This window comes from Komarekiella delphini-convector SJRDD-AB1 (genome assembly GCF_014831675.1).
Lineage (GTDB): Bacteria > Cyanobacteriota > Cyanobacteriia > Cyanobacteriales > Nostocaceae > Komarekiella.
The window spans coordinates 173015-222895 of the sequence record NZ_VJXY01000007.1; the positions used below are offsets into that span (position 1 = coordinate 173015).

Annotated in this window: 48 protein-coding genes and 2 pseudogenes (1 of these 50 running past the window's edge); 27 read left to right on the forward strand and 23 right to left on the reverse strand. The window is 41.1% G+C overall.

Translation table 11 applies throughout. The features are described 5' to 3' along the window. From mnmA to FNW02_RS09200, 3 genes are all read left to right on the forward strand, one after another. Nucleotides 1–383 carry the 3' end of a tRNA 2-thiouridine(34) synthase MnmA gene (gene mnmA / locus FNW02_RS09190; protein ID WP_191757241.1) on the forward strand. The gene continues 670 nt to the left of window position 1, outside the view, so 383 of the gene's 1053 nt are visible here — the last part of the coding sequence; its start codon lies off the left edge, out of view; the stop codon is at nt 381–383. Between the two features lie 200 nt (nt 384–583). Then, a complete protein-coding gene (locus FNW02_RS09195) occupies nt 584–1729 on the forward strand; it encodes a helix-turn-helix domain-containing protein (RefSeq protein ID WP_191757242.1) in 1146 nt (381 codons plus the stop codon). Next, nucleotides 1719–2312, forward strand: coding sequence for a hypothetical protein (locus FNW02_RS09200; protein ID WP_191757243.1), 594 nt, complete (start codon nt 1719–1721; stop codon nt 2310–2312). Before FNW02_RS09195 ends, FNW02_RS09200 begins: the two co-directional genes overlap by 11 nt. A 40-nt stretch (nt 2313–2352) precedes the next feature. On the opposite strand, the pseudogene FNW02_RS09205 reads toward FNW02_RS09200, so the two are convergent. Continuing rightward, nucleotides 2353–2967: pseudogene (locus FNW02_RS09205) on the reverse strand (Uma2 family endonuclease). Between the two features lie 194 nt (nt 2968–3161). Between FNW02_RS09205 and sat the strand changes: the two are divergent. After that, on the forward strand, nt 3162–4340 hold the full coding sequence (gene sat / locus FNW02_RS09210; RefSeq protein ID WP_191757244.1) for a sulfate adenylyltransferase: 1179 nt from the start codon (nt 3162–3164) through the stop codon (nt 4338–4340). Nucleotides 4341–4420: 80 nt separating this feature from the next. Beyond that, nucleotides 4421–6541, forward strand: coding sequence for a caspase family protein (locus FNW02_RS09215; protein WP_191757245.1), 2121 nt, complete (start codon nt 4421–4423; stop codon nt 6539–6541). 211 nt (nt 6542–6752) lie between these two features. On the opposite strand, the gene FNW02_RS09220 is transcribed toward FNW02_RS09215, so the two are convergent. Next, the gene (locus FNW02_RS09220; RefSeq protein ID WP_191757246.1) at nt 6753–8909 is read right to left on the reverse strand and encodes a polyribonucleotide nucleotidyltransferase; all 2157 of its coding nucleotides are present in this window, start codon (nt 8907–8909) and stop codon (nt 6753–6755) included. Nucleotides 8910–9678: 769 nt separating this feature from the next. Here FNW02_RS09220 and FNW02_RS09230 point away from each other — a divergent pair. The 5 genes from FNW02_RS09230 to FNW02_RS09250 all read left to right on the forward strand — a co-directional run bounded on the left by FNW02_RS09230 (nt 9679) and on the right by FNW02_RS09250 (nt 16236). After that, nucleotides 9679–13002 (forward strand): DEAD/DEAH box helicase, encoded by a 3324-nt coding sequence (locus tag FNW02_RS09230; RefSeq protein ID WP_191757247.1) that lies wholly within the window; start codon nt 9679–9681, stop codon nt 13000–13002. A gap of 164 nt (nt 13003–13166) precedes the next feature. Further along, nucleotides 13167–13685, forward strand: coding sequence for a glycine-rich domain-containing protein (locus tag FNW02_RS09235; RefSeq protein WP_191757248.1), 519 nt, complete (start codon nt 13167–13169; stop codon nt 13683–13685). 56 nt (nt 13686–13741) lie between these two features. After that, nucleotides 13742–14533: a hypothetical protein gene (locus FNW02_RS09240; RefSeq protein WP_191757249.1), complete on the forward strand. Its 792-nt coding sequence runs from the start codon at nt 13742–13744 to the stop codon at nt 14531–14533. Between the two features lie 407 nt (nt 14534–14940). Next, complete coding sequence (locus tag FNW02_RS09245) at nt 14941–15777, forward strand: SWIM zinc finger family protein (protein ID WP_191757250.1); 837 nt, start codon at nt 14941–14943, stop codon at nt 15775–15777. Nucleotides 15778–15936: 159 nt separating this feature from the next. Continuing rightward, nucleotides 15937–16236 carry a CU044_2847 family protein gene (locus FNW02_RS09250; RefSeq protein ID WP_191757251.1) on the forward strand — a complete coding sequence of 100 codons (300 nt, stop codon included), beginning with the start codon at nt 15937–15939 and terminating at the stop codon, nt 16234–16236. Nucleotides 16237–16240: 4 nt separating this feature from the next. Here the strand turns inward: FNW02_RS09250 and FNW02_RS09255 are convergent, their stop codons facing one another. Then, on the reverse strand, nt 16241–16426 hold the full coding sequence (locus FNW02_RS09255) for a PCP reductase family protein (protein WP_191757252.1): 186 nt from the start codon (nt 16424–16426) through the stop codon (nt 16241–16243). 162 nt (nt 16427–16588) lie between these two features. On the opposite strand from FNW02_RS09255, the gene FNW02_RS09260 reads away from it, so the two are divergent. Further along, on the forward strand, nt 16589–16792 hold the full coding sequence (locus FNW02_RS09260) for a hypothetical protein (RefSeq protein WP_191757253.1): 204 nt from the start codon (nt 16589–16591) through the stop codon (nt 16790–16792). A gap of 324 nt (nt 16793–17116) precedes the next feature. Beyond that, complete coding sequence (locus FNW02_RS09265) at nt 17117–17557, forward strand: hypothetical protein (protein ID WP_191757254.1); 441 nt, start codon at nt 17117–17119, stop codon at nt 17555–17557. Nucleotides 17558–17914: 357 nt separating this feature from the next. Here the strand turns inward: FNW02_RS09265 and FNW02_RS09270 are convergent, their stop codons facing one another. Next, on the reverse strand, nt 17915–18349 hold the full coding sequence (locus FNW02_RS09270; RefSeq protein WP_191757255.1) for a hypothetical protein: 435 nt from the start codon (nt 18347–18349) through the stop codon (nt 17915–17917). Between the two features lie 103 nt (nt 18350–18452). Next, nucleotides 18453–19322, reverse strand: coding sequence for a zinc metalloprotease HtpX (locus tag FNW02_RS09275; RefSeq protein ID WP_191757256.1), 870 nt, complete (start codon nt 19320–19322; stop codon nt 18453–18455). 333 nt (nt 19323–19655) lie between these two features. Between FNW02_RS09275 and FNW02_RS09280 the strand changes: the two genes are divergently transcribed. Then, nucleotides 19656–20117, forward strand: coding sequence for a peroxiredoxin (locus tag FNW02_RS09280; protein ID WP_191757257.1), 462 nt, complete (start codon nt 19656–19658; stop codon nt 20115–20117). A gap of 262 nt (nt 20118–20379) precedes the next feature. Here the strand turns inward: FNW02_RS09280 and hpf are convergent, their stop codons facing one another. Beyond that, nucleotides 20380–21030, reverse strand: a complete 651-nt coding sequence (hpf, locus tag FNW02_RS09285) for a ribosome hibernation-promoting factor, HPF/YfiA family (protein ID WP_191757258.1) — start codon at nt 21028–21030, stop codon at nt 20380–20382. A 636-nt stretch (nt 21031–21666) separates the two neighbouring features. On the opposite strand from hpf, the gene lipB reads away from it, so the two are divergent. Then, complete coding sequence (gene lipB, locus FNW02_RS09295; RefSeq protein ID WP_225225537.1) at nt 21667–22347, forward strand: lipoyl(octanoyl) transferase LipB; 681 nt, start codon at nt 21667–21669, stop codon at nt 22345–22347. A gap of 272 nt (nt 22348–22619) precedes the next feature. Here the strand turns inward: lipB and FNW02_RS09300 are convergent, their stop codons facing one another. The 6 genes from FNW02_RS09300 to FNW02_RS09325 all read right to left on the reverse strand — a co-directional run bounded on the left by FNW02_RS09300 (nt 22620) and on the right by FNW02_RS09325 (nt 27651). Next, nucleotides 22620–22994, reverse strand: coding sequence for a hypothetical protein (locus tag FNW02_RS09300; RefSeq protein ID WP_191757260.1), 375 nt, complete (start codon nt 22992–22994; stop codon nt 22620–22622). 283 nt (nt 22995–23277) lie between these two features. Further along, a complete protein-coding gene (locus tag FNW02_RS09305) occupies nt 23278–23715 on the reverse strand; it encodes a secondary thiamine-phosphate synthase enzyme YjbQ (protein WP_191757261.1) in 438 nt (145 codons plus the stop codon). An 86-nt stretch (nt 23716–23801) separates the two neighbouring features. Then, on the reverse strand, nt 23802–24995 hold the full coding sequence (locus FNW02_RS09310; protein ID WP_191757262.1) for a pyridoxal phosphate-dependent aminotransferase: 1194 nt from the start codon (nt 24993–24995) through the stop codon (nt 23802–23804). A gap of 107 nt (nt 24996–25102) precedes the next feature. Then, nucleotides 25103–26485: a cytochrome P450 gene (locus tag FNW02_RS09315; protein ID WP_191757263.1), complete on the reverse strand. Its 1383-nt coding sequence runs from the start codon at nt 26483–26485 to the stop codon at nt 25103–25105. Nucleotides 26486–26589: 104 nt separating this feature from the next. Next, nucleotides 26590–27156: a 3'-5' exonuclease gene (locus FNW02_RS09320; protein ID WP_191757264.1), complete on the reverse strand. Its 567-nt coding sequence runs from the start codon at nt 27154–27156 to the stop codon at nt 26590–26592. Between the two features lie 33 nt (nt 27157–27189). Continuing rightward, nucleotides 27190–27651, reverse strand: a complete 462-nt coding sequence (locus tag FNW02_RS09325) for a hypothetical protein (RefSeq protein WP_348535381.1) — start codon at nt 27649–27651, stop codon at nt 27190–27192. A 179-nt stretch (nt 27652–27830) separates the two neighbouring features. Here FNW02_RS09325 and petN point away from each other — a divergent pair, with 179 nt between their 5' ends. From petN to FNW02_RS09340, 3 genes are all read left to right on the forward strand, one after another. Further along, nucleotides 27831–27920: a cytochrome b6-f complex subunit PetN gene (petN, locus tag FNW02_RS09330; RefSeq protein ID WP_010998401.1), complete on the forward strand. Its 90-nt coding sequence runs from the start codon at nt 27831–27833 to the stop codon at nt 27918–27920. 4 nt (nt 27921–27924) lie between these two features. Beyond that, the gene (locus FNW02_RS09335) at nt 27925–28086 is read left to right on the forward strand and encodes a hypothetical protein (protein ID WP_191757292.1); all 162 of its coding nucleotides are present in this window, start codon (nt 27925–27927) and stop codon (nt 28084–28086) included. A 317-nt stretch (nt 28087–28403) separates the two neighbouring features. Then, a complete protein-coding gene (locus FNW02_RS09340; RefSeq protein WP_225225538.1) occupies nt 28404–28601 on the forward strand; it encodes a hypothetical protein in 198 nt (65 codons plus the stop codon). A 198-nt stretch (nt 28602–28799) separates the two neighbouring features. Here the strand turns inward: FNW02_RS09340 and FNW02_RS09345 are convergent, their stop codons facing one another. The 5 genes from FNW02_RS09345 to FNW02_RS09365 all read right to left on the reverse strand — a co-directional run bounded on the left by FNW02_RS09345 (nt 28800) and on the right by FNW02_RS09365 (nt 33085). After that, nucleotides 28800–29711, reverse strand: a complete 912-nt coding sequence (locus tag FNW02_RS09345) for a GUN4 domain-containing protein (RefSeq protein WP_191757265.1) — start codon at nt 29709–29711, stop codon at nt 28800–28802. Nucleotides 29712–29868: 157 nt separating this feature from the next. Beyond that, entirely contained in the window at nt 29869–31275 is a 1407-nt protein-coding gene (locus FNW02_RS09350) for an NAD(P)(+) transhydrogenase (Re/Si-specific) subunit beta (RefSeq protein WP_191757266.1), read from the reverse strand. Beyond that, the gene (locus FNW02_RS09355) at nt 31272–31565 is read right to left on the reverse strand and encodes an NAD(P) transhydrogenase subunit alpha part 2 (protein WP_191757267.1); all 294 of its coding nucleotides are present in this window, start codon (nt 31563–31565) and stop codon (nt 31272–31274) included. The genes FNW02_RS09350 and FNW02_RS09355 overlap by 4 nt, the downstream gene beginning before the upstream one ends. A 59-nt stretch (nt 31566–31624) precedes the next feature. Next, complete coding sequence (locus tag FNW02_RS09360; RefSeq protein ID WP_191757268.1) at nt 31625–32791, reverse strand: Re/Si-specific NAD(P)(+) transhydrogenase subunit alpha; 1167 nt, start codon at nt 32789–32791, stop codon at nt 31625–31627. Between the two features lie 93 nt (nt 32792–32884). Further along, nucleotides 32885–33085 carry a hypothetical protein gene (locus tag FNW02_RS09365; protein ID WP_225225539.1) on the reverse strand — a complete coding sequence of 67 codons (201 nt, stop codon included), beginning with the start codon at nt 33083–33085 and terminating at the stop codon, nt 32885–32887. A gap of 552 nt (nt 33086–33637) precedes the next feature. Here FNW02_RS09365 and FNW02_RS09370 point away from each other — a divergent pair. The 9 genes from FNW02_RS09370 (at nt 33638) to FNW02_RS09410 (ending at nt 40337) form a co-directional block, all read left to right on the forward strand. After that, nucleotides 33638–34150, forward strand: a complete 513-nt coding sequence (locus FNW02_RS09370; protein ID WP_191757270.1) for a DUF2808 domain-containing protein — start codon at nt 33638–33640, stop codon at nt 34148–34150. A 195-nt stretch (nt 34151–34345) separates the two neighbouring features. Beyond that, the gene (rpmH, locus tag FNW02_RS09375) at nt 34346–34480 is read left to right on the forward strand and encodes a 50S ribosomal protein L34 (protein ID WP_015081067.1); all 135 of its coding nucleotides are present in this window, start codon (nt 34346–34348) and stop codon (nt 34478–34480) included. Between the two features lie 25 nt (nt 34481–34505). Next, nucleotides 34506–34928: a ribonuclease P protein component gene (gene rnpA / locus FNW02_RS09380; RefSeq protein WP_191757271.1), complete on the forward strand. Its 423-nt coding sequence runs from the start codon at nt 34506–34508 to the stop codon at nt 34926–34928. Then, on the forward strand, nt 34915–35307 hold the full coding sequence (locus tag FNW02_RS09385; protein ID WP_162396731.1) for a PH domain-containing protein: 393 nt from the start codon (nt 34915–34917) through the stop codon (nt 35305–35307). Before rnpA ends, FNW02_RS09385 begins: the two co-directional genes overlap by 14 nt. A 169-nt stretch (nt 35308–35476) precedes the next feature. After that, a complete protein-coding gene (yidC, locus tag FNW02_RS09390; protein WP_191757272.1) occupies nt 35477–36628 on the forward strand; it encodes a membrane protein insertase YidC in 1152 nt (383 codons plus the stop codon). Further along, complete coding sequence (locus tag FNW02_RS09395) at nt 36625–37146, forward strand: Jag family protein (protein WP_162396729.1); 522 nt, start codon at nt 36625–36627, stop codon at nt 37144–37146. The genes yidC and FNW02_RS09395 overlap by 4 nt, the downstream gene beginning before the upstream one ends. A 107-nt stretch (nt 37147–37253) precedes the next feature. Next, entirely contained in the window at nt 37254–37763 is a 510-nt protein-coding gene (locus FNW02_RS09400; protein ID WP_191757273.1) for a YceD family protein, read from the forward strand. Between the two features lie 381 nt (nt 37764–38144). Further along, the gene (locus tag FNW02_RS09405; RefSeq protein WP_191757274.1) at nt 38145–39659 is read left to right on the forward strand and encodes an AAA family ATPase; all 1515 of its coding nucleotides are present in this window, start codon (nt 38145–38147) and stop codon (nt 39657–39659) included. A gap of 138 nt (nt 39660–39797) precedes the next feature. Next, on the forward strand, nt 39798–40337 hold the full coding sequence (locus FNW02_RS09410; RefSeq protein ID WP_191757291.1) for an SH3 domain-containing protein: 540 nt from the start codon (nt 39798–39800) through the stop codon (nt 40335–40337). A 97-nt stretch (nt 40338–40434) separates the two neighbouring features. Here FNW02_RS09410 and FNW02_RS09415 read toward each other — a convergent pair whose 3' ends face one another. The 4 genes from FNW02_RS09415 to FNW02_RS09430 all read right to left on the reverse strand — a co-directional run bounded on the left by FNW02_RS09415 (nt 40435) and on the right by FNW02_RS09430 (nt 46719). Next, nucleotides 40435–42465 (reverse strand): putative bifunctional diguanylate cyclase/phosphodiesterase, encoded by a 2031-nt coding sequence (locus FNW02_RS09415; protein ID WP_191757275.1) that lies wholly within the window; start codon nt 42463–42465, stop codon nt 40435–40437. Nucleotides 42466–43040: 575 nt separating this feature from the next. Next, nucleotides 43041–46067, reverse strand: a complete 3027-nt coding sequence (gene sbcC / locus FNW02_RS09420; protein ID WP_191757276.1) for an exonuclease subunit SbcC — start codon at nt 46065–46067, stop codon at nt 43041–43043. A gap of 273 nt (nt 46068–46340) precedes the next feature. Then, entirely contained in the window at nt 46341–46508 is a 168-nt protein-coding gene (locus FNW02_RS09425; RefSeq protein ID WP_191757277.1) for a hypothetical protein, read from the reverse strand. A 13-nt stretch (nt 46509–46521) separates the two neighbouring features. Continuing rightward, the gene (locus FNW02_RS09430; protein WP_191757278.1) at nt 46522–46719 is read right to left on the reverse strand and encodes a hypothetical protein; all 198 of its coding nucleotides are present in this window, start codon (nt 46717–46719) and stop codon (nt 46522–46524) included. A 155-nt stretch (nt 46720–46874) separates the two neighbouring features. On the opposite strand from FNW02_RS09430, the gene FNW02_RS09435 reads away from it, so the two are divergent. After that, on the forward strand, nt 46875–49247 hold the full coding sequence (locus tag FNW02_RS09435; RefSeq protein WP_191757279.1) for an NACHT domain-containing protein: 2373 nt from the start codon (nt 46875–46877) through the stop codon (nt 49245–49247). Between the two features lie 106 nt (nt 49248–49353). On the opposite strand, the gene FNW02_RS09440 is transcribed toward FNW02_RS09435, so the two are convergent. Together FNW02_RS09440 and FNW02_RS09445 are read right to left on the reverse strand one after the other, a co-directional pair. Further along, on the reverse strand, nt 49354–49623 hold the full coding sequence (locus tag FNW02_RS09440) for a hypothetical protein (protein WP_191757280.1): 270 nt from the start codon (nt 49621–49623) through the stop codon (nt 49354–49356). 138 nt (nt 49624–49761) lie between these two features. Next, nucleotides 49762–49881 (reverse strand): annotated as a pseudogene (locus tag FNW02_RS09445) (IS630 family transposase); the annotation flags it as partial.

The following is a 49881-nucleotide window of genomic DNA, read 5'->3' on the forward strand; positions in this document are numbered from 1 at the left end:
TAGGACAGCACGATGGTGTTCATCATTACACCATTGGACAGCGCAAAGGGTTGGGAATTGCTGCCCCGGAACCGCTGTATGTGATTGAATTAGATGCGGTTAATAATAAAGTAGTTGTGGGCGATCGCACCAAGGTAACTCAGCCAGAATGCACTGTAGGACGAGTAAACTGGGTATCCATCGCCGAACCATCCACCCCAATTCACGCCGAAGTACAAATTCGTTATCGTTCAACGCCTACACCAGTTACGGTGATTCCCCTGGAAAACTCCCGCGTCCGTTTAGTGTTTGATGAACCCCAGTTCAGCATCACCCCCGGACAAGCTGCGGTATGGTACGACGGGGAAAAAGTGCTGGGTGGCGGAATTATTGAACAGTTTTAGTTCAACCTTCCCCTAGTTTTAGAACTTGCCAAAAAAGCCCCTTCCCACCAACAAGGAGGGGTATTTTATTGCTAATACTGCGTAGAATTGACATTTAACTTTGTATCTATTACGATACTCGTGCTATTATTTACGGCACTATTCCATGCACAAGTCCAGCAAGGAATGTTACAAATTAAAGTTCCAAGGCTGTCTGTGCTATGTCTTTTGACCTTGCTCTGTTTAGCTCCAAACTCAGAAGATGCCGGGAGCAATTTGAAAAGTCTCTTGTAGAAGTCACAATAGCCACAGGCATTCCCGAAAACATTCTGGTTGCTTTGGAAAATGGAGAAAGGCAACCAACAGGTGATGAAGTTTTGATATTTGCTGACTATTACCTGTGTGATTACCAGTTTTTTATTTCCAACGAGCGAGTAGCTTCATTTGATCAAACAGAAACTTTGTTCCGAAGATATGGAGAGGAATTTTCAAAAGAAGACCGATGGGCAGTACAAGAATTTTTATTCTTATGTGAGTGTGAAGATTTTCTATTAAAACTGGTTTCAACACATATTTATAAGCCTTTTAGCTTTATTAAAAGAGGTAACTATTACATAAGACATGGAAAAGAGGCGGCAAAGGCACTCAGAAAACATTTAGGGTATGCCTCTAATGCAATTCGCATGGATGTTTATGAAGATTTTCGATCTTTAGGGTTTCATATTTTTCGTCGCCAGTTGGGTAACTCAAACATCTCTGGTTTATTTATCAAACATCCCACAGCAGGCAAGTGCATATTAGTGAACTACAGCGAAGATATTTATAGGCAGAGGTTTACTGCTGCTCATGAATCGGCTCATGGTATTTTGGATGATGATCAGGAATTTGTTATTTCTTTGAAAACAGACAAAAAGAATTTAGTTGAAGTAAGAGCTAATAACTTTGCATCCAATTATTTAATGCCGCCAGAATTTCTACAGAAGATTCCAGATTATCGAAGTTGGAATACTGAAAAAGCTATTGAATGGGCAAATAAACTTAAGGTCAGTACAGAAGCATTAGCTAATGCCTTAAAAAGTGCAAATTTCATATCTAAAGATGTGGAAATACAAATAAAAGCCGTGAGAGTACCAAGACATTTGAAAGTTGATCCAGAACTGCCTGAAAGCCTCTCATCCGTTTCTAGCCAACGTCGGAAGGAGCTACTAAAAAGAGGTTTATCAAATTTCTATGTTGGGCTTTGCTTTGACGTGTATGAACAGGGTTTTGTTTCAGCTGGTAGAGTAGCGGAAATGCTTCTAATTAGCAAATATGAATTAACAGAAATAGCAAGTATCTACGGGAGAACTATTAGGTATGGAGATTGATCCATCAAATTTTCATAAATATAACGTTATAGATACTTGCGCTATTTGGAATATTCTTTCCTCTCAACTTTTGTATACAACAGCTAATAATGCTGGATGCCTATTCTGTTGTACATATTTTGTTTATTATGAGTGCCTGTATAAGCCACGTAAAAATCAGAAACAGGCAGAAATAGAATTGCAAAATCGTTTTCGCCATGAATACAAAAATGGAACAATCAAATATTATCATTTAACTATTGAAGACCTTCAAGATGTAGAAGTTATCCAGGTAAGAAAGAAAAAAGATAAAGGGGAACTAGCATCTATTGTTTTTGCAAAAAAAACTCGTCAAGCTTTTCTAACAGACGATACTAGAGCAAGGAAATTAGCTGCTCAGAGCATGAATAGTAAAATGGTGCAGACTACACCTCATTTACTAGCTTGGTTGATATTCATCAACTATTTGAGTGATAGTGACTTGCAACCAATAATCGGCGAGCATAAAAAATCTGATAGACCTCTTGAAGAACACTTCTTAAATGCATACAAAATAGTTTTGGAATATAGATTAAAAGCTTTCAGCCCTAAAATAACCGAATAAAATCAAAAATTACTTCTATCAATGCCTCTTCAAACTCTTTCTAAGCTTGTACGGTTCCTAATTGCCAAGCTCGTTCAACTGTAGCGGCAATAATTTGAGTCAAAGGGATATTTGGAAAGTTAGGACTGTGATCAGATTCGATGTAATGTCCATCCCTGAGTAAATAAATCCTCAGCTTTTTACTATCGTAAATTCATAGTTCTAGAACTGCGATCGCTTCGTAAGCATCAAGAATTGTTTTTGATGTTACATCTGTTTCAATTGCCAAATCAGGAGGCGGATCATCTCGTTCTAGTTTGCGACGACCAATCATTCTTTGGTAATTCTGGATGTAAAAGCAAGCATCTGGTTCTACCCCCGCTGTATTTTCCCGCTTGAAGGTGGTTGAACCGAAGGGTTCATAACTTTTCCCTGCAATCTTCAGCAAGATTTTGACAATATCCGAAATTAAGTCCTTTGATTTTTTGTGTTCAGGTAGAGGAACTATAATTTCTAACGTAGACTTGCTGTAAGCAACTCGTAGCGATCGCTTTTCCCCCAGTTCTTGCAAAATAACCTCAAATTCCTCCCAACTTATATCTTGGATATTTACTGTACTACCAGGCGCTAGCCGCATTTGGCTAACAGGTTTAACAACGGGGGATACAGCAGTCATAAGCAATTCCAAATAAAGGAACTATTCTGAAGCTTGAGGCTGGATTAGCTTTAGCCTAACCTAATCAGATCGCTTAGAGGCTAGCTGTAAAAATTTTCCTTCATTCCCTAAACTCTTTTTCTCCCTGTACCTGCATTTTGATAAGTTAGTACATAGTTTGAAACAATAGCAGTTAACGCAAAGAGGGGATTACGTTGAGTCACCATCCAGATGCCATTACCCCCCACGGTGGAGAGTTGGTTAACCGGATCGCCACACCAGAACAAAGGACAGAATTTCTGTCAAAAGCCGACTTTTTGCCACGAGTGCAACTTGATGAGCGAGCTGTTTCTGATGTAGAAATGATAGCGATCGGCGGTTTTAGCCCACTCACGGGTTTTATGAACCAGGAAGACTACGATCGCGTAGTCACCCAAATGCGGTTAGCGAACGGTCTTGTGTGGTCAATACCGATTACACTTTCGGTGACAGAAGAAGTAGCTTCTCCTTTGAAGGAAGGCGGCTTGATTCGTCTAGATAACTCCAGTGGCGAGTTTATTGGGGTTTTGCAGCTTACACAAAAATATCACTACGACAAAAACCGCGAAGCCATAAATGTCTACCGTACTGACGATGCCAAACATCCTGGTGTCCAGGTAGTCTATAACCAAGGCTCTGTAAATCTTGCAGGAGATATTTGGTTATTGCAACGCGACGCCCATTCCCAGTTTCCCACCTACCAAATAGATCCTGCTGCCTCACGGCAAATGTTTAAAGATAAAGGCTGGAAAACGATTGTTGGTTTTCAAACTCGCAACCCCATCCACCGCGCTCATGAATATATTCAAAAATGCGCTTTAGAAACTGTAGATGGTTTATTTTTACACCCGTTAGTTGGAGCGACTAAAGAAGATGATATTCCGGCTGATGTGCGGATGCGTTGCTACGAAATTTTGCTGGAACACTACTACCCCTCAGACCGGGTGATTTTGGCAATTAATCCAGCGGCAATGCGTTATGCTGGGCCTCGTGAGGCAATATTCCATGCTTTAGTCCGCAAAAACTACGGCTGTACTCACTTTATCGTTGGACGAGATCATGCTGGCGTTGGCGATTATTACGGCACTTACGATGCTCAATACATCTTTGAAGAGTTTGCGTCTGATGAATTGGGTATTGTGCCGATGAAATTTGAACATGCTTTCTACTGTACACGCACCAAGCAGATGGCAACGACTAAAACCAGTCCCAGCAAACCAGAGGAGCGGGTTCACCTGTCAGGAACAAAAGTTCGGGAAATGCTGCGTCGGGGTGAGTTACCTCCACCTGAATTTTCCCGTCCTGAAGTAGCGACAGAGTTGGCGCGAGCAATGCGTACACAAGTATCGGTTTAGGATAAATTGCAAATACTTTACACTACAGAGTTCAGCCTATTAAGCTGCTAGCTGATGGGCTGAGAGCTGATAGCTAATTTATGAAGCGGCGGACGTTTTTACACACAATTGGCTCAATACTGGCGGTATTGGGGATAACTGAGGCTGAGTGGTTGACCTTGGGAAATCGCTATTACCAAGCCCTAGCACAACCCAGTTCACGTAAGTTGGCATTATTAATAGGCATCAATCAATATCCACATTCAGCCCTGAGTGGTTGTTTGACTGATGTGGAACTGCAAAGAGAACTGTTGATGCACCGTTTTGGTTTCCAAGCCTCAGATATTCTGACGTTAACTGAGGAACAAGCTAGCCGGGAATTCATTGAGGCGGCTTTTCTAGATCACTTGGGACAAGCTAAACTTGGTGATGTGGTTATCTTCCACTTTAGTGGCTACGGCACTCGTGTGAGCGGTACATCGCTAGATGCGGCGGGACAAAATGCTCTTGTACCAGCTAGTGAGAATAAAATTTCACAAGATGAGAAAATAGTCAACTATTTATTAGAAGAAACTGTATTATTATTGTTGCGATCGCTCCCTACAAACAGAGTAACGGCAGTATTGGATACTAGCTATGATGCTCCTGGTACAGCCGAGAGCGGATCGAGAATTCGTGCTCGTAAAGAGTCAGTAGATGCACAGTTAGCAGCCGCGGAACTCGACTTTCTCAAACAACTCAAAACTAAAACCTCACTCAGTCCAAATACTTTAGTCCTATCCGCTACCTCAGATCCAAAACAGTTGGCAAGGGAAGGAGTATTTTCTGATTTTAGCGCTGGGTTATTTACCTACGCTTTGACACAACACTTGTGGGAATCCACCCCAGCCACAACAATTCAATTCATTCTCTCTAATGTAGAAAGTTCTCTATACAAACTGGGTAGCAAGCAACAGCCAGCATTAGTTAATGACAAGAAAAATTCCCAGGGAGTCTTAGCTGAGAATTTCCTCCCAGAGATTACCATTGGTGCTCAAGGAGCGGTGACAGCAGTTGAAGAAGATGGGAAAACAGTCCATCTGTGGTTAGCAGGACTACCTCCACAAGTGCTGGAATATTACGGAGTTAATTCTCGCCTAACATTGTCAACGGGAGAACAGTTAATATTGCGATCGCGTACTGGGTTAACAGCCAAAGCCCATATCTCCAGCATTGATGCTACAATCCCCCTACAAGGGCAACTTGTTCAGGAAGCAATTCGGGTTTTACCTAGAAATATTGATTTAACGATAGCTCTAGACACTGAATTAGAAAGAATTGAACGGGTAGATGCTACAAGCGCCTTTGCTGCTACCATTCCCCGCGTTTCCAGTGTTGTCGCCAGAGAACAACCAGCTGACTATGTGCTTGGTAAGCTAGAGCAAACACCCAGTCGCTATGGTCTATTTTCTCTTGGTGGTGAGCTAATTCTTAACACTGCTGGAGAAGCCGGGGAAGCTGTGAAAGTCGCTGTGCAAAGGTTAGCACCGAAATTTAAAACCTTACTCGCAGCCAAGTTATGGCGACTCACAGAGAATGCAGGTTCTTCTGGCTTAGCAGTCAAGGCAACCTTAGAAATAATTAATAACATATCGCCTCGCGTGATTATGCAGAGGCAAACATTGCGAACTCTCAGTTCGGAAAAATCCATTAGCAAATCACCCAGCATTCCTACAGTTCCTATTGGTAGTCGAATGCAGTATCGAGTGCAAAACCTAGGCGATCGCCCACTATATTTAATCTTAGTGGGATTAAAGAATAATCGGACAGCAGTTGCCTTCTACCCTTGGCAAGCCACTCCAGAACCAAATAATCCAGATACTAAACCCTTGCTCACACAAGTGATTATCACCCCCGGCGAAACTCTCACCTTACCCCATACTACTGTTGCATCTGATTGGGTAATTTCAGGGCCAGCCTTCTTTTGTGAACAACAACTAATCCTCAGTACTACTCCCTTGAGCGAAACTTTCGCCGCTTTGGATACAGCTAAGTATTCCACAGCTGACCAACAGCTACTAATTAGCACGTTACTGAATCCTTTAGAAGTTTCACAAGCCTTGCTACAAGACTTGCATAACGCTAGCGCAGTCAAAGCCGAGATGAATAATATAGCTACTGACTCATATATCTTGGATGTGAATAATTGGGCAAGTCTCAGTTTTAGCTTTCAGGTAGTATGAACACAAAATCGAGTATTAACGGATAGAGAATTTGTTCAGGTAGCCAAGCCACTCCGGTCTTGGGGTTTCCCTAAGTAGAGGAAGTGGCGCGTGACTTTAGTCGTTCGGCTCCTTTTTTTACTAATCTAGACAACTGATTTAAGAAGCATATAGCGATGCCTTTGCCGTAGGCATCGCGGATTTTAGATTTGATTTAAAATCCCAAATCGCTTTAACGATTCACCGCCGCAGCTTCTCGCGCTGCTGCTGCTTGATCTGGGTGGATACCCAAACGTGTGAGATTAATCCGACCTTTATTGTCAATTTCGCGCACTTTGACAATCACTTCATCTCCAACTGCTACTTCATCCTCAACTTTGCCAACACGGTAGTCAGCTAATTGAGAAATGTGGATCATGCCTTCTTTTCCAGGCAGAAATTCCACAAATGCACCTATTGGTATAATCCGAGTTACTCGTCCTACGTAGACATCCCCTTCATGTAGCTTGCGGGTCATGCCTTGGATGATGTTACGCGCTCTTTTTGCCTTGCTCTCATCCACTGCGGAAATCGTCACAGTGCCGTCATCTTCGATGTCAATCTTAGCACCAGTTTCCTCAGTAATACCCTTGATAGTCTTGCCTCCAGGCCCAATAACCAGACCAATCATGTCTGAATCAATCTTGATTGTTAATAGACGTGGGGCATAGGGTGAGGTTTCAGTGCGGGGCCCGTCAATGCAGGCGAGCATTTTCTCTAAAATGTGCAACCTGGCTGATTTGGCTTGGTGGACGGCTTGGGAAATAACGTCCAACGACAGACCGGAGATTTTCATATCCATCTGCAAGGCGGTAATCCCGGCATCAGTACCGGCAACTTTGAAATCCATGTCGCCTAAGAAGTCTTCGATGCCTTGAATGTCAGTCAGGACTCGTACTTCATCCCCTTCCTTAATCAGACCCATTGCTGCGCCACTGACGGGTTTGAGAATTGGCACACCAGCATCCATTAGGGCAAGGGTGGAACCGCACACTGAACCCATTGAGGTGGAACCGTTAGAGGAAAGTACTTCCGAGACGATGCGGATCACGTAGGGAAATTGTTCCTTTGACGGTAGCACAGGTAGTAGCGATCGCTCTGCTAATGCCCCGTGACCAATTTCACGTCTTCCTGGCGCACGCATCGGTTTGGTTTCTCCCACTGAAAAAGGCGGGAAGTTGTAATGATGCAGATAACGCTTTTGTTGATCTAACTGCATGTCATCGTTAAGATTTTGGGCATCACCCGGTGTACCCAGAGTACAAGTGGATAATACCTGAGTTAGTCCGCGGTTAAATAACCCACTGCCGTGAACTCGCTTTGGTAAAACACCAACTAAACAAGAAACCGGACGTACTTCATCAAGTTTGCGACCATCAACGCGGACATTATCTTCGATGATTTGTCGGCGCATAAACTTCTTGGTAATGTCTTTAAAAGTATTACCAAGTGCTTTGCTGTTTGCGGTTGCAGCAACTCGAATTGGGTCTTCTTCTGGTAATTCGGCGATCGCAGTTGCAATTGTATCCTTTACAACATCCAAAGCTGCATCGCGTTCGGGTTTAGTGAATTCAAATTGCGCTAGGATTTTCTTAATCTCGCTGCTAGCGCGATCGTTGATGTAGTTTTCCAGCGTTTGGTCTACTTCTGGTGGTGCTTCTTGCACTATTACCAAACCCAGTTCTGCTACTAAATCTTGCTGTGCCTTGATTAAGTCTCGCACTGCTTCGTAGCCAAAATCAATCGCCTCGATAATATCCCGCTCTGGTAACTGGTTCGCTCCCGCTTCCACCATGATCACGCCATGTGGTGAACCTGCTACAACTAAATCCAAATCTCCGGCTTCAATTTCTGCATAGGTGGGATTAATAATGAAATCATCTCCTACTAAGCCAACCCGCACTGCCGCCATTGGCCCATTAAAGGGAATTTGAGCAATCAGGGTAGCAATTGAAGCACCTGTAACTGCTAGCACATCGGGTGGTACTAGCTCATCCATCGATAGTGTTAACGCAATAATTTGCAGGTCATCCCGTAACCATGAAGGGAATAGAGGACGCAGGGGACGATCTATAAGACGGCTGGTGAGAATTGTTTTTTCTGGTGGACGACCTTCCCGTCGCATAATTCCTCCGGGAATCCTACCAGCGGCATATAGCCTTTCTTCGTAATCTACTGTGAGGGGAAGAAAATCAATGCCTTCTCTGGCTTGCGATCGCGTAGCCGTCACCAATACAGCTGTGTCCCCCGATTGTATTAAAACTGACCCACCAGCCTGGGGAGCTAATAGGCCGACCTTCAGTCGAATATCCCTTCCATCGAAGGATATTGACTTATCAACTTCTGCCATTCAGTTTTTTTTCCTTCTCTTTCGCTATTCTCTCTCTGTGGCAATCCTAACATTTATGCCCTATGGCTGACTTCCGTTACACACAAAGATAAACAAGTCTTTCCATGCAAAGTCCTATACAAGATCAGGCTATCTATCGACCTGTCCATCGCTTAGCTTTGCTAAACGCGGAATATACCCAATAAGATTAAATCCTAACGACTGCCAAAGTGTAATTGAAGGTATATTAGTTTCTAAGGCAAAATCAAACATCACTGCCTCGTAGTCAAAGCTAGCTGCTATCAAGAGCGTTATCCTATAAAGCGTCCTATACTCTGACCCCGGTAGGTTGTACAATAAAATCAGCGTTGCAAATATAGCTGCACTGACTAGGAAAGTTTGGTTTTAAATTAAACGCCCCCAATACTTCTTTTGGCTTGTGTGTAACGTCCTGAACAGATATCCTAATAACCAACGTATCCTGACTCAATTAATAAGCTGTAAATTCTGTCTCAAAGAGGGTTGGATTGGGAATATATTTTACCTTTAATAATTACAACCTTTAGTAATATCCTTACGGACTTCTGCTCTGGAGAATGCATATAATCTAGTTCTAGTGTTGTTTCCTGCTTTAAAATTTTATAAATAGGAATTTTCTTTTGTTTAATGTTTAGGACGTCTCATTGATTTAATGTGTTAATTATATTGAATTTGTAATTCAATATTTTTTTTTTAAAACAGCAATAATTAGTTAATGCTGAAGTTTGGCGAAAATCTGAGTAGTTAGCAAATGGCGATTTTACACGGTAGTTGGTTACTAAAAAATCAAAGTAGTTGTTTATTTATTTGGGGCGAAACATGGCGATCCTCGCGAGTAAATTTTGAGTTGAGTTCATCGCCAAGTGTGCCATCACATCCATTGGCAATGACACCAGTTGAGTTAAGCGAGTGGTTACGTACTCCTACGGGGAAGCAAGCTACGCCAAGCATCACTTTTGGTGATTTGCATAACATTACAATTACTAAAACGCAGCAACCGCAAGTTGCTTTAACGACTACTGGGCGAACCCGCAAAGGCGCGAATACTGCTGAGATAATGCCAACGCACTCCCAAATAATTTCTTTAGTGACTTATATTTCAGAGACTAGGGAGGGAACAGTATTAATCCCAGTACATTCTGCCTCTGCCACAGTAGACTTTGAAACACAATCCCCACAATACTTACAACCGTGGCGAGTTGAGGGTTTTTGTCTCAATCCCACCGCAGCAATGAAATTTCTCACTTCTGTTCCTTTAAATGCTGCTAATGGAGAAGATGCCTTTTTGGGAGGAGATTTACGTTTTTGGTCGCAAGTCGCTCGCTGGAGTTTAGATTTAATCTCGCGTTGTAAGTTTTTACCAACTATCCAACGCCAATCTGATGATTCTATCGCTGCGAAGTGGCAAGTACTTTTAGATAGTGCTGTAGACGGAACCCGCCTAGAAAGATTTTCGGTAAAGATGCCATTAGCTTGTCGCATTTATCAAGGAGACGGGGAAGCAATATCTTCCTCATCTTCTCACCTAGCAGTGGACTTACCCACCAAACCTCAAGAATTATTGCTGGGATTTCTCAACAGTACAATAGATGCCCAAGTACGAGAAATGGTAGGTTCTCAACCCATCGTTGAAGCAAAAGTAATGGCATCTCTACCGTCTGCGGTGCGACAGTGGTTGCAATCTTTAACTAGTGCATCTGATACAGTCAACACAGATGCAGTTGGAGTCGAACGGCTGGAAGCGGCACTCAAGGCTTGGACTATGCCGCTACAATACCAACTGACTCTGAAAACTTTATTTCGCACCTGTTTTCAACTGCGTTCCCCGGAGCCTGGAGAAACAGATTGGATATTGGCATATTTCCTTCAAGCGGCTGACAATCCAGAGTTTTTGGTGGATGCAGCAACGATTTGGAACAATCCAGTTGAGCAGTTGGTTTACGAAAATCGGACAATTGACCAACCTCAAGAAACATTTTTGCGGGGTTTGGGATTAGCTTCAAGATTGTATCCCGTACTTGCACCCAGCTTAGAAACTGAATATCCCCAATCTTGTCGTCTGAGTCCCATACAGGCGTATGAGTTTATTAAGTCTGTGGCTTGGAGACTAGAAGATAGTGGTTTGGGCGTGATTTTGCCTCCCAGTTTAGCAAACCGCGAAGGATGGGCGAACCGTTTGGGTTTGAAAATTACTGCTGAGACTCCTAAGAAAAAGCAGGAAAGTTTAGGGTTACAGAGTCTATTAAATTTTCAATGGCAATTGGGAATTGGCGGACAGACTATTTCTAAAGCCGAGTTTGATAGACTTGTGGCATTGAATAGTCCACTTGTAGAAATCAATGGCGAGTGGGTGGAGTTGCGTTCCCAAGACATCAAGACAGCCCAAGCCTTTTTCGCCTCTCGCAAAGACCAAATGGCGCTTTCTTTAGAAGATGCTTTGCGTCTCAGTACTGGGGATACTCAAGTTATTGAAAAGCTGCCAGTGGTCAGTTTTGAGGCATCTGGAGCATTGCAAGAGTTAATTGGGGCGCTGACCAATAATCAGGCAATGTCTACGACGGGCTACGCCTACGCACCTTTGCCCACACCAACCGGCTTTCAGGGACAGTTGCGACCGTATCAAGAACGAGGTGCTGCTTGGCTGGCTTTCTTGGAACGTTGGGGTTTGGGCGCGTGTCTCGCCGACGATATGGGATTGGGTAAGACTATTCAGTTTATCGCCTTTCTTCTACATCTCAAAGAACAAGATGCGCTAGAAAATCCAACTTTACTAGTTTGTCCGACTTCTGTTTTAGGAAACTGGGAAAGGGAAGTTAAAAAATTCGCCCCTACCCTAAAAGTTTTGCAGTATCACGGGGATAAACGACCCAAAGGAAAAGCCTTTGTCGAAGTAGTGAAAAAGCACGATTTAGTTATTACTAGTTATTCACTGATTCATCGAGATATCAAGTCATTACAGAGCATTCCTTGGCAAACAATTGTTTTAGATGAAGCGCAGAATGTCAAAAATCCAGATGCGAAGCAGTCACAAGCTGTGAGGCAATTAGAGGCTAAGTTCCGTGTTGCTTTGACAGGTACACCAGTAGAAAATAGATTGCAAGAATTGTGGTCAATTTTAGATTTCCTCAATCCTGGGTATTTGGGTAAGCGACAATTTTTTCAGCGACGGTTTGCTATGCCAATTGAAAAGTATGGTGATACCGCTTCTTTGAGTCAGTTACGTGCATTAGTTCAACCGTTTATTCTGCGCCGTCTGAAAAGCGATCGCGAAATTATTCAAGACTTGCCTGATAAGCAAGAAATGACAGTATTTTGTGGTCTAACTGCTGAACAAGCTACGCTTTATCAAAAAGTTGTAGAAGAATCTTTAGCAGAGATTGAATCGTCTGAAGGATTGCAACGACGGGGAATGATTTTGGCTTTATTAATCAAGCTCAAGCAAATTTGCAATCACCCAGCCCAATATTTAAAACAAGCTACATTGGAGCAACATAATTCAGCTAAACTTCTGCGGCTAGAAGAAATGCTAGAAGAGGTTTTAGCAGAAGGCGATGCTTACGGCGCTGCTAAAGCAGGACGCGCTTTAATATTCACTCAATTTGCTGAGTGGGGGAAGTTACTCAAACCTCATCTAGAAAAACAACTGGGACGAGAAATATTCTTTTTATATGGCAGCACCAGTAAAAAACAACGTGAGGAAATGATTGACCGTTTTCAACACGATCCCCAAGGGCCACCGATTATGATTCTTTCACTAAAAGCAGGTGGAGTGGGCCTGAATTTAACACGAGCCAATCATGTATTTCACTTTGATAGATGGTGGAATCCAGCCGTGGAAAATCAAGCTACAGACCGAGTATTTCGTATTGGTCAAACCCGCAATGTGCAAGTACATAAATTTGTCTGTACTGGCACTTTAGAAGAGAGAATTCATGACATGATTGAAAGTAAAAAACAACTGGCTGAACAAGTTGTAGGTGCAGGTGAAGAATGGCTGACAGAACTTGATACAGATCAACTCCGCAACTTACTGCTACTTGATCGCAGTGCAGTAATTGATGAAGATCCAGAATAAGCAAGAAGGGTAAGGATTCAGATCTAAAGTTGAGGTATTAAAGATGATACCTGCATAAAAGGATTGACCATTGCTTTTAATAAACGTAAAGTATGGTTGACAGCAGAAAATCATTCTACTTGCACAAGGTATAATTAATCTATCAAATTTGTGAGATATGTTTTATGTTGAGAACAAGTATTAATAATGAATTAAAACGCGCATTCTTGCCTAAGTTTGAGAATCTTGATTTAGAATCAATTATTATTAAGCTAACTCATCCGAAAGATGTTTATAAGTGGAGCCGAGAAAAAGCAGAATATGCAGTTTCTCAATACAAAAAGTTTCTTTTTTTGAATGCTTTGTACCCTGAGCAAGAACTGGTACCTACAAAGGAAGTTGATAATGTTTGGCATGTTCATATTCTTGACACTGAGAAATATCGGAATGATTGCCAATATTTATTCGGTCGATTCTTAGATCATTATCCCTATTCTGGGCTAGGAGGGCAGCAGGACGAAAAAAAGCATCTTAATAAATTTGAATTGAGTCAAACTCTTTTTCAAGAAATTTTTCCGTCAGATAATGTAAAGTTTTCTAAAATTCCAGCACATTCTTCTAGTAGTTCATCTGCAAGTTTTAGTTCAGTTACACTAGGATATTCCTCTTCTAACCGTTCTAACGAGTTCGATTTTAGTGATTAATTTTTTATTTTATCTTCATGCCATCTTGAATCTTGACTTCTAGCTGCGGAACATTAATGCCTCAAAATAATAATCATAGATACGAAAATCCATTAAGTAACTTTGCGACTTATTTCACTCCGACATCCGTAGTATTTACTATTGGTTTAATACTTTTAACTGTCGGTTTGTTTACTCAAAATAGTTTAGGTTTCTGGTCGCAGCTACTATCAACAACTGGGTCGGCACTGTTAGCTAGCTGGGTTTCAGTTATCTATGATCGAGATTCACTGGTTAACCGCTTGGAGAATATGTTCAGGATCAAGGCTTTTTCTGAACAGGGTTTTCGGAGGGTACATGAGCAGATGGATTTTGGTAGCATTTTTCGCATTGCAAAGAATGGGGATACAGTGTATTGGCATGACACCTACTGCTCACTTCGTAAAGGGTACCTTGAAGACTTAAAGAATGCTTTGCAAGAAGGAGTTAAGATCCATATTCTTGCAATAGATCCTGATTGTCCTAATGCTACTTATAGATCTAATGAGATGGATGAAGGTCAAGCCTGGGTTGTAGGACTTCGAGACTTCATTACCGTAATGCGTAACTTGAGAAGCGATCCAAGCTATGGGCATAATCTAGAATTAAAAATTTATGATGGGCTTACTTGCGTGCCTTTTTATATCTTATTTGATAGAAGAAGAGATACTCCTAAACTAGGTTATTATTCTATTTTTCTCAACGATCATACAGCTGACTGTACACATTTTGAAATTGTGGAGGGGAAAGATTTCAGTCGAGGAAGGGGACTACTAACGAATTTTGTTGAGTATTTTAAAAAAAAATGGGCTGTAAGCAAAAGTGTCTAAAATGAAATTATTGAAATTATAGATATCGCAGGCTAACACCCTTTTGAAATGGACAGTACAGCTTTCTTGGTGGGTATAAGAAAATTAGTAACTGCCGCTGAAGGGAACGTTACTTGATAACTTTGAATGAACAATATATCAACGTTATGGGTTAATGTGATATATCAAGTGACCACGGTCATCAAACTACTATTGTTTCGCTGAATACCGTTTTTGACCTGAATCCTTAACAAGAAGGGAATAACAAGGCACGTTACACCACCCAAAAGTTACTTTGATAGTTGCCGCGTCAAATGCGTCTTTTCTGACTCAATCTAAAAAATATCAAAATTAAAATTTTGATAATATAAAACACTAGATAGGGTGGCATTTGTCCCACTAATTTATTTAATAAAAGAAGAAAAATTATGACCAATTACACTCTTCAAGCAAGTCGAGAATGGTGGTCACAACGATGGCTTGATTTGCTAGATTCTTATCGGTTTAAAAAGCGTTTGGAACGTGCTAGAAACTATGCTCGTCAGGGAAATGTCTTGAGTATCGAGTTTAAAGGTGCAAAAGTCTTAGCTAGAGTACAAGGTAGTGAAGCAGAACCTTATAAAGTTTCCCTTTCTCTTGACCCCTTTAGTGATGAGCAATGGAGTTATGTAATTGAAACAATGTCCCATAAAGTAACTTTTGCTGCCAAGCTACTGGCAGGGGAAATGCCACAAAATATAGAAGAAGTATTTACAGCGAATGGTCTTTCTTTATTTCCTTTTACCCTCTCTGATATCCACAGTAAATGCTCTTGTCCCGATAAGGCAAATCCTTGCAAACATATTGGTGCTATTTATTATCAGTTAGGCGATCGCTTCAGTGAAGATCCATTTGTACTATTTCAATTGCGTGGACGCACAAAAGAGCAAATTATTAGTGATTTACGAAATTTACGTAGTGCCAAGGTTGAAGCTCACACTATTGAAACCCCTGAAGTTCAACAGTTAATTCCCAATAATCAATACTCAGTAAGAATTGACGCTTTCTGGCAATATAACGAGCCACTAGAGTCATCTTTGGTAGTAATTGCACCGTCGAGTAGCGAGACAATATTAGACGTATTGGGAGCGATTCCCTTAGCGAAAGAGGCAGAAAATGCCGTAAATTTAAATTCTGGTGATATGGTAATGAACTATTTGGATGTAGTTTACAAAGATGTTAGTCAGAAGGCTTTTTTGGCGGCGATGAACGTGGGAGGGAGTTGACTAGGTAAATTCAGCTAATTTCTTGGTTATCCCTGCTTAACATCAGGTGTGGTGGGGTGCTTGCGTACAATAGGAAACGGAGACTGCCTGAAAATTTAAAGTTGTATTTATTACTAGTGATTGAATGTTATAAAAGCAGAGTAATCCAGTCAAATCAACATGGAACTCCAAACTAGAATTATTTCGGTAGAACTTGCTGATGGTACACATGTCCGAGTTGAAGCTACACTAATCGGCGAACGTAAAATAAATTTTCAAACCCAACCTTTTAACGAACTAACCGTTGCTATAGAATCTCTTACCAAGGAAATTGCAGAGATAGTTCACAAAGCTAAGCCAGATAAAGCAAGTGTAAAATTTGGTATAGAAATTTGTATTGAATCGGGTAAGCTCATACCTTTACTAGTCAAAGGTACTTCCACAGCCAATCTGGAGATTACCTTAGAATGGGGTCACTAGCTGCTCACTGTCCAAACTCAAGCCTAGCCTGTTCTACTAAATCGGCGGTCACAATTTCTTGCTCTGCTTGACGAGCAAGCTGCTCAATTCGGGCTTTAGCTTGAGAACGAACAAAAAAGGGAATACTTTTCAACTTTGTTTTAGCTTCAGATGTCCATTGCAAAGCATCTGTAAAATTAGATTCATTCATATACTCATACCCCTAGGTAGCTATGGTTTTGTCTGACCCTAGTTTGATTTTTTCGGTTTAGTCACCGCAGACAAACGCTTGCTCTATAGGTTGAACACTGCTTATTAACACTTTAATTGGTTTCGCAACTTTGAGACAATAGTTACCCTGTAAACAAATGTGATGGTTAAATTTTCCATTGGCTCTGTTAATTATACGATTTTATTGGGTATCAAACTCATTCCTAACTCTTTGAGCAATTTGCTCGTTTTGCTCACTTTAGAATCATCCCTAGTCCCCTCAACATTTTTAAGCCAGTTTACTGAGCAAGGATATACTCCCAGTGGCTTTGAATTTGAAGCGATCGCCAAAATACCGATTCAGTGATCAAATTGAAGCAAAAGTAAAAATTTTTTCAATAAAAATAGGTAAATTACTTAAATATGACAGCAAACTTTATCAATTACCCTTATTAATTCACAAATATAATGCTTACTGATTTCAAAAAGAGCGATAATTATTATTGCGATACTTTTCTGATAAACCGAGATTAACCTAGCTACCCTTTTGCACAGAAGATATAGCCTTCTTTACAAAAGAGTCGTGGAGTGTAGGTAAGGTGTAAGAGTAACTAACAGAAATGTATTAATTTTTAGTGTGTATGTGATTCAAGCAATTTTTTTGAGAGCAGTTATACAAAAGGAGGTTGAGATGAGTCGTCTTCTTCATGAAAAGTCAGTCTCATATAAAGGTTATCTCATCATTCCATTTATTTTTGCCAAAGCTGATAATTACGAAATTTATTCGTATAGATTGCTAGCAGAAATTGGACAAAAAAGTCAATTTCACAAAGCAGAGAATCCAGCAGGAATCTATGGCTGTAGCATCAGTAATATCGTTGATATTGCCAAAGAACATATTGACAAACATTTAGAATTTAACAGTCAAAGGGATAATTTTCAGTTCCGATATATTTATCGCAATAATTTGATTATTGTCTTTGAAGAAGCAGGTAAATATTTTTACGACCATTATCCACCAGAATTATTGAACAATATTGCTGCACCAAAATTATTCACATCTGAATACGAATGTCTAAGTTGGATTAAGCAGGGACTTGATGGACGATATACACGGCAAAGAACAAGATAAAATTTTAAAAGGTGGGATTGATTGCAGGCTTACCCCGTGCGACAAAGTTAGTTGAAGAGTGTAGCAAACTTTTGCCGCTGATTTCCAAGTTTCTGGGTTTAGGGTAGGTGGTGTATTTGTTTCCAGATTCTATCTAATACCGATTCAATTAATGATTGTAACAAATCCTTTGGTAGAGACGTTGCAATGCAACGTCTCTACATGGTCTATCTGTCACATTCTTTTTTTTAATTGGTATAACAAGGAAATGCTATTCATAGCGATGCCACTTGGATGGGAGCCAGAGTCTACTTAAAGGCATTCCCAGTCGGAGACTGGGAACAAGGTATAAGGAGAGGCATTGCTTACACACCCTGTTTAAAGTTGAGAGCGAGGAGCATTGAAGGCTTCCCAAGCAGCTTTAGTAGCCTTTTGAAGACGAAGGCTGAAGTCTACTACTTCTTTCATCAGCAAGTACCAGTTTTTCTCGGCTTCATCCTGCATTACCACCCAAGCATATTCCAGGCGATGATCTCGTTCAATAAGTCTCCTCCCTTCAATTGCTTCCCGTGCTTGACGTACAGCTTTTAAGTACGTTTCACGGGTAAGAGTACCTGCTAATCTAGCTTCAGTTTGAGCGCGTCTTTTTAACGCTTCAATAAGTGCTTTGGTTTCGCGCTTAACTTCATCAGTCTCACCAGCCATTTCGGTTTCTACCATTTCGTCAGTTTGAGAACTGATTTCTACTACTACTATGGATTCGGTGGATTCAATTATTGTGGTTTCAATGGGTTCGATGTTGTTAGCATTCATAAGTTGAAATATCCTTATTGCAAAGCTGACTATCGAATGAAAACTGCACCTTGGAGTGATCAGTCAAGGGTCAAGATCAATTACATTTGACCTTGGACTTTTCTCAATAAGTTGTGGTTGACAATTGATGCTCTAATTTTAACAATGCTGCAACTCGTGCTTCAGTGGCAGGATGACTGGAAAATAAGTTACCTAGAAATTGTCCAGAAATGGGATTGATAATTAATAACGGTTCAAATGCTGGGTTGGCATTCAAAGGTAACTGTTTTGCCGTAGCTTCTAACCGTTGCAATGCCTGAGCTAAGGCGCGGGGATTACCAGTTAATCTGGCAGAACCAGAATCAGCTGAGAATTCTCGTGTGCGAGAAATTGCTAGCTGAATAATTGTGGCAGCTAATGGCGCAAGTATTACCGTTAATAGAATACCTAAAGGATTTCCACCTCTGTTATCATCTCGTGAACCACCACCAAACCATAAACTGTAGCTGACCATTTGGGCTAAGAATGAAATAGCACCAGCGACAGTAGCAGCAACGGCTTGTGTCAGGGTATCACGATTAATAATATGAGTAAGTTCGTGAGCAATAACGCCTTCGAGTTCGTCCTCTGGTAGTATATTCAAAATGCCTTCGGTGACAGCTACAGCAGCGTGTTCTGGATCGCGTCCCGTAGCGAAAGCGTTGGCAGTTTGACTAGGAACAATGTAAACTCCTGGCATGGGAATATTGGCGCGCTGAGACAATCTTTGCACCATTCGATATAGTCCTGGCGCTTGGCTTTCACTTATGGGCTGGGCGCGGTAAACTGAAAGGGCAATTTTATCTGATTGATACCAAGAAAATAGGTTTGTTACTGCTGCTAAACCAATTCCTACAATCAAACCACCAGTGCCGCCAATTACCCAATAACTAATTGCAATCAATAAGCCACTGAGTGCAGCTAGCAAAGCTACCGTTTTCAATTGATTTGTCATATTTCCGCTCTCCTGCTAATGCTGCATAGATTTTTAAGTTTTTCTCAACAACAGCATTACTCAAGCTACACCTTGATTGTATCTAGCTAAACTCAGATATATAGTGCAGAAAACCTGTATGATGAGTACGGTTTTCCTACTTAACTTTTGGAAATACTATTTAGTAATAGATAAGTTTCTTTTTAAGAAAATCTCTCTATGGCTGTAATTTGAGCAACCAAATATAGACCGAAAGTGTGAACTTATTGCTTGAGGTTTTTGAGTAGCTAGTGAATACCAAAGTGACAAATAATTAGTTAATGTACCTTTATTAAATAATCACCACTATTTGTTATGCCAGTCAAAGTTGGGGATACCGCTCCTGATTTCAACCTTCCTGCCCAAAACGGTTCAACAGTTAGCCTCAAAGATTTTCGTGGTAAAAAAGCTGTTGTCCTATATTTTTATCCCAAGGACGACACACCTGGATGTACGACAGAATCTTGTGCTTTTCGCGATCAGTATGAAGTATTTAAAACCGCTGACGCTGAAGTTATTGGTGTAAGTGCCGACTCCAGCGAATCTCACCAGCGATTTGCCGCAAAGCACCAGCTACCATTTACCCTCTTGAGCGACAAAGGCGACCAAGTACGCAAGCTTTACGGTGCAACAGCAGCTTTCGGTTTGTTTCCTGGTCGTGTTACTTACGTTATTGACCAAGAGGGAGTTGTGCGATACGTTTTTGATTCAATGTTTAACTTTAAAGGTCATGTTGAAGAGTCTCTGAAAACGCTGCAACAGCTTGCAGCTAAGTAGGGGATAGGGTATGGGAAATGGGAAACTCGGGGCCCCCTCTGGGGATAAGGGGCAATGGGGAATGGGGAGAAGGAAAAGAATTATTCTTTTGCCTCTCTACCCCTCGGTCACTGAGCGGCTTGCTTTGAGCAGAGCTGAAAGGAGCCGTAAAGCCTGCGGCATAGCTACGCTTAGGGCGTTCGCGCAGCGTGTCGCAGACAAGCCTCTTGTAGAGAAGTGCTGCTCCTCTGCTCCCCAGTCCCTAGTCCCCAGTCCTCAGCCTCTATTTATTCGAGTGCGATTTTTCTGGCATGGCAATATTGGCTTGAGCTGACTTGCCATTCTTACCGTTAGTATGACCGTTACCGTTGCGGGGTTGAATCACACCATAACCGCCGTGGTTGCGTTCGTAAATTACATTAATCTCCCCAGTTTCAGAATTGTGGAACATATAAAAGTCATGTCCTACCAGTTGCAGTTGTTCTAAGGCTTGTGCAACAGTCATTGGAGGCATGGAAAAATACTTTGTGCGGACGACCTCGTTAGGCAATTCGGGGGTGCGATCGCCAATTAAATCTGTTACTATCGACTCTGCAACCACTGCTTCATTTGTTGGTTGGGCATGAATTTTCTGATCTTGACGCCGTTCTTTATATTTACGCAGTTGACGGGCAATTTTATCTGCAACTAAGTCAATGCTGGCGTATAAGTTTTCGCTGCTTTCCTCAGCACGGATGACGCTACCATTGGCATAAATCGTTACTTCAGCCGCTTGTCTAGGATTAATTCGAGGATTACGGGCTACGCTAAGATGCACATCCACTTCATTTGTGATGTTCTGAAAGTGATTAACTGCTTTTTCAATTTTTTGATGCACATACTCCCTAATCGCATCGGTAATTTCTATATTTTTGCCGTGGATGACAAGCTTCATGTAAACTCTCCCGCTGAATATTTGATGTGTGAATTTGCTTTGTATGAAAAGAAGTTGCGGTAAGGTCTATCAATACCGCCAAAACAAATTGTGAATTATTTTTATGTACTGCTGGTACGCTGTCTCTAAGGCTTGCTGCATCTGGTTTTTGTTAAGTATACCGTCGATTTATCTTCTGATCTCTGCGCTGCTTTCCAACTGGTTGCAAAGCAATTGGATGTCTACGCAGAAATTTAGGATGAGGTAGTCTGAGCAGTAGCTCCCGTGACTACTTTTTTCTCTAAGTAACGCTTAAACAACTGTTGGTCGTTGATTCTGTGTTCCAAGAACTCCGCTCGCTGTTGATAAAGAACACAAGTCTTTGGGAATGTTTGATCCTGTGAGATGCAAACAATAATATTAGAGTCATCAGCCAGTGCATTCATTCTTATTGTCTTGGCGTGATGCTGATTGCAGAGAATCCTCCCAACGCCTATTGAGGTTATATATTCAAGCTAGCACTTTGTGTTTTCTAATGCTGGTTCCCTTGACTTTCCTTTAAAATCCTTTGCATAGCTTGACATTTGTTGACTTCAATCTTGTGAGTTGAAATATATTTCTTCCCGATACTAGTTGATTTTTGGCATTATCCATAGTATGAAAACGCACCAAAACCGTTGTCTGTTATATAACCAGGGACTAATGCCTTACTTAGACGCTCATGCATGGCAGCGATCGCTTCTCGCCGAGCGCATTAATGACCCCAGTGTAGATGACGTGTTAATCTTGTTAGAACATCCACCTGTCTACACCTTAGGACAGGGAGCAAACCCAGAATTTCTCAAATTTGAGATTAATAAGAGTGAGTATGATGTGCATCGAGTTGAAAGAGGTGGCGAAGTCACTTACCATTGTCCTGGTCAACTCGTAGGATATCCGATTTTAAATCTGCAACGTTATCGTCAAGACCTCCACTGGTACTTACGGCAACTTGAAGAAGTATTAATTCGCGTACTGGCAATTTATGGGTTAGAGGGAGAAAGAATTCCGGCTTTTACTGGTGTTTGGTTACAAGGGCGCAAAGTTGCAGCTATTGGTATTAAAGTTAGTCGTTGGATTACTATGCACGGCTTTGCATTAAATGTGTGTCCAGACATGACCGGCTTTGAGCAAATTGTACCGTGTGGCATTTCTGATAAATCTGTAGGCAGTTTAGCCGAATGGATTCCAGGTATCACTTGCCAAGAAGTACGTTCTTATGTAGCTAAGTCTTTTGCAGAAGTGTTTGATGTGGAATTAGTCGAATCTCAATCTGAACAATTTTTTCGGTGTGAATAATAGGAGTCAGGAGACAAGAGTTAGGATATCCTTACCTAATTAAAGGGACAAGGTTCAAATATTGACCTAGAGTAAGTTTGCTGATTCTGCTCGTAAAGCAATACGGTTGGTGTTAGAGCCAATACTTTTCGGATAAGCGTAAACTACTCTTTTTTAGTTTGGGAAAAGATTAAAGGGCAATAGTTAAAGGTGAATTCAAACCATTCCCCTTTCCCTATTAACCAAAAAGTACTGGGTGTTAGAGCTAATCATATTGTATTTTAAGCTAGATTCTAAGCTTTACGTTTTGATTGCTTGGATGTAGTGCTGATATTAGGGGGGTTTCTGTAAGCATCACTTGCCTTTAGTTGTTGAAGTTTTATCCGCACCTCATAGTCATCAGTACTAACAATTGTTTCTAAATTTGCTATTCTTTGTTCTAACAGTTCTACCTGCTGCTGTTGCAAATATTTAGTTTGTAATCTTTTTTCATCAAAACGCCAAACAGCAATTGTTGCAACGGCTGCGCCACCAATAGCAGCTAAAGGAAGAATAGAACCACTTCTAGTAACAGCAGAAAGTGGAATACAAATTGTTAAAATGCCAACTGTAAGTCCCCAGATTCTTGTGGTAGCAGCTAACCTGATATCTTGCGATTGTTTAGCCATAAATTTATGTTTGAGGAGTTATTTGCTAGATTGGCACAACTGATGACAAAAATACTTCCTACAATGGTGTTAAGTATAATTGCTTTGTTATTTATTTTTTGTAATTATAATTACCAAGTTATTTTTTATTCCTGAGTTTTACGTGCTCAGTACGGAAAGTCAAAACGATTTTGTTTTTTTTAGTTTGAGCGCGATGAGCTACGTTCCGCTGGAAGCGATCGCAATCCTATTTGATACTATTTAAAAAATAATCCGACAGTAGAGACATTACGATGCAACGTCTCTACTCTCCAGAAATTTGCAAAAATACGTTTCGTTTGCGAGGCCCATCCAACTCAAAAAATAATACAGATTGCCAAGTACCTAAAGCTAATTTTCCATCCACAAGGGGAATTACTTCACTTGTACTTAGCATCATTGCCATCAAGTGAGAGTGAGCATTTATCGGTTCATCTTCTGGAACATCCCTTAAATGCAGGTCATTGTGCAAGTATCGCTCTGACTCAGGTGCTAATTTCTGTAAGAATACCTTTACATCCTCTAATAATCTGACTTCATTTTCATTGATAGCTAAAGCTGTTGTGGTATGTCGAGAAAATACTAAAATTTGTCCATTCTTAATCGATGTTGATGCAATAAAATCTTGAATTTGTGGTGTTATGTTATGAATATTAATTCCTTGTTCAGTTTCGATTTGGATTATTTTATTAATAATCGGCATTGCTTCAAATTTAAATTATGAATGTTATGAAAAGTAAGTAAATAAACGCTGGATAATAACTCTACGGATTTAATATTTACTCATCACTAACTTCTCACTATAATTTGTAGACCTTTTACTAATCTGTCTATACCTTCTTTTACTGTCTCTTTTTGCAGTGCGCCGTATGCAACGCGTAGGTAGCATCCCTTGTCCATGCCAAAGGTTGAACCTGGAATTACTGCTATTTTATGTTCTTTGATCAGTCTTTTAACTAATTCCAAAGCATCCATCTGAGTATGAACTTTGAGGAAAAAATAGAAAGCACCATTGGCTGGGGTAATAGTACACAAGCCTTGTAGGCGGTTAAGAGATTCAAGTACTATTTGTCGAACTTGGGCAATTGCTCCTACATGACTCTGCAAATACTCATCTTTTGCTTGCAATGCCCCTAAAGCTGCATACTGAGAAACTACTGGCGGACAAATCAAAATTGTATCCTGGACTTTTTTAATGGCAACAAGCAGGTGTTTGGGAATTACCATATAGCCGATGCGCCAACTGGCAAAACCATAAGCTTTGGAAAGGCTATAGAGGGAAATAGTGTATTTGCTGCTGCCAGTAAATGCCCCAGGGGAAACGTGTTTTACTCCGTTATAGGTAAAATATTCGTAGGCTTCATCGCTAATATGATAAATGCCGCGAGTCCCTTCGGCACACCTTCGGTGAACGCCACAGATTTGATTTACTTGCTGCAATGCTGCTTCTGAATACATAACCCCAGTAGGATTATTCGGTGAAATTGTCACTATTGCTCGTGTTTTCGGGGTAATTGCTTGAGCGATCGCCTCTAGACGCAGTTGGTAATTTTCGTCTGTCTCCACTAAAACTGCACGACAACCTGCCATTGCGATCGCCATTTCGTGATTGAAATAATAAGGCGTATTGAGAATAATTTCATCACCTGGGGAAGTAATTGCCAGAATGGCATTCATAAACGCCATATTGCTTCCCGCCGTGACAACAATACAGTTTTCTTCATTGATTTCAATCTCGTTGAAGGCTGACAATTTTGCTGTCAGTGCAGCCAATAAAGGGGGAATTCCCTCAACTGCTTGATAAAGATTATTAGCAGGTTCAGCAAAGAATTTGGCTAAAAACTCAATTGCTGACTGTGGTGGACTATAAGAAACCACACCTTGTCCTAGAGAAATGGTTCCGGGAGAGTTTTTAATCAGTTCCCCAACCACAGGAATAATCGGCGACTGTACCGCTTGCATACGAGAGGTTAGAGATTCCATGCGATCGTGTTAACTAAATTCTTGCGAGCCGATTTTGTAATACGTAGAGCAACCAGCTGAAACTCAGCCATTCAAGCCTATTTCCTGTTCTCGCGATCGCTCTTTAACTAAATAGTTGCCAAACTCCGAAGAGACTCTTGAGGCGCACGTTTTCCTGTAATTAGCATCTGAACGCCACGAGCAGGTGCAAGGGTAACACCTCGGCGGCGAGGTACTTCTGGTTGATTCTCAGCCCGTGCGAGTTGATAGCGTGACAGGATAGTCGCTAATACTAGCTTCATTTCAAACACAGCTAAAGCTTCGCCCAAACAGCGGCGCACACCACCACCAAAGGGGATGAATTCATAAGGAGAAAATTGACGCTCTAGAAAACGTTCTGGCTTGAACTGCTTTGGTTCTGGATATAAATCTTCGCGCTGATGAGTGAGATACACGCAGCCGACTACGATTTTACCAGGCTCTAAAGAATGTCCTAGTAGTTCCACAGGTTCCTGTACAATCCTCGGAAATGTCAACATAGCAACCGGGTGAATCCGCAAGGTTTCATTACAGACAGCGGTGAGATAAGGCAACCGGAAAATGCTCATGGGATCTGGTGAATCACCAAGGGTATCCAATTCTTGAAGCAGTTTTTCGCGGACTTCGGGTTGTTGATGAACCCAGTACAATGACCAAGCCATTGCTGTTGCAGTGGTTTCATATCCAGCAAACAATAAAGTCATCAACTCATCGCGCAACTCCTGATCTGTCATTGAGTTTCCAGCTTCATCGTGAGCTGACATCAACAATGAGAGGATATCGATCCGATTTGCATCGTTGTTCCTTCGGCGTTCAGCAATTACAGCGTAGAGCATTTTATCAAGTTTTTGCCGATCCCGTAAAAACTTACCCCAGGGACTCCAAGCTCCTAAATCTTTTTGCAGGAAGGGAAAAAATAAAAAACTAGAAGTAAAAGGTGAGCGAAACAGATCCGCCATTAACGCTAATCCCTGCTTGAGTTGTTGGCTCTGTTCTCCCTCATGCACACCAAAAACCGTTTGTAAGATGACTTGTAAGGAAATATCTTGTGTAGCGCTACGTGCAGAAAAGGGTTTATCTGTGGGTAACTGATTGAATACTTTTTCTGTAATGTTACAAATTAACTCACCGTAACCTCGCATTCGATCGCCATGAAAAGAAGGCATTACTAGTTTTCGCCGCCGTCTATGGCGATCGCCTTCCAGCATAATAATTGAGTGGTCTCCGAGTAAGGGTTGCAATATTTTGTTTTCTTTACCAAGGGCAGCAAACTTCTTGCGATCATTAGTTAAAAGTTCTTGCTGTCCTTCAGGATGGTTCACGAATACCAGGGTGTTTCCAAAACCAATTACATTAGCAGTAAACAGGTCAGGATATTGTTGGGCTGCACTCTCCATATATTTTACAGGGTCAGCAACCCATTGGATTTTCTGAAGAAAGGAGGGAGTTTTAAGAGGATTGAGTGCTTGCATTTGATTTTTAGTTCCGAAGTTATTATCAATAACAGTTTGAACTCATGCTTATGCTAACTATGCAGTGTAGCTTTCAGGTTTACAAGCTTCATCATTCCTTTGACTCAGCTTGGTTTTTGAGTTTTCATTTGGCGGTAAATAGCTGCGATGTTGCGAGCATCATCAATACCGCGATGATGTGTGCCTTTTAATTCTATTCCTAATTCATTAAGAGCTAGTGCCATACCATATCTTTTAGACACACCAAGGTATTCTGAAAATTCTTCTTTGATATTGATGTGTTCGGAACCAAAAGGATAAGGGACATTGTGAAATGCACAATCTTGAATAAATTGCTTTTTGTCGTAGTTACCCCAAGAACAGAAAACATAGTGGGGAAATGATGAATAAATCCATTCTTTGAAATTAGAAATTACCTCTGGAAATCGTGATGCTTGGTCAACATCTTGTTGCTGAATACTAGTTAATTCGGTGCAAAAAGCTGTTAACTGCGGGTGTCTCACAGGTTGGATAAATTGTTGAAACTCTGAATCAATTTCCCATGTGGCTCGATTGAGCATTACCGCACCAATTTCGATGATTTCCATTTCGTGCCTGGGAATAGTCCCATTGTTACAGCAAGTCGCTTCCAGATCGACTATTAAATAATAGTGAGATCTTTTAGTTTCCATATTAAAGAGTTGGACTGTTTAAATATAAAGAATTTAGGCTGATGGAAAAGGTTTGAGCCAGCCAAGTTGGATAGCGGTATCGAGAGCGATCGCCCCCACTATAAACCACAATACACTTTCAAGAGCCAGCACAAAACAAGGTAAAACTTTGTTGGCAGAAGTTAACCCAAGTTCTACCTGGGTTAGTCCCCGCACCAAGCCAAAAGCTAGCACACCACCAGCTTTGAGTTGAGGATTTTTGTCAGAACGGATGATATAGCGGTAGGTAACACCAAACAGCAAGCCAGAGAAGGAAGCAACTGCACAACTCACCCACCAGTGCCAATTGGCATCTATTTGCAGACTTGCGAGTATTTTAAAATACTTTGCTAGTACTAGAGTATTCACAAGACTGGTAATGATGAAGGCGAAACACAGAGATAAACCCCCAACAATTCCGGCTTTGAGGGATTCTAAACGTTCTGCCATCAGTTGAATATCTAAATTTTCGTTCACTTAACATCTCACATATATGAAAGCATTGGGCATTGGAAATTGGGCATGGGGAATTGAAAACAGACAAAGTAGGACTTATTCAATAATTTCTTCCAGTCCCCAGTCCCTAATCCCTAGTACCCAATCCCCAGTATGATAAATATTAGAGACGTTTTGTAAATGAATTCAAAAGTGGGACTATGGCAATATTGACACTGGGTTGGGTATCACTCTTGGTTGTGTTCACTTGGTCAATTGCAATGGTAGTTTGGGGACGTAACGGACTGTAAAGGTATGGTGGAAAGTCCATTCCTGAGTATTTTGGCTTTACTTGCCGTAGTGCTGCTGGTAGTAGTAACTGGTGGTATTGGTTATTTAACACTGGCAGATTGGCGCGATCGCCGGCGTCGAGATGAAGAAAAACGAATCACCCGCAGCACTCCTAAGCGGCGATAATTCGCCCACGGTTAAACAATCTTTTATAGGGACACGATTTTATCGTGTCCCTATATTGTTTTATTTACTACCAAAAAGCAGACGATGTCTAGTTAAGCTTCTCTACGAGATGCTAGGCGTAGCTTGCTTCCCCAAAGGGATATGCCTAGGCTTTTTCTAACGAACAACCGCAAAGGTGCGAAAATCGGTAAGCTACGCTAACGCACAGTATAAACGCAATAATTTTATTAACATGAGTAATATCAGCGGCTCAATGAATTTATATGGAAACAAAAGAAATTCTTCAAGCACTCTAAAACCTGAGTATCAGCGATCGCTTGAAGATAGCTGAATCAGCATTCCAACTGGTTCTTCAAGAACAAAACTCACTTACAAAAGATCAGCAAAAACGCCAATTGGTACTAGCAGCAATAACAGCTATTGCAGACTATGAACTTGGTAGTGAATTAAATATATTTTATGACTTAGAGGGAGAAGATTTTTGCGACTATCCAGGTAAACTCAGAATCACTTAATGGAGATTTTGCAATCGCCTTTTTTAACGAAGCTTTCTAAGCACAGAGAACACAAAGGAAGAAGAGGAGTGATCGCACGGTGGAGATTTTGCAGGCGATCGCTTTTTTATCTTACCCAAAGGCGCAAAGGAAGAAGGGGAGTGATTACGGTTGTTATAAAGGTACAATTAGGTGATCGCACGAACTACAACAGCCAGATCAAAAGTGAGACAGAATACTAAGAAACGTTTTAGGAAAACATATTGGGCCAGATGCTATTCCCCAACCGACGATAGCAGGTAGATGACCTTCTGTTGCACTATCAGTAAAATTTAGTGCAGGAAAACAAGTATTCCATCCTAAATGCTCGCAAAAATGCTGCCATTCTTCATTTTGAATGTTATTAATATCAATCTCAAAATTATCTGTAATATTTTGCCAAATACACTTTTGAATGCTGTATCCAAAGCGCCCATTACTGTATTTATACCATAGATAATTTATATAATTTAAGTCTGAAAATTTGATGTTTTTTATATTTGCTTCGTTTATCCAATAACCATCTGGAGAATTTTCTGAGCCGCATAAATTTAGCAAGATAGCAAAAGTTTCTTTATCGGCTTTTTCCCATTGTTGAGCAGCTAGGAATTTTTCTAATTCACTAAAATCAGTATCGAAGATTTCAAATAAATGAGTAACATGGTTCCTCGTTTGTGATTGCAATGTAAAGAGATATTGGTAATCTTGATATTCTATAACTTCGCCTGTCCTAATCCACAAAAAGCTTCGTTTTTTGCGTCTTTTAAATTCATTATTGTTCTCTAGTACCCACATATAAAGGCTGTCTTTTTGGAATTGAATAGATAAAATATGAGATTCAATATCTAAATCAAGAGAAAATTGATTAGCCGTAATAATCTTATATTTTTGAATAGTTTTTGAATGATAATTTATTTTTTTAGGTTGCTCGTAGAACTGATATTCATCAGCAGCATAGGAAAATTTCATTAATGACCATAGTTCTATCGGCTCTAAATCTTCCTTGCTTAGATCATCTGTAGAAACAAATGCAACGATAGGAGCATCGCCTTCCATCCCAATTTGAATTATTTTTATTCCATCATTTCTCAAGCCTATCTCTAAAAATTCACATTCATTAAAAAATAAAACATGCTATTTACAATCGGCATAAATAATATTCCTACAATAATAAAACAAAACCCTACCCAGTTATAAACTAGGTAGGGAAGTTATAGCCAGTAATGGCTAAAATAAAATTTAAAATTTCTTAAAGCTGCTTCACCTCAGAAACCAACTTCGACACCATATCCTTAGCGCTACCAAAAAGCATCGTAGTTTTATCCTTGTAGAACAACTCATTATCTACACCGGCAAAACCCGTACTCATCCCGCGCTTAATCACAATTGTCTGTTTTGCCCGATCCACTTCCAAAATTGGCATACCATAAATCGGGCTGTTGCTATCACTCCGCGCCGCTGGATTCACCACATCATTTGCCCCAATCACTAAAGCTACATCAGCTTGCTCAAACTGGGGATTAATATCATCCATATCATACAACTGCGTATAGGGCACATTTGCCTCAGCCAGCAATACATTCATGTGCCCTGGCATTCTCCCAGCAACGGGGTGAATGGCGTACTTGACATCAACGCCCATCCGTTCTAATTGATCTGACAATTCCCGCACACTATGTTGCGCTTGGGCAACAGCCATCCCATAACCAGGAACAATTACCACAGAACGGGCATAACCCAACATCATCGCCCCTTCTTCGGGATCGATGCTGCGGACGGTTTGATCGGTTGCACCACCACTACTAGCAGCAGCACCACCACCAGATCCCGTGCCAAAAGCGCTGAATAGCACACTAAATAGAGAGCGGTTCATCGCCTTACACATAATTTCGGTAAGGATTAATCCAGATGCTCCTACCAAAGCACCAGCGATGATCAACATATTGTTCATCACCACGAACCCAGCCGCCGCCGCCGCCACACCTGACAACGAGTTCAACAGCGAAATTACCACCGGCATATCGCCACCACCAATGGGGATGACGAACATTACACCCAACACTAGGGAAACAGCAACCACTGCTAAGAATATGGGTAAGCTATCCGGTGTGATGATTAAGTAGGCGCTACCTACTACATAAGCACCCAGAAGCAACAAGTTAAATGGTTGCTGGAAAGGAAATGTAATTGGTGAACCGCTGATTAAACCTTGCAATTTCGCAAAGGCGAGAAAACTACCTGTGAAGGTAACACCACCGATTAACACATCCAACAGCATGGAAATGTTGACATCTAACGGTATTGGTTGAGAACTATCCAGTAACCGCCAGAATTCTGCAACGGCAACTAATGCCGAAGCTGCACCGCCCAAACCGTTGAGTAAACCCACCATTTGGGGCATTTCGGTCATTTGGACTTTGTAGGCAACGATCGCACCAATCCCTGAACCAATCGCTAAGCCCAACAATATCATCTCGTAATTCAACACATGCTGATCCAGCATTGTCGCTGCGATCGCCAGCAGCATCCCCACAGCCGCGATAACATTACCGTTCCGCGCTGTAGCAGGTGATCCCAGCTTTTTCAAACCCAAGATGAATAAGGATGCAGCGACTAAATACGTCAGCTGAATGCCAGTTGGTAAAAAGTCGCTCACGCCTTAATCTCCTTTTTCTTGAACATTTGCAACATTCTATCTGTGACTAAAAAACCGCCCACAACGTTGATTGTTGCCAATACCACAGCAATCAAACCGAGAATTACTGAAACATTCGTATCTCTCGCGCCAGCAGCCACTATTGCCCCAAGTACCGCGATGCCAGAAATCGCGTTTGAGCCTGACATTAAGGGCGTGTGTAGAGTCGGTGGTATTTTGTTGATGACTTCAAAGCCAATAAAAGATGCCAAAACGAATACAAACAAAGCAGCAAGTAATGCTTCTGTCATTCTTGAAAAACTCCTAATTATTAGTTCGGCTTGTAGGGGTACAACATGTTGTGCTCCTACTAACCTGCGCCTACACTGCTCAAAGCTTGTAGCGCATCCCGCACTCGTTGATTGCGAATTTCACCAGCATGGGTAACGCAAGCCGCATCCACGATGTCGTCGGCAAAGTTCACCTGCACAGCTTTGTCTTTGATCAGTAGTTGGATCAACGATGTCACGTTTTTGGAATACAGTTGGCTAGCGTGGATTGGCATCGATGATGGGAGATTGATGGGGCCAATAATTGTTACGCCATTCCACACAATATCTTTGCCGGGTTCGGTGCAGGCGCAGTTACCACCTTGTTCAGCAGCCAAATCCACAATTACGGAACCTGGTTTCATTTGTGCCACCATTTCTTCTGTAACGAGCCGTGGCGCTTGTCTACCAGGTACTTGGGCTGTGGTAATTACGACGTCAGAATTTTTGATGTGTTCAGTGACAACTTCCTGAGTGCGTTGTTTACTAGCCTCAGAAATTTCTTTAGCGTAGCCGCCAGCCGCGACGGTTTCTTCTTCTAATTTGACTTCAACAAATTTAGCCCCTAAGCTTTGTACTTCTTCTTTGACGGCGGGACGGATATCAAAGGCTTCTACTACTGCTCCTAAGCGTCTAGCGGTGGCGATCGCTTGCAATCCTGCCACACCAGCACCCATAATAAATACTTTCGCTGGGGCGATCGTTCCTGCGGCTGTAGTCAACATCGGGAAGTATTTCGGTAATGCCGCTGCGGCAATCAATACTGCTTTGTAACCTGCCAGTGAAGCTTGCGAGGACAAAGCATCCATACTTTGCGCCCTGGTAGTGCGAGGAATCATTTCCATACTCAAGGCTGTGACTTGGCGATTTGCTAGGTGCTGCGCCACCCCCGGATTTCCTAAAGGATTGAGGAAGCTGACTAAAACAGATCCTTCTTTGAGCAAATCAATTTCTGAGCGTCCATCTTCTCGCTCTTGCGGGGGGCTAACTTTCAGCAAAATATCTGCTTCGCCCCATAATGTGACAGAATCACCAATAATTTTGGCTCCTGCTGCTTCATAGGCAGCATCGCTAAAAAATGCTCGTTCTCCTGCACCTGCTTCTACCCACACTTCCAAACCCTGTTTTACCAATCGGGCAACGGTGTCAGGAATCAATGCTACACGACGTTCACAAACTTCAATTTCTTTAGCAACTGCTATTCTCATGAAATCTCCTGGAGATAAATACCTAATTGCCAAGTACGTGATTGTCCAGATGAAGGACGTTCCACACCTTTTATAGTGCCTGGGCGGGAACTATCAGCCATGACTTTTACTAGTAAATCGAATGAACTTTTCCTCTCCCACTCTTAACTCTTCAGGCAAAGCCTCACTTTCTTGTGAAGTTCTGATTGAACACCGAACTTCTGAGCGTTGGCTTCCAGCATCAGATTTTTCGGAAACCTCGGTTGAGACTTTCCGCTTACCGCTTGCAGATGTCACAGTTTCAGATAGTTGCAAACAGGATTATATATTGCACATCCTAAGTGATTCCCAAATTTTGCATCTTTGTCTTCAGCTTATTTTAGGGATTGAAAAATTTTGGTATTCCTTTCTTGATATAGTGCAATATTCATCAAATTTTTTAAGCTTGATAATTTCCAAACAAAATTTTAATGATTATTACTTTCGATTCAAAGCTTATTTTAATCAATTTATCCCAATTTAACTGGCGATCGCTGATGGTATGGATCAAGTTTTATCACAAAAATCTTAAATTTAGATACACTTATACATATTCAGAAACACAATCGTATCCCAACTGTGTTTCTGTCTAGTTCAAATTTGACCAAGCTACTAATACAATCAGTATTCCGCAAGGGCAATGCAGCAAGTATTAACTAAGCAAAATAAATAACTAAGTAATTTTGCTCCCCCAAGCCTCTAAGAAAGGTGGCACTTTTTATTGTCATTGAGCGTCCATTGTCAGGAAGTCAGTAGTAAAGTTTAGTTACGAATACTAACACAATTATTTTAGATAACAGATTTAGATTTTGGTAGAGGAGCCTAACAATGCGACGTTTACTTTCAACTTTAGCTGTGACTAGCTGTTTACTGACTGGATTTCCCGTAATCAGCTGGGCGCAGAGCTTACCCGGATTTACACTGTTTAGCGGCATCAAAAGCGAAAATCAGCTACCCTTCCGGTTAGATTTTGGTGGGCAAACTAATAGCACAGATCGTTATATACTAAGAATTCCAGAACAAAAGATGAAGTTGGCAGTGGCTCAATTTGCCATTACCTACCCTGATTATTACAAAGGAAATTTTGATCCCAAAAAAATTGAGGTACGCGTCAAAGGCAAAAAAGTTCCGCTTTCAGAAGTGAAGTGGGACAAAGAAGGTAAACTAATTAACATTTATCCCCAAGAGCCAGTGCCAGCAGGAAACAAGGTTGAGTTAGTTTTATCTAACGTACGAAACCCAGCCTTTGGGGGAGTTTACTATTTTAACTGTCAGATTCTTTCGCCTGGCGATGTGCCACTTCTGCGTTACTTAGGAACCTGGATTTTGAGCATTAGTTAAGTTAGAGGCCAAGGGTAGTCATTGCGTTGGAATGGTTTCCCGGCTTAAAGTCAAGTAGCGTTCAAGGGTTATGAGGTATTTGACCTTTAACTTTGGACTCTTGACTTATTTTGCTTAATCTCTACTTTTTTAAGAGTAGAGTGATACAATAAGAGATTGTGACTTTTTGTAAAAATCACCTAAGAGGAGAACAGTATGCAGAGAACCTTGGGCGGCACTTGCCGTAAGAGAAAAAGAACTTCTGGTTTTCGCGCTAGAATGCGGACACCAGACGGAAGAAACGTGATTAGCGCTAGAAGAAAGAAGGGTCGTCATCGTCTGAGCGTTTAGGGCACTTGCAGCCAAAAGAATAACTGTGGCTTTGCCCAAAGCAAATCGGTTAAAATCTCGAAAAGATTTCCAGGCAGTTTTCCGGGAAGGAACTCGGCGTCATGGCTTTTACTTAACATTGAGAGCTTTAAAGCCTCAACATGCAAAACAACCTTCTTTGGATACTGCCACCAAGAATACACAAGTAACGGACTCAGCACATCTTGCCAGCACACGAGTTGGCATTTCGATTAGTACAAAAGTCAGTAAGAGGGCAGTAGTTCGCAACCGGATCAAACGGCAGATCACCGCTGCTTTGTATAATTTGCTGCCTAAATTATCACCAGGATGGCGGCTAGTGGTCGTTGTGAAACCCACAGCAGCAGAATCTAAGTGCGTAAGCCCACAATTTCTGCAAGAATTAGAGCAGTTGTTGGCACAAGCCGAGGTGTTCGATGGGCATTCGTGAAGATATTTATTATGAGGGTGGCCCTCATATTGGAGATTTAATTCTCAACCTGCTGATTGGGCTAACTGTAGTTGGGATACCATTGACAGTCGGAGCAATTGTCAGGGCATTGTGGCTGCGTTTCCGGATCACAGATCGCCGGATTACTGTGACGGGAGGTTGGAAGGGGCGCGATCGCACTGATGTAATTTACTCAGAAATTGTCAAAATCGTCAAAGTCCCTCGTGGCATTGGCTTTTGGGGCGATATGGTGCTAACCCTCAGAAATGGCAGTCGTCTAGAATTGCGGGCTGTTCCCAAGTTTCGCGAAGTCTATGACTACATCAACGAAAAAGTAGCTGCTAAAAATCCCCAATATAGTGCTACTGCCAACAAGTGATGGGAGCAGAGGAGCAGGGGGAGAATAAATACTGACTCTTGACTCAGCACTTCTTTACTCAGCACTCCTAATGTGCGGCTATCCGTAGCGAAAGATAGTCGCCGACAAACTATGATTTAGATAAATTAGATTCAGTCAGTTTACAGTACCTCAGGTTGAATTCAGAATAATGGATTTTGGTATCGGGTTTCTCTCAAACAACGTAATGTTGCCAATCATAGATTTTTTCTATGGCATTGTGCCTAGCTATGGATTGGCGATCGTTGCTTTGACACTGATAGTCCGCTTTGCGCTCTATCCCCTGAGTGCTGGCTCAATTCGCAACATGCGGAAAATGCGAATTGTACAACCTCTAATGCAAAAGCGGATGGCAGAAATCAAAGAGCGCTATAAAGATGATCCGCAAAAGCAGCAGGAGGAAATGGTTAATGTCCAAAAAGAATTTGGCAACCCCTTAGCAGGCTGTTTTCCATTACTAGTGCAAATGCCAGTTTTGTTAGCCCTGTTTGCCACTTTGCGAGGTTCGCCTTTTGCAAGTGCTAATTACAGCGTTAACCTACAAATCTTTCCCGCAGAACAAATAGAACAAATTCAACCGCAAGCCTTTGCTACAGCTCCTCAAAATATTTATGTTGCTGATGGGGAACACGTTAAAGTAGCTGCAATCCTTCCTAGCGGAAACAAGCTAGCGGTAGGAGAACAAACCAAAATACAGTATCAGACCGTTGAGGGCAAACCATTTCAGGTACTCTTAGCAGAACACCCAGAAAATAAGCTGATTCCTGAATGGAAAGTCACCAAAGGTGAAGATAGAGTAAAAATTGATGCTCAGGGCAATGTAGAAGCCTTGCAACCGGGAGAAGTTACCATTCAAGGAACAATTCCTGGACTAGCAGCAGAAAAAGGCTTTTTATTCATTGATGCCTTAGGCAGGGTTGGCGCAACTGATCCAGATGGCACAATCCATTGGGATATCGTTGCCATGATCGTCTTCTTTGGGATCAGCCTTTATGTTAGCCAATTGCTCTCCGGGCAAAATTCCAGTGGTGGCAATCCAAACCAGGACACAGTTAACAAAATCACCCCAGTTATCTTTTCTGGAATGTTTTTGTTTTTCCCCCTACCGGCTGGAGTGCTGATGTATATGGTAATTGGTAATATTTTCCAAACACTGCAAACCTATATTCTCTCTCGCGAACCCTTACCAGAAGAACTGCAAAAAATTGTTGCAACTCAGGAGAAGGAAGCAGCAGTCACAGAACAGAAGGCATTGCCATTTGAGCCAAAAAGTTCTAAGAAAAAAGCTACAGGGGGATCATGAGCAACAACCCCATGCAGCGAGGTCAGCAGTGGTTAAAATCACTGCTTGAACTCACTGGGATATCTGCTGAGATTCAGGGTGATTTAGAAACTGCTCAATCTCAAGACGGTGATTCCCCAGAACCAGATAATTACTGGTTGACGATTGATAAAACTAATTTGACGCCAGAACAAATTCAACTGTTAATTGGTGTTGATGGTTCTGTCCTGGATGCGATACAGTATCTAGCTAATTCGGTGCTAAATCTGAGCCAACCCCAGGAGGAACAAGCTTCTTACACAATTGAGTTGAATGGCTACCGCGTTAAAAGACAAGCTGAAATTCGGGCATTAGCCGAAGCCGCAGCCGATGAAGTACGCTTTTCTGGCCAAGAAGTGGAAATAAAATCCCTCAGTTCGGCTGAACGGCGTCAAGTCCATACCTTCTTAAAAGACTTTGGAGATTTGGAAACCTTCAGTCGTGGTAAAGAACCGCATCGTCATTTAGTTGTCCGACCGGCAGTAGCGGTTGAATCATGAGAAGCTAGCTCAGTGCAAAATATCTCCTGTCGCTAATAAAATAAAGATGTAGTGTCAGCATAATTGCTGATAGTCACCATATTTCGTGAGGATGTCTCACAAGTCCTATGGACGCAATTTATATTCCGCAGCTAGCTAAAGCCCCGGAGCGGACAGAGGAAGTTCAGGTTAAAGAGTTTTTGCCTGGTCTGGAAACGTTGACACCAGTTCGCGGTCGCGTTCGTGTGCAGCATCAAGGCAATTACCTGGAAGTGTCTGGTCAGGCAGAAGCAATTATTACTTGTACCTGCAACCGCTGCTTACAGCAATACAATCAACGTTTGGGTATTGATACTAAAGAAGTTATCTGGTTAGACGAAGCCGCTAATCAAGCACAAGACTTGCCTTTAGAGAGGGAAGTGGCTATGGAAGATTTAGTAGAAACCATATCACCTGATGGTTATTTTTATCCCAGCGAATGGTTGTATGAGCAAATGTGCTTAGCAATGCCTCAGCGCCAACTATGCGATCGCAATTGTCCAGGTATCATTAGCAATACTATCGATAGTTCCGAAAATCCAATTGATAACCGTTGGGCTTCTCTGGAAGCACTAAAAAAGCAACTTCCGGGATTGTAAGTAACTTTAAACTTTGTTAATGTGCCGTTTGGTGCGTTATGGCGCAATTATTAGTGCATGGCTAGAGCGTCTAACGCACCTCATAAATATCTCCAAACTAAAATTATAAAATCTTACTTTATATTTATTTTCTTAAATAAGAACTTTGTTTGAAAGGCGATCGCTTGTGAAATAGACTAATCCTGGACGGAAAAAATAGCAAAGGAGTTATGAAAATAAAAGTCCTTAGTTTTTGTCTAGTGATTGGTCTGTATTCGACAACTTATTCTCACTAGTCGAATAAATTTTAGCAATAAGCGATACTAATTAACTCTCATTATTGGTTTTAGTTGTTAGAGACAATACAAACCTGAATAATGAGAAAATAACTAACAGCTACTTATGAACTTCCGTGACGAGTTTAAACTGCTGCTACGTGCCCGCTACCCGTTGATTTATATTCCTACCTTTGAGGAAGAACGGGTAGAAGCAGCTATTCGGGAAGAAGCAACCAATCAAGGTGCGCGCCCAGTATACACTTGGGATTTTGTCGATGGTTATCAGGGAAACCCCAATGATGCCGGATTTGGGCGGCGTAATCCCCTACAAGCTCTGGAATTCATCGAAAAATTACCAGCCGCCGCGCCAGCGGTTTTAATTCTACGAGATTATCATCGCTTTTTAGATGATGTAGCGATCGCTCGCAAACTCCGCAACCTCGCCCGACTTCTCAAATCTCAACCGAAAAATATCGTGTTGCTGTCGCCGCGCATTGCTATTCCTGACGACTTAACCGAAGTTTTGACGGTTGTCGAGTTCCCCTTACCCGCAGCCCCAGAAATTAAACTGGAAGTGGAACGCTTGCTACAAAGTACTGGTAACACCTTACTTTCTGCCAAAGTACTAGACGATCTAGTGCGCTCTTGTCAAGGACTTTCTATGGAGCGCATTCGTCGAGTTTTGGCAAGAGCGATCGCTACCCACGGTGAATTGCAACCAGAAGACGTAGATTTGGTTTTGGAAGAAAAACGCCAAACCATCCGTCAAACCCAAATCCTGGACTTTTACCCCGCCACTGAGCAAATTTCTGACATTGGTGGATTGGATAATCTCAAAGACTGGCTCCTCCGCCGGGGAGGTTCATTTACTGAGCGAGCGCGACAGTACGGATTACCGCACCCCCGTGGTTTAATGTTGGTGGGTATTCAGGGAACTGGTAAATCGTTAACAGCAAAAGCGATCGCTCATCACTGGCATTTACCCCTACTACGTTTGGATGTGGGACGATTATTTGGTGGTTTGGTGGGTGAATCAGAATCTCGCACCCGCCAAATGATCCAAGTAGCTGAAGCCCTTGCTCCCTGCATTTTGTGGATTGATGAAATAGATAAAGCCTTCTCTGGACTTGGTAGCAAAGGTGATGCAGGCACAACCAGCCGCGTTTTTGGCACTTTTATTACTTGGCTAGCCGAAAAAACCTCACCTGTATTTGTCGTCGCTACCGCCAATAATATCCAAGCCCTACCGCCGGAAATGCTCCGTAAAGGACGGTTTGATGAAATTTTCTTTGTAGGTTTACCTACCCAAGAAGAGAGAAAAGCGATTTTTAATGTTCATTTGTCCCGATTGCGTCCTCATAACTTGAAAAGTTACGACATCGACAGGTTAGCTTATGAAACGCCTGATTTCTCTGGGGCAGAGATTGAGCAAACTTTGATTGAAGCAATGCATATTGGATTTAGCCAAAACCGCGACTTTGCTACCGACGATATTTTAGAAGCAGCCAGTCAAATAATACCTTTAGCGCGAACCGCTGTAGAGCAAATTCAGCAACTTCAAGAATGGGCAGCTGCGGGGAGAGCACGTCTAGCATCGAAACATAGCCCTTTAAGCGATGCTTTCGGCAAGCTACGCTAACACATTCAGTGGCAGCTACAATAATGGATTAGTCCAGAGTCAATAGTGCATAGTCTAAAGAAACTGCCTTTAATACTTGACGTTTGACTCTTGATTATTGACCATTGACTCTTGACAATTGGTGATCAGGTTTTAACTATGTTGTCTGGCTTACTAAAGTTTACCCTTGGGTTTTTCTTAGCGATCGCTGTATTAATAGGTGGCGGCGTTGCTACTGCTCTCTATTTCATTAATCGAACCGCCATACCCCCTGCCAAACCCATTTTTGCCAATGATAGCCCAGCTGTGAAAGCCCAAGCTCCCAAAGCAAAAGAGACGGGAGCAAGCAATCCCACCTCGACATCTGGAGCTGCAATTAAATCCTCTCCTAGCTCAACCTCTACTCCTAGTCCTACCGAATCACCCAAGACTGTTCAATCATCAAAACCATTGCCACCAGGAACGTATCGAGGGCGTGTAAGTTGGGCTGAAGGCTTGAGCTTGCGGGCAGAACCAAATCAAGCAGCCCAACGTATTGGTGGAGTTGGTTTTAATCAAAAAATTATCATTTTGGAAGAAAGTGAGGATAAAACTTGGCAAAAGATTCGTGTGGAAGCTAGCGAACAAGAAGGTTGGGTAAAAGCAGGTAATACCGAAAAAGTTGACGAACAACAGCCTGAAATACCACAGCAACAATAGCAGTGTAAAGCAGGCTGCCAATAATTAGCAGCCGTTGTTTTTTTAAAATTAGCAAAATTTACGAGCTACCTCACTGTGAGTTGCATTTCAATGAATTTTATGCAACTAAAAAAGAGGTGCTAACTCTGCGGTATTTGCGCTTTCTCATTAATTTTGTTGCATCTTCAACTGATACAGGATGACTGAAAAGATGACCTTGCATTAGTTCACATTCAATAACTCGCAATAAATTGCATTGTTCTTCGGTTTCCACTCCTTCAGCAACAACTGTAAGGTTAAGTCCACGCGCCAAAGCGACTATCGCAGTTATCAAGACAGCATCATTAGGATCATTAGCCAGATCGCATACAAAAGATCTATCAATTTTTAAGGAATTGACAGGAAAATGTTTTAGATAACTCAGAGAACAATAACCAGTGCCAAAGTCATCTATGGAGATGGAGAGACCCATGTTATGGAATTCTCGCAAAATAGTTTTAGTTAAATCAACATTCTGCATAGCAACGCTTTCAGTAATTTCTAACTCTAAATACTGAGGTTTTAATTTTATTTCTGATAAAATCTGCGTTACTATATTGACTAAATTGTCTTGCTGAAATTGCCTTGCAGAAAGGTTAACTGCTACTGATAATAATGGTAAGTCTAAAGCTTCCTGCCAAGCTTTATTCTGAGCACATGCAGTTCTTAAAACCCATTCACCAATGGGTATGATCAATCCAGTTTCTTCAGCTAATGGAATAAATTTTTCAGCAGGAATTAAACCTAATTCAGGGTGTTGCCAACGCAGTAGGGCTTCCATTTTTGAAATTTCACCTGTGTTGATATTAACCTGAGGTTGGTAGTAAACTTGAAATTCTTGTCGCTCTAAAGCAGAGTGTAAGCTATTTTCCAAAATTAACAATTCTGAAGCGCGCGAATTTATAACTGAGTGATAATATTGATAGTTATTCCGTCCTTGTAATTTAACACGAGATAATGCGGCATCAGCATGTTTCATTAGAGTTTCTGTATCTTCTCCATGCATAGGATACAGAGCAATCCCAATACTGATGGTAATATGCAAGTGGTGATTTTCTATATTAAATCCTGCTTTGAAAGCTGCTAGTATTTGCTCTTGTATACAGGCAACATCCTTAGCATCATTAATTTCAGGTAAAAGTAGGGTGAATTCATCGCCTCCCCAACGAGCAATAGTATCATGCGATCGCAGATATTTTTTGATGCGTTGAGCAGCACCTTTCAACAATTTATCTCCAATAGCATGACCTAGTGTATCGTTGATTCTTTGGAAGCGGTCTAAATCCAAAAAACATACAGCTAGTTTACTATTATTTTGATGCGCTTGTATTAATGTCTCACAAAGCCGCTCATTAAATAACGCTCGGTTAGGTAGATTGGTCAAAAGGTCATGCGAAGCTTGATAACGAATTTTGGCTTCTGCAAAGTTATGAGCAGTGACATCGCGAAAACTCCAAACTCTGCCAACGATTTTGCCGTTAATTTGTTGCGGTTGAGAATAACGCTGGAATGTTCTGCCATCCTTAAATAGGATTGCATCATTAACATTATGAATTTGTGTTTCCGATTGAAGACATAATTCTCTAGCTGTAGCAAGATGCTTTCTTGGATTTTCTAGCTGTTTTGCCGCCACTCTCAGTGCTTGTCTGTAATTCCCTGACTTCATTAACGACTCAGGGATGCACCACATCTGAACAAACTTTTGATTAAAGCCTGTAACATTACCTTTACTATCTACCACTAAAATACCGTCGGCAGTGGATTCTAGTGTCGCCTGTTGCAAAGAAAGGAGTTTTTCTAGTTCTGCCTCTATACGCTTACGTTCGGCAATTTCCCTCTGCAATAATCCAGTAATATTTGTCCATACTGGATTAAGAAATGTCCACACACCACAAGTATTTGTCTGACAAAATACCATTTTTTCGCTTTTTTGCATCAGCAAATGGTGTTTAATCTCGCTTCCTAGTAGGATTTTTACGAGTAAATTAGCAGTGTTTTTATCAACATTTGCTTGTATATTCCTGAATCTTGGCAAGATAAAATTTGAGATATATAAGGCGATTAGTTTTGCCCCTAAGCAGGTAAATAAACTAAGCATCAACAACATCATGGTAGTTTTTGCTATAGTAAACGCTATATTGTTGGTATGTTTAGATTTTTCTTTATATTCATGCTAAACACCTAATTTGACAATCTAATATGTAATTTATTTTAGCTAAAGTGTTTGGTTTTACCTCTATTAGTTTATCTAAATATGAGGTTTAAGTTACACATGAAAATTTTATAATAATTACTCACAATATTTTTTAATCTTTTTATAGTACTCTATATGTATGCCAAATGTATAACGTGCTTTTGATTTTAAAGTAGTATTTATATGCCCTAAGACAGATGTCAAAAAATAAACATAATACTAACACGATTTAAAACGCTTTTAGCTAAGAAAATTGAGCATAAATAAATTATTTCTAATCTCAACAACTACATTTGTTTAGATAATTATATTTGGTGAAACTTTATATTTGAAGACTCTGCTTAATAATAAATTCTTATCAAAAATATGATAAAAAACTTGAATACAGAAGTAAAAAGATAATATATCAGTATTGTTGAATATTAAAATTGCCTAAGTAATTTTCTTTTTTTAGTGTTGCTTTATTTTAAAATAAAACTGTTATAAATTGATTAAATTAATAAATTTAACTGCGAACCTTGCTGGGTTTTGTTGACTTCAATTCTGGCTTGGAAAGCTTCTTTGAGGTGGGGCATATGGGTGACGGTGAGGATGCAGGCAAAATCAGCAGCGATCGCATTAATCGCCGCAATCAAGCGATCGCAACCTTCTGCATCCTGTGTGCCAAATCCTTCATCCACAATCAACAATTGCAACGCCGCTCCCGCTCGTTGCGCCAATAATTTCGCTAAAGCTAACCGGATAGAAAAGTTAATTCTAAAGGCTTCGCCACCAGAGTAAGTTTCATAAGCTCGCGTTCCTCTAGCATCAGCGATTAAAATATCCAGGGTATCTATTAGCTTGGCATTTTTCTTCGTTGACCTACCACTGCGTCCGGCTTTTTGAGTAATAAATTGTACATGTAACTGATTAGCACTTAGTCGTGAAAGCAGTTGATTAGTTTCGGCTTCCAATTGAGGCAACACATTCTCAATCATCAGTGCTTGGATACCATTTTTACCAAATGCCTGCGTTAATTCCTGATAAACACGATGTTGCTGCTTGCAAGATTGCAATTGCTGCTGCTGTTGTTCGTACTGAATTTGCAGTGTTTCTAGTTGGTGAGCTAGCTGTTCTAAACGCCCTAACTTTGCTATTTGCTCATCGAGTTGCCTTCTGCGTGTTGCTAGCTGTTGCTCTAAAGCTTGAATTTGAGCAGATGGATTGGTCGTTGCTTCTAACTGCTTGATAATGCTTTCAATTTGGCTTGCAAGGTTTTGCCGCTCGGTTAATCTGGCGCTTCTGGATGCTTCTAACTCTTGCAATCTCGTCTGGAATTGAGGATACTGTTGCTCGGCTGATAACAGTTGTTGATAGCGTAAATGCCAAGATTGAGCTTGGCGTACAGCCATGCGTAGATTGTTATGCTGCTCTGAACTGTAGCCAATTTCAACAATTTGACGCTCAAGAGCCGCGATTTGTTTAGCACAATCAGAATCAGTCTGATCCTGCTGAATTCTGGTTTGTAATTGGGCAATAGTGGTTTGTAGTTCTGGTTTCCGGGCTGCTAGTTGCGCTTGTCGCTTGGTAGCATCTTTAATCTGCCCTTGTTTAATTTCTGCCCACCGCCACCGCTCAACTTCGCTCCGGGCGAGGGCGTGGTCTTGTTCATTATAATTAACTTGTTGCAGATATTGATCTAGCTGCTGGAGTTCAGCTTGTTTATCGGGAGCGTAATCACCCGCTTGGAGCGATCGCTCTAGATGCTGCTTTTCGGCAGCAATTTGTTGTAACTGTTGTTGGACATCAGTTGTAGCTTCCAACTGTGCTGCTAACTGTCCACGTTGTTCGTGTAAACCATCGTAACTTGCCAACTGTTGAGATATTTCTCTATACTCTTGTCTAAGTACCTGAATTTCCCTATCTGACACAGCCATTTGTTCTCGAACTACCCAAAACTGTCCTTGAGTATCTTGTAACTCAGTTTGGGTTTTTTCCACCACACGGCTCCAGTGATGTTCATCCAAAGGACGTTCGCACAGAGGACAAAGAGCATCAGGATTCTGGAGCATTTGTAATTTTTGCTCTAGTTCTCCTAGTAGTTTTTCGTAGTCACGTTGGTGAGCTTGCAGACGTTCAATAAAGTGACGTCTCTCCTGTCCTTTTTCCTGCACTCTTTGCAGATAAACCCGCTTTTTCTCCAACTCCTCAATTTGTACTGCTACATCCATCACCGCTTGTTGAAGTTGTGGTTGGCGTTGTGAGGAGCGTTGGAGTTGGTTTTCTGTACTTTGCAGTTGTTCGAGTCGTGCGACTAAACCAGCATGAGTGCGATCTAGTTGGCTTTGTAAAGTGGCTCGTTGCTGCAACAAAGGAGTTACCTGCATTTGCAGTTGGTCAAGACGAGCAACATGATGACGCGCTGCTGTCAATTGTGCTAAAGCTGCTTCTACTTCACCTGATTTAGTGAGAGTTTGCTGAATGTCTCGCTCTTGCTGATGTAAAGCTTCTAATTGGGCTTGGGCTTGTTGCAGTTGCCGTTCAATTTCGTGAATTTGTTTGGTAAGCTGTTGTTGCTTTTGTTGACGAGTTTGTTGGGCGCGGGTGTATTCCTCAAATTTGGTAGCAAAAGCTTCTTCTTGAGATTGCAGACTTTGGTATTGAGCGTATCCAGATTTAATCTCAACTTGCTGATTTAATATTTTTTCTATATCTGATAGCTGTCCACCAATAGTTGACCGCTCTTGTTGGAGGCGATCGCAGTCTTGGGTAAGATTCTGATATTGCTGCTTGACAAAGCTGAGTTGTTGTTCCCAATTTTGCCGCTGGTGCTGGACAACTTGCAGACTTTGTAATTGAATATTGTCAAACGCTTGCACCTGTTGCAGGTGGTTAAGTTCAGCTTCTAACTCGGCTCTTTGCGTCTCGGTTATCTCACGTTGTTGCAGCTGAGTTTTAATCGAGTCCAAAGAACGTTCTAATTCCTCCGCCCGTGCTTTAAAATGACGAGAAGATTCTTTGGCCCGTTCTTCTAAATCATCGTACTGATTGAGTTTCAACAACTCCGCTAAAATTTCTTTGCGTTCGGTGGGGCGCTTGAGCATGAATTCATCTGCACGACCTTGACGTAGGTAGGCAGAATTAATAAAAGTATCGTAATCCAGCTTGATGTGTTCTAAAATCAAGTCTTGTGTCGCCCTAACTCCTTTGCCAGTCAGGGGACGAAACCCAGAGGCGGTTTCTATTTGAAATTCAAGAGCGCCAGTTCCACCCCGAATTCGGGTACGAATCACCCGATATTTTTGCTGGTTATTTTGGAAAGTAAAATCAACCCGAACTTCTTTCGCGCCAGAATGAATAACATCATCTTCCGTTGTAGCGCGGCTTTCGCCCCAAATTGCCCAAGTAATCGCTTCCAGAAGGGAAGATTTACCTGCACCATTGGAACCAGAAATACAAGCCGTATGCAAACCACGAAAATCTAAAGTTGCATCACGGTAACTGAGAAAGTTTTTGAGAATAAGTTGTACTGGGATCATTCCGGCTATAGCGCCACATCTACTTTTAATAATTAAGAGTACAGATGCACTGTTTGTTAGTTTAGCTATCTAAATATCAGGTTTCTAGTCTTGAAGACTTCAATTTTACAAAAATTAACAATAAGATGAGTGCTTTTTTCTTGTTGCGTGAATAATTTTTACTATCTTCAGAGAAAAATTAAACTCACTTGGAGGCTTTCGCTTATTTACCTCTGTTGACCAAGAAGAAAATAAGCCAAGAAGAGTTGTTCTCAGGGTTGAGAGAGATGATTTTTACTCGACTTCTCCAGGTTCCGCTACTTTCCAGAACAGAGGTAGCCAGAAATTCTCTTCGCCATGACTATCTGATGAGAGTAGATTTTGTGGATAGTCGTAAAAGATAAAAACCCGCGTTGGCGGGTTTTGTTTATCTAGTTCCCCGACTGCTAGCCACAAAAACATAATTTTAGTTTGATTAATTGCGATCGCGATCGTTTGATCCTGACCGAGGTATCAACAGTCCACTATATGTACTTACAGCAAATTTTGTTAAATCTATAAATTGAGGGCGACTCTTCTCATCGATTAATGCAAGCATGAGAGAACCAATCACCATAATCACTGTCACAGTAGCTAGTACTTCATCCCTAGAAGGAAATTTTTTGAATAACATTGACGTATTCCTAAATCCATTGATTTACTAAACCTACTATCTCAACTATGACTGAGAGATTTCGCTCAAACTTAGGCTGACATACCCTAACATTGCCTTACATACCTGTACTCTTTAGATATAGACTGACTTTTAGGTGATTGTGAGATTAGCCAATGCAACCGTTACCGCGTAACTTCTTGACGCAGATAGCTCGTAAGTATGAGCTTTCTCCAGAGCAGGAGGAGGCTTTTATAGAACGGTTTAATAGGAACAACGAAGACGAAATAGAACTTGCTGCGGCGCTTCATATCTCTCACAATGCTTTTCGTACTCGCATGAGTGGAGTTTATAGCAAGTTCAGTATCAGCGGTAAAGGCCCAGGTAAATTTTATAAACTTCGCGATTTACTACTTAAAGAGTATCAAAAATCTAATTCTTCTCTAGTTTCTGAGGTTTCAAAAGATGACATAAACGCCCTAGTTCAAGAGGTACGAAAAAAAATAAAATCCAGTATCCACGAACTTTGTGGCACAATGCGGGTGCTAGATATGACTCAACCCATCGGGTTGAATGACATCTACACTAGTGTCAACATCTTAGAGAAAATTACTGGACAGCAGCGGTTAGGAATTAATGAATTATTGCAAGAATGTACAAACGAGGATTTTGACCGCTTTACACTGGCAAGAATCACTGCAAAACGAGTGCCAGGACTAGAGGCGGTAGAGAAATATCCCAAATTAATGATTTTGGGTAAGCCAGGAGCAGGTAAAACTACGTTTTTGAAGTATTTAGCGATTCAGTGTATTGGAGGTGAGTTTCAAGCTGAACGTGTGCCGATTTTTGTCAACCTCAAAAACTTTGCGGAAGCTGTAAATAAGCCTAGATTATTAGAATATATCACTGAAGACGCAGTAAATCCTATCTCTTCTATCAAAGATGTGATCAAGCATGGCGAGGCGTTAGTTTTACTCGATGGGTTAGATGAGGTTAGAGAAGAAGATAGCGATCGCATCTTAAATGAAATTCGTGAGTTTTCTGACCGTTTTCCAAACAATCAGTTTGTCATGACCTGCCGAATTGCAGCACGTGAGTATACCTTTGAGAAATTCACAGAAGTAGAAGTTGCTGATTTTGACGATGACCAAATTTCCAACTTTGCTAACAACTGGTTTAAGGGTAAAGCTATAAAACCAGAGACTTTTATTAATCTTCTCGAAGAAAATAACCGCATCAAACAACTTGCCGCCAGTCCTTTGCTGCTAACACTTCTATGTTTAGCATTTGAAGAATCAGGCGATTTTCCAGCAAATCGTTCTGAGTTATATAAAGAAGGACTAGATGCGTTATTGAAAAAATGGGATGCTAAGCGGGGAATTCAGCGCGACCAAGTTTACAAAAAGCTATCAGTTCAACGTAAAGAAGATTTACTTAGTAAAATTGCACTAATTACCTTTGAGCGTGGTGACTATTTCTTCAAGCAAAAAGCAGCAGAACAATACATCATAGATTACATTCGCAATTTACCTACTGCTAATACCGATGAGGAAGCATTACAACTCGACAGTGAAGAAGTTTTGCATTCTATTGAGTATCATCACGGTTTAGTTGTAGCAAGAGCGAAAGGAATTTACTCCTTTTCTCACCTGACATTTCATGAGTATTTCACAACTAGAGAATTTGTGGTTGTGAGACAGTCATCAGAAGAGGCGTTACAAAATCTTGTTAACCATATTACCGAAAAACGTTGGCGAGAAGTCTTTTTGCTGGCAGTTGGAATGTCGCCAAGTGCAGATAGGTTATTGCTGTTGACAAAAGAGAAAATTGATTTGATACTGGCTAGCGATCACAGTTTGCAACAGTTCCTTACGTGGGTAACAGAGAAATCTCTTTCTGTTGAGGTTTCGTGCAAAACAGCAGCAATTAGGGCTTTCTACTTTAACATCGACCTTGAGATAGACCCTGACCGTCCACTTGGCTGTGCTATTGACCAGCCTGGAACTTGTATTCTTGCTTGTGCCAGTTTATTAAGTCGTGCTCATAATAAACCTAACCTTACCACTGATACCATTACTATTGCTCAAAATATTGTTGATCTTAATAGTAAGTATTACTGTGAGTTTAAATCCGCCTTTGCTATTGCTCTAGCGCGTGACAACGCCATTGTTCATATTCTTCGTGACCCTAACACTGATTCTCAAAAAAGATATGAACTGCAACAAATCAAGGAAGATTTATTACAAATACCAATTTTATATAATAATGAGAATGAATCCAGAAATTGGTTAAAAGACTGGATTGGAAATAAAAGACAGACTAGGCTTGATAGCATAACATCTCAATTAGTTTTAAAACATAAGTTTGGTAATCACTGGCAGTTTACTGATGAGCAAAATAAACTACTAAAGCAGTATTACAACGCCAATCTGCTATTAGTTGAGTGTCTCAATAGCGATTGTTATGTCAGCCGTGAAGTGCGACAGCAAATAGAAGATACTTTACTATTACCCATCGTAGAGATTAATCAGCGTCAGCAGCAATTTTAAATGCTCATATAGCTGATAGTTGATTTTTTAGTCCCACAGGTAACTCAACTCTTATATCCGTTACCTATCTGTTGCTAAAAATAGCAATTCAAGATTCAGTTTCGATTTACTCTTTATCTAATATCGAATTATCAGGTAACTGCCAGGAACGTCCTTGACAATAAACATAACCATTTGTGATAGAAATACCAAACATTTGTCGCATAATTTTGGTTGCTTCTTTCCTCTCCTCATCCGTCAAATAATCCTGACCCTTAAAACCTGCTCGATAACCTCCAGGATTACCACCAGCATCGATATAACGCTGTTTACCAATTTCTAAAATTTCTTGGAACCTAGCATACTTTTGTTTTTGTTCTTCAGTCCAATTTGACATAATTACAAGTCCCAAGTAGTCGGAACAATATCACCATTCTGCAAAATCATCGCAATTGGCAAGATTGGGCTGGGGCTATTTATGTACCAATTGCCACTTTCTTCATCATAGAACGTATTACCGAGTAAATCTATAGGGCTAGTATTTGATTTCTGAAAAAAATCCGTACATCTGGAGAGACATAAAATCAAAAGTAGTGTTTTGGATAAACCATTCAAACATCCACTTTAAATGAGAGAATGTTGGAATTAAAGCGCA

Bases quoted from the DNA above. Each gene is read 5' to 3' on its own strand.
- FNW02_RS09355 (WP_191757267.1), bottom strand. From the start codon at position 31,565: ATGACAGAAGCATTACTTGCTGCTTTGTTTGTATTCGTTTTGGCATCT.
- FNW02_RS09240 (WP_191757249.1), top strand. From the start codon at position 13,742: ATGCCTCAAAATAATAATCATAGATACGAAAATCCATTAAGTAACTTT.
- FNW02_RS09275 (WP_191757256.1), bottom strand. From the start codon at position 19,322: ATGACAAATCAATTGAAAACGGTAGCTTTGCTAGCTGCACTCAGTGGC.
- FNW02_RS09245 (WP_191757250.1), top strand. From the start codon at position 14,941: ATGACCAATTACACTCTTCAAGCAAGTCGAGAATGGTGGTCACAACGA.
- FNW02_RS09195 (WP_191757242.1), top strand. From the start codon at position 584: ATGTCTTTTGACCTTGCTCTGTTTAGCTCCAAACTCAGAAGATGCCGG.
- FNW02_RS09215 (WP_191757245.1), top strand. From the start codon at position 4,421: ATGAAGCGGCGGACGTTTTTACACACAATTGGCTCAATACTGGCGGTA.
- FNW02_RS09250 (WP_191757251.1), top strand. From the start codon at position 15,937: ATGGAACTCCAAACTAGAATTATTTCGGTAGAACTTGCTGATGGTACA.
- sbcC (WP_191757276.1), bottom strand. From the start codon at position 46,067: ATGATCCCAGTACAACTTATTCTCAAAAACTTTCTCAGTTACCGTGAT.
- FNW02_RS09315 (WP_191757263.1), bottom strand. From the start codon at position 26,485: ATGCAAGCACTCAATCCTCTTAAAACTCCCTCCTTTCTTCAGAAAATC.
- FNW02_RS09410 (WP_191757291.1), top strand. From the start codon at position 39,798: ATGTTGTCTGGCTTACTAAAGTTTACCCTTGGGTTTTTCTTAGCGATC.
- FNW02_RS09235 (WP_191757248.1), top strand. From the start codon at position 13,167: ATGTTGAGAACAAGTATTAATAATGAATTAAAACGCGCATTCTTGCCT.
- FNW02_RS09440 (WP_191757280.1), bottom strand. From the start codon at position 49,623: ATGTCAAATTGGACTGAAGAACAAAAACAAAAGTATGCTAGGTTCCAA.
- FNW02_RS09280 (WP_191757257.1), top strand. From the start codon at position 19,656: ATGCCAGTCAAAGTTGGGGATACCGCTCCTGATTTCAACCTTCCTGCC.
- yidC (WP_191757272.1), top strand. From the start codon at position 35,477: ATGGATTTTGGTATCGGGTTTCTCTCAAACAACGTAATGTTGCCAATC.
- FNW02_RS09335 (WP_191757292.1), top strand. From the start codon at position 27,925: ATGGTGGAAAGTCCATTCCTGAGTATTTTGGCTTTACTTGCCGTAGTG.
- FNW02_RS09400 (WP_191757273.1), top strand. From the start codon at position 37,254: ATGGACGCAATTTATATTCCGCAGCTAGCTAAAGCCCCGGAGCGGACA.
- FNW02_RS09435 (WP_191757279.1), top strand. From the start codon at position 46,875: ATGCAACCGTTACCGCGTAACTTCTTGACGCAGATAGCTCGTAAGTAT.
- FNW02_RS09220 (WP_191757246.1), bottom strand. From the start codon at position 8,909: ATGGCAGAAGTTGATAAGTCAATATCCTTCGATGGAAGGGATATTCGA.
- lipB (WP_225225537.1), top strand. From the start codon at position 21,667: ATGAAAACGCACCAAAACCGTTGTCTGTTATATAACCAGGGACTAATG.
- FNW02_RS09395 (WP_162396729.1), top strand. From the start codon at position 36,625: ATGAGCAACAACCCCATGCAGCGAGGTCAGCAGTGGTTAAAATCACTG.
- FNW02_RS09430 (WP_191757278.1), bottom strand. From the start codon at position 46,719: ATGTTATTCAAAAAATTTCCTTCTAGGGATGAAGTACTAGCTACTGTG.
- petN (WP_010998401.1), top strand. From the start codon at position 27,831: ATGGCAATATTGACACTGGGTTGGGTATCACTCTTGGTTGTGTTCACT.
- FNW02_RS09270 (WP_191757255.1), bottom strand. From the start codon at position 18,349: ATGAATGCTAACAACATCGAACCCATTGAAACCACAATAATTGAATCC.
- rpmH (WP_015081067.1), top strand. From the start codon at position 34,346: ATGCAGAGAACCTTGGGCGGCACTTGCCGTAAGAGAAAAAGAACTTCT.
- FNW02_RS09385 (WP_162396731.1), top strand. From the start codon at position 34,915: ATGGGCATTCGTGAAGATATTTATTATGAGGGTGGCCCTCATATTGGA.
- FNW02_RS09370 (WP_191757270.1), top strand. From the start codon at position 33,638: ATGCGACGTTTACTTTCAACTTTAGCTGTGACTAGCTGTTTACTGACT.
- FNW02_RS09255 (WP_191757252.1), bottom strand. From the start codon at position 16,426: ATGAATGAATCTAATTTTACAGATGCTTTGCAATGGACATCTGAAGCT.
- FNW02_RS09300 (WP_191757260.1), bottom strand. From the start codon at position 22,994: ATGGCTAAACAATCGCAAGATATCAGGTTAGCTGCTACCACAAGAATC.
- FNW02_RS09415 (WP_191757275.1), bottom strand. From the start codon at position 42,465: ATGATGTTGTTGATGCTTAGTTTATTTACCTGCTTAGGGGCAAAACTA.
- FNW02_RS09360 (WP_191757268.1), bottom strand. From the start codon at position 32,791: ATGAGAATAGCAGTTGCTAAAGAAATTGAAGTTTGTGAACGTCGTGTA.
- FNW02_RS09260 (WP_191757253.1), top strand. From the start codon at position 16,589: ATGGTTAAATTTTCCATTGGCTCTGTTAATTATACGATTTTATTGGGT.
- FNW02_RS09425 (WP_191757277.1), bottom strand. From the start codon at position 46,508: ATGTTTTTGTGGCTAGCAGTCGGGGAACTAGATAAACAAAACCCGCCA.
- FNW02_RS09230 (WP_191757247.1), top strand. From the start codon at position 9,679: ATGGCGATTTTACACGGTAGTTGGTTACTAAAAAATCAAAGTAGTTGT.
- FNW02_RS09265 (WP_191757254.1), top strand. From the start codon at position 17,117: ATGAGTCGTCTTCTTCATGAAAAGTCAGTCTCATATAAAGGTTATCTC.
- FNW02_RS09305 (WP_191757261.1), bottom strand. From the start codon at position 23,715: ATGCCGATTATTAATAAAATAATCCAAATCGAAACTGAACAAGGAATT.
- hpf (WP_191757258.1), bottom strand. From the start codon at position 21,030: ATGAAGCTTGTCATCCACGGCAAAAATATAGAAATTACCGATGCGATT.
- FNW02_RS09200 (WP_191757243.1), top strand. From the start codon at position 1,719: ATGGAGATTGATCCATCAAATTTTCATAAATATAACGTTATAGATACT.
- FNW02_RS09405 (WP_191757274.1), top strand. From the start codon at position 38,145: ATGAACTTCCGTGACGAGTTTAAACTGCTGCTACGTGCCCGCTACCCG.
- FNW02_RS09320 (WP_191757264.1), bottom strand. From the start codon at position 27,156: ATGGAAACTAAAAGATCTCACTATTATTTAATAGTCGATCTGGAAGCG.
- FNW02_RS09310 (WP_191757262.1), bottom strand. From the start codon at position 24,995: ATGGAATCTCTAACCTCTCGTATGCAAGCGGTACAGTCGCCGATTATT.